Here is a 57671-nt window from a genome sequence, read left to right as displayed (position 1 = left end):
CGGCGTACGCAGTTCGTGGCTCATGGTCGCCAGGAACCGCGACTTGGCGAGGTTGGCCGCCTCGGCTTCATCCTTGGCGCGCATCAGGCTGGCGGTACGGCGCTCGACCATTCTCAGCAGTTCATCCCGGTTATCTTGCAACGCCAGACGATCAGTTTCGCGCCGATCAATGTCACTGAGGATCGCCCGGCGCATATCGTCCAGGGCGTGAGCCACCGTATCGATTTCGTCTTCGTGGGCGCCGCGGCTCTTGTCCAGGTGCAAGGGCTCATGCCAGTCGCCGGCAGCGATGCGCCGGGCAAACCCGGCCATGACTTGCAGATGGCGCGTGACCAGCCGGTAAAACAGTCCCGACAGCGCCACCGCCAACCCGCAGAGAAATACGCTCATCCACAACAGACTGGTCAAACCGGTGGCGAACAGCCGCTGATGCACCGCGCCCAAATCGGTGCTGACTTCCAATTGCCCCAGATGCCGCACGGGACCTGCCGGCGGTTGATAGTCCAGTTCAAATCGCTCGACGCGCAACGGCCCGATCGGGTCCGGGCTGCCTTGCAGCAGATCGAAGTCCGGACCGGTCAGATGAACCCGGGCCACGTCGGAGAAATCCACCAGACCGCGCAGTTGCACATTCAACTGTTCCTGGTTCAGGTCCCAGAGGCTACGTTCCAGACTGGCCAGGTATCCGGCGCGAATCAGCTCCATGCGTGAGTCGATGTCGCGCATCTCGCGGCGGTACTCGAAATACAGTTGCACGGTACTCGCCAGCACGGTGAAGCACAGGCTGAACGACAGAATGAACAGCAACAGACGCCGCAACAGTCCGCCGGGCCGTGCGCGGATCATTGTGCATTCGCCGGCAGGTTGATCATGTCGCGGTAAGTGACTTCACTTTCGTTCAGCCAACGCTCGATCTCCCCGGCATCGACCATGCGTTTGAGCTGCGCATCGATGTCCGGCATGCGGCTGGCCAGCGGTGAACGGCGCGATACCGCGATCCGCAGGTAATCCACGCTCAAGGCATTGGGCAAGGCAACGATGTCTTGCGCCCCCGGCAGGTTTTCGACGTAAAGCTGCCCGGTGCGCCGTTCCGAGGTGATGAAATCGATGCGCCCGCGAATCAGTTTGCCGAAGTTCTGGCTACTGTCGGAAACCCATTCGATGTTCTGGTGTTGGGCGACAAAGCGGTCGAAATCCACGCCGTAACTTTCACCGAACAACAGCCCGCCACGGTAATTCGCCAGGTCCTCCAGACGTTCGAACTTCACCGGATGCTGACGGTTGATGAACAGCGCGACTTCTTCGCGCAACACCGGCACCGTCGAGAACCGCATGCTTTGTTCGCGTTGCGCAGTGCTGTAGGCCAGTACCACGTCGACCCGGCCTTCGGCGGCGTCCAGCAGGCAACGTTTCCAGTTGCCCAGCACGACCATCTCGACCTCGTAGCCGAGTTGCCCAAACAGGTTTTTCACCACGCTGGGGGCCAGGCCGCGCACCTGTTTGCCGTCGCTCCAGGAAATCGGCGGGTACACCGGATAGTCGCAATAGCGAATTTTCTCCGCCGCCATCGCGCTGTTGGCGGTCAGTGCCAACACCAGCGCCATCATCAGACAAAATAGCCGCAGCATGCGGCTCAGGCCGCCACGCTGGCGGTGAACAGATAACCGGCGCCGTGGATGGTGATGATCAATTGCGGCTCGGCCGGATCGTCATGCAACTTGCGCCGCAAGCGCCCGACCAGCACGTCGATGGAGCGATCGTTCGGCACCCACTCGCGGTTACGGATCTGGTCCATCAACTGGTCGCGACTCAAGGTGTGGCCACTGTTGCGCAGAAACACACTGAGCAACTGGTACTCGCCGTGGGTCAGCAGGGTTTCGCTGCCGGCGTGGTCGATCAGCCGACGACGGTCGGTATCCAGCGCCCACGCGGCGAACTGTTTGACCGGCCGGGAGATAGCCGCCACCGGTTGCGGCGTCTGCGCATGACGAACCCGGCGCACCAGGTTTTTTGCCCGGGACACCAGTTCTCGTGGATTCAGGGGTTTGATCACGTAGTCATCGGCGCCGCACTCAAGGCCGACGATGCGGTCGATTTCATCATTGCGGCCGGTGATCAGAATGATCCCGACTTCCGAACGGACCCGCAGCTCCCGGGTCAGGGTCAGGCCGTCCTTGCCCGGCAGACGAATATCGAGCATCACCAGATCGACCGTCTGGCTCGCCAGAAAGGTTTCGGCCAGTTCCGCCGTGGCAGCGCAATGTACGTCGTAGCCTTCCTGGGACAGGTAGGCGTGCAGCAGTTCGCGAATCAGCGGATCGTCATCGACGATCAGTACCCGAGGAGTCATCGCTTGGTGTCCTGCGTATGCCCGAAGGCGTGTTTCTTATTAGAGTTTTTTCCTGCACCGGCGCCAGAGAGTATCCATTGCTGAACGGGCGATCAACAGCCCGTCGTCTGCAAACAAAAACGCTGGCGTCCACCGGCCTGCAAACCGTCGACCCAGGCTTCGCAAATCTGTATGCCCTGGTCCGGGGTAAAGGTGCCGGGGTTGAGTCCCGACTCCAGCCACAAGCCGTCGAGCAAGGCGCTAAGGCTGATGGCCGCCAGATCGGCGTCGAACGGTTCCCAGCCCTCCTCCTGCGCCAACTCGGTCAGGACCTTGCGCAATATATCGCGGTACTCGCCATAGGAATGTTCGTGCGCCAGATTGATCGCTTCCGCGGTTTTGACCGCGCCCCAGAACGCCAGCCAGGCATCCAGCAGTTGTGGGTCCAATAGCTCCGCGGAAAACGAACCCCGGAAGAACGCCGACAAGCGCTCACGCGCAGTGGGTGCGGCCTGTTCCATGGCCTCGCGCAACAGGCTCATGACCCGCCCGGTGACTGCCATGTAGGCCTCGGCCACCAGTTCGTCCTTGCCGGAATAGTGATGACTGATCAGCCCGACCGAGACCCCGGCCTCGGCGGAAATCTTGCGGATCGACGCGCCCTGAAAGCCGTGGCGCTTGAGGCACACCAGCGTCGCCTCGATCAGGTTGGCCTTGCGCAACTCCGGCTCCATGCGGGAAAAACGGGCTTCCTGACTCATGCGCGACACTCTCCTGGATCAATCGTTAGGGGTCGCGGCCGGGAAGACCGCGAGCTAAACGACTGTACAGCAAGAGCATGGCAAGTCTCCAGTCAGTCGCACGCCTGAGTGACCGTGTTGCCCCCATCGCGAGCAAGCTCGCTCCCACACTTGATCCGGGCGGCCACAATCACTTGTGCTCGACACAAACCCTGTGGGAGCGAGCTTGCTCGCGATGGGGGCAGCCCATTCAACACAGGGCACTCAGATCAATCGCGATAACCCGGCGCTACCCGTTCAAGCAATCGAAGCAGCGCGGGCCACACCAGTTGCATGCCATCCGGATCGCTCAACTCGCCCTCGTCCAGCGGTCGACCGTGGTCGTTGAACTGGCGCTCGGTGTATTCGCAAACGTCGGCCGGCGGAAGTACCAGCTCACCGCAGGCTTGCGCGGCCAGTTGGATTTCGCAGGCCTTTTCCAGGTAATACATGCGCAAGAAGGCCTGACTCACGGTTTCACCGACGGTCAGCAAACCATGATTGCGCAACATCAACACCGGCTTGTCGCCAAGGTCGTGCACCAGTCGCTGCTGCTCACTCAGGTCCAGCGCCACGCCTTCATAGTCGTGGTAAGCAACCCGACCATAAAACTCCATGGAAATCTGGTTCACCGGCAACAACCCACACTTCAACGCCGCCACCGCACAGCCGGATCTGGTGTGAGTGTGCAGCACGCAGTGCGCGTCTTCCCGGGCACCGTGAATCGCGCTGTGAATCACGAAACCCGCCGGATTGACCGGATACGGCGACGGCTCCACGGCCCGGCCATCCAGGCCGATCTTCACTAGATTGGAGGCCGTGATCTCATCGAACATCAGCCCGTAAGGGTTGATCAGGAAGTGATGTTCAGGCCCCGGCAGGCGCACTGAAATGTGGGTAAAGATCAGATCGGTCATGCGAAAGTGCGCGATCAATCGATAACACGCCGCCAGTTCCTCACGCAGGCGCTGCTCGGTGGCGTTGCGTTGAGGCGTGGCGCCAAGGTGGGTTGCGATCTCATTCATTGTTCTGGTTCTCCAGGCTGATCGGCTGCGCAGACAGTAAAGCTGGACGCTGCTAAACGTCCAGCCGCTTACGGTTACTTGCTGGCCCAGGCGTTGAAACGCTCTTCAAGTTCCTCGCCGTGATCGACCCAAAACGCCACGTTCATCGACAATGCACCCTTGAGGTTTTGCGGCGCAGTCGGCACCCATTGCGCCAGTTTGCTGTCCAGCCGGGCGGCGGCCTGGGTGTTGGTCGGGCCATAAGGGATCTGCTCGACATACTTGACCTGCGCATCCGGCTGGTTGGCAAAAGCGATAAAACGCTTGGCCTGATCGACGTGTTTGGAACCCTTGATGATTGCCCAGTAGTCCATGCCGTACAGGCTGCCCGGCCAGACCAGCCCGAAATGACTGCCGCTCTGCGCAGCGGCGGCCACACGCCCGCTGTAGGTCGACGTCATCACCACATCGCCGGCGGTCAGCCATTGCGCCGGTTGCGCGCCGGCTTCCCACCACTGGATATGCGGTTTGAGTTCGGTGAGTTTGGCAAAAGCCCGGTCCACGCCCTGCGGGGTGCTCAGCACCGAATACACATCCTCGACCTTCACCCCATCCGCCAGCAAGGCGAACTCCAGGTTGTACACCGCACGTTTGCGCAGCCCGCGCTTGCCGGGGAATTTCTGCACATCCCAGAAGTCGGCCCATGAGGTCGGGGCCTGCGCAAGCTTCTGGGTGTCGTAGGCAATCGCCACGCTCCACACCAGCGCCGCCGAGCCGCACTCCTGCGCGGCATCCGGGATCAACTGCTCGGCGCGTCCCAGAATCTTCCAGTCCAGTCGTTCGTACATGCCTTCGTCGCAGCCGCGCATCAGGTCCGGGCCTTCGATCTGCACCACGTCCCAATCGACGTTGCCGGTGTCGACCATCACTTTGATCCGGGCCATCTCGCCGTTGTATTCACTCTGGATCAGCTTGCTCCGATCCGCGGTGCTGAAGGGTTGGAAGAACGCCACATCCTGGGCTTTTTGTCCGGCTCCGCCGTAACCTACCACCACCATCTCCGGTGCTGCCTGAGCGCTGCCAAGGCCGATGGCCAGGGTCAACAACAAGGGATAAAAACCGTGCTTGAACGTATTCGATTTCATCAGTGGTTCCTCGTGCAGGTGTCACGTGAGCAAACGCCGGTGTGACCCTTTTTTATTGTGGTGAGGTTCGCCCCAGGAGTGCATCAGTCTCTACACATCGTTCTACTCCAACTCCCGTAGCAGCTGCCGAGCCTGCGAGGCTGCGTTCGAGGACGAAGTCCTCGCAAATCCGGCATACGCGGTTTACCTGGAAGAACGCGCTGCCTGATTTCACGACTGCTTCGCAGCCGAACGCAGCCTCGCAAGCTCGGCAGCTGCTACGGGAGCTGTCCTGCATCGCATTTCAATGTTGTGTAGATACCTATGCCCAGGAGTGGGCGCCAAAATAAGCTACTGCATGCGCCAGTAAAAAAACAAGTTGATTTTTTACTAGCGGTAAATTTCTATAGGGCAATAACAACAACGCCGAAACCCCGGCCTTTCGGCTTCAGCCCGCCTGGAGTACCCGCACCATGCCGACCTCGACCCCAGCTTTTGCCCATCTGTTCGAACCCTTGCAGATTCGTGGCAAACGCCTGAAAAACCGCATCATGTCCAGCGGTCATGACACCTCGATGCCCACCGATAACCTGGTCAACGAGCAACTGATCGCCTACCACAAGGCGCGCGCCGAAGGCGGCGTCGGACTGATCGTGTTGCAAGTGGCCGGCGTGCATGACAGCGCGCGCTACACCTCGCATGTGCTGATGGCCACCGACGACGCTTGCATCGAGGGCTACCGAAAACTCGCACAAAGTTGCCACGCCCACGGCACCGTGGTGCTCTCGCAGATCTTCCATCCGGGACGCGAGATCATGGAGTCCAGCGATGGTCTGCTGGCGGTCGCCTACTCGCCTTCGGCAGTGCCCAACGAGCGTTTCCGGGTGATGCCGCGTGCCCTCGATCAGGCGATGATCGACGAAATCGTCGGCGGTTATGGCGCCGCCGCAAGGCGCCTGTATCAGGCTGGGCTGGACGGTGTCGAAGTGGTCGCCAGCCATGGTTACCTGCCGGCGCAATTCATCAATCCACGGGTTAATCGCCGCACCGACGAGTACAACGGTGACCTGGAACAGCGCTTGCGTTTCTTGCGCGAAGTGATCGCCGCCGTGCGCGCCAACACCGATGAACACTTCATCATCGGTTTGCGCATTTCCGCCGATGAGCGCGACCCCGAAGGGCTCACCGAAGACGAGTCGCTGGAAGCGGTCAAGTCACTGCAAGCGCAGCTGGATTACGTGCACATCGTCGCCGGCACCTCGGCGTCGTTGGGCGGCGCGGTGCATATCGTGCCGCCGATGGCGATCGAAGCGGCTTACCTGGCCAAGGAAGCCGGGACGTTCAAGGCCAGCCTGAGCATTCCGCTGTTCGTCACCGGCCGGATCAACCAGCCGCAGGAAGCCGAACTGATTCTGGCGCGTGGTCAGGCCGATGTCTGCGGCATGACCCGCGCGCTGATTTGCGACCCGCAAATGCCCAACAAGACCGACGCCGGCCGCGCCGAAGACGTGCGGGCCTGCATCGCCTGCAATCAGGCGTGCATCGGGCACTTCCACAAGGGTTTGCCGATCTCCTGCATCCAGCACCCGGAAACCGGTCGCGAACTGCTGTTCGGCCAGCGGCAACCGACCACCCAGCGCAAACGCATCATGATTGCCGGCGGTGGCCCTGCCGGGATGAAAGCCGCTGCGGTGGCCGCGCAACGCGGACATGAGGTGACCCTTTACGAGGCCAGCGCGCAACTCGGTGGCCAAGTGCTGCTGGCGCAACTGCTGCCGCGACGCAGCGAGTTCGGCGGTGCCAGCACCAACCTCCAGCGCGAGATGGAACTGGCCGGGGTGCGCGTGGTGCGCAATACCCGTGTCGACCGGGCGTTGGTGGAGCGCGAGCGGCCGGACATGGTGATCGTCGCCACGGGAGCCGAGCCCTACTGGCCAGCGTTCGAACGCGGTGGTGAGTTGCAGGTGGTGGACGCCTGGCAGGTACTGCGTGATGAAGTGCAGATCGGTCGTTCGGTGGTGGTGGTCGACTGGCGCTGTGACTGGATCGGCCCCGGTATCGCCGAGCGTCTGGTGCGCGCCGGTCATCAAGTGCAACTGGCGGTCAATGGCACCCATTGCGGGGAAAACCTGCCGCTGTACGTGCGCGATCAACTGGCCGGAGAACTGCATAAGCTGGGCATTCCGATCACGCCTTATGCCCGGCTTTACGGCTCCGATGACAACACCGTTTACCTGCAACACACCGCCAGTGGCGAACCGATGCTGTTCGAAAACATCGACACGCTGGTGCTCTGCCAAGGCCATCAACCGGTGGACACCCTGGGTTTCGAGCTGCAAGGCCTGGTGGAGTTTCGGCGTATCGGCGACTGCCTGGCACCGCGTACCGCCGAAGAAGCGATTTACGAAGGCTTGAAAGTCGCCTGGGAGCTGTGAGGCTGTTTATACTCCGGGTCCGTATAACCTGTGGGAGCGAGCTTGCTCGCGATAGAGGCGGGTCAGCCAACATTGATGTTGAATGTGCTGCCGCTATCGCGAGCAAGCTCGCTCCCACAGGGATTTCGCTCATCAGCCCGGTTCGGAACTCACCATGAGCAACAGCACGACACAGCCCGCAACCGGCACCGCCGAACCGCATTTTCTCGGCACACGAATTCGCGGCCTGCGCAAACGTCGGGGCATGACCCTGGCTGAACTGGCGCAATTGAGTGAGCTGACAGCAGGCTACATCAGCCAGCTCGAACGCAACCTCGCCTACCCGTCGATCCCCGCGCTGTTCAACATCGCCCGCAGCCTGGGCGTGACGATTCAGTGGTTCTTCGCCAGTGAAGCCAACACCGCGCCCGAAGACCACGGTTACGTGGTGCGCAAAAACAGCCGCATGAGCGTGCATTACGAAGACGGTATCGTCGACCAGCTACTGACGCCACAACCCAACCGTCAGCTGGAAATGCTCCATTCACGCTTCCCGCCCGGCACCTACAGCCAGCACAGCTACAGCCACGAAGGCGAAGAAGCCGGTTATCTGCTGTCGGGGAGTTTCGAGTTGTGGGTCGCAGAGCGTTATTTCCAGCTCAACGAAGGCGACAGCTTCAGCTTTTCCAGCCAGGAACCCCACCGTTATGGCAACCCCGGCGACGTCGACGCGATAGTGGTCTGGGTGATTACCCCGCCAACATTCTAACGAGGCACGCGCCCATTCGGCTGACTGGCGCAAGCGCGCTTGAGCGTGTCACTCGGTAATTCCTTGAACAGCGCCCGGTAGTTGCTGGAAAACCGGCCGAGGTGCCAGAACGACCAGTTCATCGCCACTTCGGCCACCGTGGTGTCGGTGACCGTTCGGCTGAGCAATTCGCGGCGGGCGCTGTTGAGCCTGCGCAAGCGCAGCCATTGCGTCGGCGCCATGCCGGTGTAGGTTTTGAACGCGTGTTGCAGCTGACGCAGCGAGACTTCGGCGACCTGGGAAAGCTCCAGCAAATTGAGGTTCTCTTCCGGCGTGTCGGCAGCCCATTCACCCACCCGCTTCATGATCGCCCGCTCCCCCGTCCGCCGCAGCAACGCGCCTCGGTCCAGGCAGACGCAGGCGTTGTCGAGAATGAACAGGCAGTCGTCCAGAAGCTGCTGGGTCAGCGCTTCCTTGCTCGGTGGATCGAAGGTCTGTGACAGCCGCGTCAGGGTGCCGCTCAGCCAGCGGCTGAACAACGCGTTCTGCTGCGAATTGAGCGGCGCCATGAACAAGCCTTCCAGCCGTTCGATGCTCAGGCCGTGGCGCTGAACGAACTCCGGGCCGAACACCACGGCCACTTCCTGGTAGTTCTCCGGGGTGATCCAGATGTTGCGGCTTTCGCCGTTCAACACATAAAGCGCGTTGTCGCTGCGATCGAAACAGAACGCCAGTGAACCCGGTGGAGCGCTGAAATTCTGCTCGACACGGGTGTTCATGCATTCCTCGTAAATCTCCACGCCTTGCAGGTCCAGATAACGCACTTGCCCTGCGAAATGCCCGGGCGACATCTGCTGATAGTGCTGCACCCACCCAGGGGTCGCGCGGATCTGTTCGGCGACATCAGCGGTGTTGAAAGCCTGCACGTGCAAGGGGTTTGACTCTGTCATGGAATGACCTGTGCGCACTTTTTTGGTGCGTTCTGGTTCTGCTTAAAGTGGATAGATGGATCGAAACGCCTCGCCCAAGATAGTCGTCAACGCGCTACAGGGGAAGTCTCTTGCCGCTTGTACGGAATGCAGAGATCAACTCTGGCGCTGATAAAACCAACAACGAGGTCTTTATGAATGCCCCTTTCGATCAGCTGTCCACATGGCTGAAAGATCACAAGATTACCGAAGTCGAGTGTGTTGTCAGCGATCTGACCGGCATCGCCCGCGGCAAAATTGCGCCCACCAACAAGTTCCTGCATGAGCGAGGCATGCGCCTGCCGGAAAGTGTGCTGTTGCAAACGGTAACCGGGGACTTTGTCGACGACGACATTTACTACGACCTGCTCGACCCTGCCGACATCGACATGGTTTGCCGACCGGACTCTTCGGCGATTTACGTGGTGCCTTGGGCCATCGAGCCGACCGCCATCGTGATTCACGACACCTTCGACAAGCTCGGCAATCCGATCGAACTGTCGCCGCGCAACGTCTTGAAGAAAGTCCTCAAGCTCTATGCCGACAAGGGCTGGCAGCCGATCGTGGCGCCGGAAATGGAGTTCTACCTGACCCAGCGCTGCGAAGATCCGGACTTGCCGCTCAAGGCACCGCTGGGCCGTTCGGGCCGCGCCGAAAGCGGTCGCCAGTCGTTTTCCATCGATGCAGCCAACGAATTTGATCCGCTGTTCGAAGACGTCTACGACTGGTGCGAACTGCAAGGTCTGGACCTCGACACGCTGATCCACGAAGACGGCCCGGCACAGATGGAAATCAACTTCCGTCACGGCGATGCGCTGGATCTGGCCGACCAGATCACCGTGTTCAAGCGCACCCTGCGCGAAGCGGCGCTCAAGCACAACGTCACCGCGACCTTCATGGCCAAGCCGATCGGCGACGAACCCGGCAGCGCCATGCACCTGCACCAGAGCGTGGTCGACATCGCCACCGGCAAACCGATCTTCGCCACAGACGACGGCCAGATGAGCGAGCTGTTCCTGCACCACATCGGCGGTCTGCAAAAGTACATTCCAAAACTGCTGCCGATGTTCGCGCCCAACGTCAACTCGTTCCGCCGCTTCCTGCCGGACACCTCGGCACCGGTCAACGTCGAATGGGGCGAAGAAAACCGCACCGTCGGCCTGCGCGTACCGACCTCCAGTCCCGAGGCCATGCGCGTGGAAAACCGCCTGCCGGGCGCCGATGCCAACCCGTACCTGGCCATCGCCGCCAGCCTGTTGTGCGGATACCTGGGCATGATCGAGCGCATCGAGCCGAGCGCACCAGTGCAAGGCCGCGCCTATGAGCGACGCAACCTGCGTCTGCCGATCACCATCGAGGATGCGTTGGCGCACATGGAAAACTGCCCGACCATCGAGCGTTATCTGGGGACCAAGTTCGTCCGCGGCTACGTCGCGGTCAAACGTGCCGAACACGAAAACTTCAAGCGGGTGATCAGTTCCTGGGAACGCGAGTTCCTGTTGCTGAGCGTTTGACTCCAGTCAATTGAAACACTACCCCTGTGGGAGCGAGCTTGCTCGCGATAGCGGCATTACATTCAACATCAATGCTGACTGAACTACCGCTATCGCGAGCAAGCTCGCTCCCACATGTATTGCGCTTGACTGAAAAGCTCCGACCAAACACACATCGAAAACAATCATTCAAAGGGGTGTCGAAATGCGTCTATTGAAATCAGTCGTTCCCGCAGCGCTCGCGCTGTTTTGCAGCCTCGGCGCACAAGCGCAGCCGAGCGTCAGTGTGTACAACTGGACCGACTATATCGGTACGACCACCCTCGCCGACTTCCAGGCGAAAACCGGTATCAAGGTCATCTACGACGTATTCGACTCCAACGAAACCCTGGAAGGCAAACTGCTCGCCGGGCGTACCGGGTATGACGTGGTGGTACCTTCCAACCATTTCCTGGCCCGTCAGGTCAAAGCCGGAGCGTTCCTCAAACTGGACCGCTCGCAGCTACCGAACTGGAAAAACCTCGACCCGAAATTGCTGGCACTGCTGGAGAAAAATGACTCGGGTAACGAGCATTCGGTGCCGTACCTGTGGGGCACCAACGGCATCGGTTACAACGTCGACAAGATCAAACAAGTGCTGGGCATCGATCACATCGACTCCTGGGCCGTGCTATTCGAACCGGAAAACCTGAAAAAGCTCACCCAGTGCGGTGTATCAATGATGGACTCGCCCGACGAAGTATTCCCGGCGGTGCTCAATTACATGGGCATGGACCCACTTAGCTCCAATGTCGAAGACTACAAAAAAGCCGAAGCCAAGCTGCTGACGCTGCGCCCTTATATCACCTACTTCCACTCTTCCAAGTACGTGTCGGATCTGGCCAACGGCGACATCTGCATCGCCTTCGGTTACTCGGGGGACGTATTCCAGGCGGCGAATCGTGCCAAGGAAGCGAAGAACGGCGTGAACATCGCCTATGCGATTCCCAAGGAAGGCAGCAACCTGTGGTTCGACTTGCTGGCCGTGCCCGCAGACGCCGGCAACGCCAGGCAAGCCCACGAATTCATCAACTACCTGCTGGAGCCGGAGGTGATCGCCAAAGTCAGCGCCACCGTCGGTTACGCCAACCCCAACCCTGCGGCCAAGCAGTTCATGGACGCGGAGCTGGTGAACAATCCAGAGGTTTATCCCTCCCAGGCGGTGCTGGACAAGCTGTATATCTCGACCACACCGACAGCGGAAATCATGCGTGTGATGACCCGCTCCTGGAGCAAAGTGAAGTCCAACAAATGAATCAGATTGCAATAAACCTGTCGGCGGAACACGCCCGTTCCTATTACAACGCCTCCGCCAACGCGATGGTGCAACACCCGACGCTGACGTCGGATCTTGAGGCCGACGTCTGCGTGATTGGCGGCGGTTTTACCGGCGTCAACACCGCCATTGAACTGGCCCAGCGCGGGCTCTCGGTGATCCTGCTGGAAGGCCGGAGGATCGGCTGGGGCGCCAGTGGCCGTAACGGCGGGCAGTTGATCCGCGGCATTGGCCATGACATTTCGGGCTTTGCCCGTTACGTCGGTCAGGAAGGTGTGCGCTATCTGGAGCGCGCGGGCATCGAATCGGTCGAGGTGGTGGGCAATCGCATCCGCGAGCACGGCATCGACTGCGACCTGCGTTGGGGCTTTTGCGAACTGGCCAACACACCCGCGCAATTCGCCGCGTTTCAGCTGGAGCAGCAAACCCTGAACGCCCAGGGTTATGCCCACGAAACCCGCCTCGTCAGCCCCGAGGACATGCGGCAAGTGGTGAACTCCGGTGTTTACGCGGGCGGACTGGTGGACATGGGCTCCGGCCATCTGCACCCGCTCAATCTGGTACTCGGCGAGGCACGAGTGGCCGAGTCACTGGGGGTACGGATCTTCGAGCAAAGCCCGGTGCTGGAGATCATCCATGGCAGCACCGTGCAGGTTCGTTGCGCGAGCGGATCGGTGCGCGCCGGGAGTCTGGTGCTGGCCTGCAACGCACATCTGGAGGAGCTTGAGCCAAAGCTCAGCGGCAAGGTGCTGCCGGCGGGCAGCTACATCATCGCCACCGAGCCGTTATCGGCGCAGGCTGCCGCCGAGTTGATCCCGAAGAATCTGGCGCTGTGCGACCAGAAAGTCGGCCTCGACTACTACCGGCTTTCGGCTGATCGGCGCCTGCTGTTCGGTGGCGCCTGCCACTATTCCGGGCGTGATCCAGCAGATATCACTGCCTACATGCGCCCGCACATGCTCAAGGTGTTCCCGCAACTGGCCAACGTGCGCATCGACTATCAATGGGGCGGCCGGATTGGCATTTCTGCCAACCGCTTCCCTCAGGTCGGGCGTTTGCCAGAGCATCCGAATGTGTTTTACGCCCAGGGTTATTCGGGGCATGGCCTTAACGTCACGCACTGGACTGCACGCTTGCTGGGCGAGGCGATTCACGCCGGGCACAGTCAAGGCATGGACGTTTTCAGCGCGGTGCCGCACATGACCTTTCCTGGTGGGCGTGCATTGCGTACACCGCTCCTGGCACTGGGTATGTTGTGGCATCGTTTGCGTGAGGTGCTAGGTTAATGGCCATAGCCATCGAATCGACTGGAGCTTCGGACAATGGCCACGATCGAACTGCACTGCGCACAACGGGACGAACTGGACTGCATCGAAAACCTGATGCAGTTCTACATGTACGATTTCAGCGAGTGGCTGCCGCTGAAGTTTGGCGCGCATGGCTTTTTCAATATTCAGCCAAAACTCGACTACTGGAGAAAGCCTGCGACGCAGCCGTTTCTGATCAAGGTTGACGGCGACATCGCCGGGTTTGTGACGGTCGACGATGCGGTTCGTTTTGACGACGTGCAGTACAACATCGGTTACTTTTTCGTCAGTCGCCGCTATCGAGGTCGCGGTGTCGGGAAATGTGCAGTGTCTGCCCTGCTCAAGCAGCTTCCCGGTCAGTGGCAGATTTTTCATATCGACGCCAATCATCCGGCCCAGGCATTCTGGGCCACAGTCATCTCGCAACTGACCCAGGGTGAGTTCACTTGCCATAAGCTGTCCGTCGACGGCTACCCGTGCACGCTGTTCAAGTTTCAGTTCATGCCGGCTTAAGCCCCCTTCATGCATCGAATGATGCTGGCAATGGCTGGCGTACTCCTGACACTGCGTCCAGACTCTGGTCAATAGCCGATCCCCCGCGCTGACGTCTCGAGGCCCTGTGCATGCTGCTTTTCCTGTTACCTCAGGCTGACTACGACCCCACTGAAAGCAGCGTGCCCTGGCAGGCGTTACACGACGCCGGGATCGAGGTGCGCTTTGCCACGCCGCAAGGCTTGCCGGCCTATGCCGACGCGCGACTGGTGGACATCGGTTTCGGTCCGCTGAATTCGCTGCTGATGACCCGCAAAGAAGATCTTCAGCATTACGTGACCATGACCATCGACGAAAATTTCAGGTCGCCCATGGCCTATGCTGACGTGGATCCCGAGCAGTTCGAGGGGCTGGTAATCCCCGGTGGCCATGCCAAGGGCATGCGCAGTTTGCTGGAGTCCGAAGACGCGCGGCGGATTGTCCGGCACTTCTTTGAGGCACAGAAACCGGTCGCGGCAGTCTGCCATGGCGTATTGCTGCTGGCCCGCACGCTGGATGCCGACAACGTGTTTTCGGTGCTGCACGGTCGCAAGGTGACCGCGTTGCTGGCCAACACCATGGAGTTGCCGGCCTGGTGGGTCACCGCGCCCTGGCTCGGCCGTTACTACCGCACGTATCCGCAAACAGTACAGGCCGAAGTCACCGCGGCATTGGCCAGCCCCCATGATTTCTTGCCGGGGCCGCTGTTCCCGCAACGCGATTCGACAGATAAACCGCAACACGGGTTTATCGTGCGCGACGGCAACCTGCTGACCGCACGCTGGCCGGGCGACTGCCATCGATTTGCGGCAGAACTGGTCAGCATGCTGCGCCAGGTACGCGGGGTTCAGACTCAGCGCCGGGCCGACTGGACAGTCGGCATGCATTGATGGCTGCGGGACGCCTCACACGCGCCCGCTGACCGACCACCAACGCGGCAGCAGCTGTTGAACCTTGCTTTCGCCAAAGCGGTCATCGATCAGCATTACTACACCTTGATCCTGTTGGGTACGGATCACCCGTCCAGCGGCTTGCACCACCTTCTGCACACCGGGAAACAGGTAGGTGTAGTCGTAACCGGCGCCGAAAATTGCGGCCATGCGCTGTTTCAGCTGCTCGTTGACCGGGTTCAGTTGCGCCAATCCCAATGTTGCGATGAAGGCGCCGATCAGCCGTGAACCCGGCAAGTCGATGCCTTCACCAAACGCCCCGCCCAACACCGCAAAGCCGATGCCCTGGCTAGCTGGCGTGAACTGTTCAAGAAACTCCTGACGCCGGGCTTCGTCCATGCCACGTGACTGCGACCACTGGTTGATCTGCGGCCAGGTCTCGGCAAACAACTGCGCCACCTGTTGCAGATAATCAAAGCTGCTGAAAAACGCCAGGTAGTTGCCGGGGCGTTCTGTGAACTGTCGGGCCATCAGCTCGACAATCGGTGCGAGCGAAGCCTGCCGGTGCACGAACCGGGTGGAGATCCGGCTGACGATGTGCACCTTGAGCTGCTCGGCACTGAACGGCGACTCAACGTCGATCCACACCGTGGTCGCCGGCAACCCGAGCAGGTCGGCGTAATAGCGCTGCGGGCTCAAGGTCGCGGAAAACATCACGGTGCTGCGCGCCGCCGTCAGACGCGGGCGGATAAAACCGGCCGGTACAACGTTGCGCAAACACAATTGCGAAAGGCTGCGCGTGTTGTTGAGGTCACGCTTGCTGATGTCGAACAGGAAATGCTCATCAAACAGCTCGGCGACCCGGCTGAATTGCAGCGCATCGAAATAGAAGCTTTGCAACGCAGCGTCCAGCCCTTGCGGGTGATCGTTGAGGTAGTCGCCGATAGTCGCCGTGCAGAGCGACAGCGCCTGCAACAATTTGTCCGGCGCCTTGGCGTAGGCCTGATAAGGGCTGAGCTGTGCTTTGTGCAGCGAGTTCCATTCACGGTTGACCCGCTGCAAACCCTTCTTCAGAACTTCGGGAGCGCTTTTGCGCAACGCAGTCAGCGTGAATTGATCGAGGCTGGCGCTGTACATCTGCCGGCCGCGCTCCACCAGGTTGTGGGCCTCATCCACCAGCACCGCAACCTTCCACTGGTTGGCCTGGGCCAAACCGAACAACAACGCACTGAAGTCGAAATAGTAGTTGTAGTCGGCAACCACCACGTCAGCCCAGCGGGCCATTTCCTGGCTCAGGTAATACGGACAGACCTGATGTTCAAGGGCGATCTCGCGCAGGGCCGCCTGATTAAGCAGTGTCACCCGGCTCGCGGCCTCGCGTGCCGCCGGCAAGCGATCGTAAAAGCCTTTTGCCAACGGACAGGATTCGCCGTGGCAGGCTTTATCCAGGTGCTCGCAGGCTTTGTCGCGAGCAATCATCTCAAGCACTCGCAACGGCAAGCCAGCGGCGCTGTCGACGATGACCTGGGTCGCATCCAGCGCCAATTTGCGCCCGGGAGTCTTGGCCGTGAGGAAGAACACTTTGTCCAGTTGCTGCGGCGCCAACGCCTTGAACATCGGAAACAGCGTGCCCACCGTCTTGCCAATGCCGGTCGGTGCCTGAGCCATCAGACAGCGACCGGTGCTGACCGCTTTGAACACCGATTCGGCGAGGTTGCGTTGCCCCGGCCGAAAGTCCGGGTACGGGAAGCGCAACACCTGCGCGGCCTGATTGCGCGCTTCACGATGAGCCATTTCCAGTTCGGCCCACTGCAGAAACAGCTCGCACTGCAGTGTAAAAAAGCGCTCCAGCTCAACCGCGCTCCAGGTTTCGAGCAGACTGGTTTCCTTTTCGCTGACGATATCGAAATACACCAGCGCCAGATTGATCTCGGCCAATTGCAGCTTCTGGCACATCAACCAGCCGTAGATTTTCGCTTGAGCCCAATGCAACTGGCGGTGATTGGCCGGCATCCGCTCCAGCTCGCCACGGTAGGTTTTGATTTCCTCCAGACGGTTCTGGCCAGGGTCGTAACCATCCGCCCTGCCCCTGACCTTCAACTGCCGATATTCACCGTCGAGGACGACTTCGTTTTGATAGGTCTCGCTACGCCGCGAGGCTACAGTGCGGTGGCCAACGATACCTTCCAGGGCTGTCGGCGACGGTGTGAAGCGCAGGTCGAGATCACCGGCCTTGGCGGTGAACTCGCACAACGCACGCACCGCAACGCTGTAACTCACGCCTCGATCTCCGCCCATTGCACATAACAGACGGCGACAGGCATCTGATGCTCGTGGCAGAACTCCAGCCAGCGCAGTTGGTTGTCTTGCAGGCGATCACCCGGGCCTTTGACTTCGATCATCCGGTAGGTCTTGTGTTGCGGCCAGAACTGGATCAGGTCCGGCATTCCGGCGCGATTGGCCTTGATGTCCAGCAACAGGCGGTTGAACCAGTGCTTGAGGTGTTCGGCCGGCAGACAGTCCAGCGCCTGCTCAAGCAGCTCCTCGGTCAGCACGCCCCAAAACACAAAGGGCGACTGCACACCTGATTTGGCGCGAAAACGCTGGCGGATGGTCTCGGCATAACGCCCATCGTCCAGCTCTGCCAGGCACGCCTGGAACAGCTCGGCACGCCGGGAATGAAAGTCCTCGTTGAGCAGGTCCACCGGCCCGCGCTGGAACGGGTGAAAAAACGCCCCCGGCAACGGTGCGAAAATCGCCGGCCAGCAGAGTAATCCGAACAACGAGTTGATCAGGCTGTTCTCGACGTAATGCACCGGTGCCGTGGGTTCATCGAGATGAGCCTGAACGTGGAACTCGACCGACAGCGCCGGGTCGACTCGCGACAGGCTCAGGTCCAGACGTTCAACTTCGCGCGGCTTGATCCGTGGCGCCGGCGGCCCGCCGAGTTTGCGCCGCAACCTGGGCAGCACCCGCAACAGTTGTTGTTGCTCGGCGGCGCTCTCCGGTGCTTGTTCAGCGTCGTTCGCCAACTCCAGGGCCAATTGAAACTCAGCGCAACGCTCCAGCACCCGGATCAAGCGCAACCTGGCGCCGGGATACGCACATTCGCGGTAGATCGCCAGTGCTGCCGAGAAATCGGTGATGCGCTCGCAGTGTTGCCCGATCTGAAACAGCAGCTTGGCGCGCCGCCGCTCAAGCCAGGGGTTCACGGTTTGCAGTGCCTGGATCTGTTCGACGACCTGTGCCAGCGCCTCCCCGGCTTCAAAACGCAGCTGGCAATCGTGCAGATAGAGAAATGCGCTCACGTCGTCACGACTGCGCAAGCCTCGGGACTCGGCGCAAAACTCGACTTTCTCGTAGGTATAGATGCCAAGATCCGCCAGTACGAACTCCGACCAGTCCTGATACAGGTTGCCGAAGAACATCAGCCGCAGGCGATCGCACAGGTCCATGATGGTCAGGCTCAACAGCCGGTCATCCAGCGTTGGGCACCACTTCTTGAAAGTCTGCGGCTGGGTGAATTGCTTGCTCAATGCGGCCAGCCAGTCAGACTTTTTCGCTTTCGGTTGTTCGATGGCCGTGCTGAAACACTGAAGGATTTCCGGTTTGAGCAGCACCTCGAACAGTTGCTCAATCGACAGTGGCACCTGTTCGTCGACCCAGCCAAGGTTCAACAAAGGTTCTGCCGCACAGACGATTTCGCCAATTTCGGCGTAGTGCAACTTGTCGAGGCGAAAATGCAGGCCCTTGCGCATGACCATTCTGACCAGCAGTGCCTGGGAGGCGCGCGGTAACCGACCAAAGTCGACGATAAATTGCTGCTCCTCCACGCTGAGCACATCGACATAGCGTTGCTCAAGCCAGGCGAGCACTTGCTGGAAGTTGTTCAGGTAATAGAAGGGATCATCGAGCGGATTGACTGTCACAGATTGAAAGCGCCATGGCGAGCAGGTACTGGTTATGCGTACAGATATCAGCTGTGCCCCAGTGTTGGCAAACGGAAAAAGATGAGTGGCCATCACGCCCCCCCCGTAGCAGCTGGCGGAGCCTGCGTTCGGCTGCGCAGTAGTCGTAAAATCAGACCATGCGGTCTTCCAGATCGACCGTGGAGGCAGGATTTACGAGCGCTGCGCAGCCGAACGCAGCCTTCGGCAGCTGCTACGGATCGCGTTACGGCTTAACTGATCGTCATCAGCCGGTTTGGTGGCTTTTTCCGCCATAAACCGAACTTTACCGAAATGAGTGACACCAAGGACGGTCAGTATCGAAATGACGCACCCGTGCGCCAAAACGATCTAGAGAATTCTGAAAGAGAGGTTTGTCTATGAATATCCGCATTCTGAGCTTGCCCCTGGCCATCGTGGGCTTGCTGGCATTAGGCGGTTGCGCGTCACCAACAGTCGTGACGTTGCAAAACGGCACCCAGTATTTGACCACGGACATGCCTAAAACCAAGGGCACGGGCGGTTTCGTTGAGTTCGAGGACATTTCCGGCGCCAAAATCAAGGTCAAGGCGGACGACGTCGCCACCATCCGCAAAGGAAAATGATCGAAAGCTTTAAGGCGTTAGCAGTGTAGGGTCTTGCCCCGGAATACTGTTATCGCAGGAAATAACCTGCCCACCGCGCCGCAGCAATTGCCCTCTGATCGTTTGGCAGCGCTCGTACTCCCGAGCATTCGCGTTATCGATGCTGATGTTGCCGGTCACTGGCGGCTGTTTGCCGTCACCCAGGCTGAGTTTCACCCAGGGTTGTTCCGGCTGAATCTGAAAACGGCTTTTCTCGGGGTCAGGCTCAGTCTGTTCGGCCTGTGTGGGCATTGGCAGTTGATCGGCGGTCACACCGTATCGGTTCAAAATCGAGCCATGAGGCAACTCCTCAGCCATCGCGCTCGCCGATAAAATCATCAGCGCTGCTGCGACTGCCTGCCTCTTGCTGTTACTCACTGTGTTCAATCTCCTGTTTTGAGTTGATCGCGCCTGGCGTCTGTGCTGCGCGAACGTGGTGCAACCTGTAAACGCATGGCCTGGCCAATAATTTAGGCTCTGCACGAACCCCCTTGAAATGCCCTGACGTTCAGAACTACTGCCATCAAGCATCTGCGGACCGTTGTCATGCTTGAATACGAACTTTGCGTATATTCCGGACTTAAACGAAGCCCGCTCATTCAAAAATAATATAAACGACTAGTATTTCTAACAGTTTCGATTCTGAAGCACTTGGGCCAACGTAAAGCTACCCGCTTGATTGCGCGTGACGCAGATATCTTGTTCTCCCTAAATTAGTTCATGGGTGGCGGTGGCGTTAGCTACGTGAGACCTACCTATAAATCAAAGAGGCTCTCTATAATGGATACTGCTGTCAGCTTGTTCAATAAGATACTAATTACTCACCCTGAAAAATTGGCGATCATTGGCCATGGAGAAGGTCTCACTTACTCATCTTTAGATCATAAGAGCTCTACGGTAGCAGCATACTTGCAGTCGCGCGATATAGGACGAGGCGACCTCGTATTGGTGCAGGCAGAGCGCTCGATCGAGCTAATCATTGCATTGCTGGCAGTTATAAAAGTAGGTGCTGCATTTGTACCGATGGATCGACGAATCCCACAGAGGCGCAAAGAGTACATTGCTGATCAATGCGCTGCATCAATCATGCTTTCCACCAACAGCAGCGATACCTCATCGCTATCATCCTGCGAAGTTAAAACGATCCAGGAATTATTAGAACCCCCTGAAAACATACCTTTTCAACCAGTTGATATTTATCCTGACGACGCGATGTACGTTATCTTCACATCGGGAACTACCGGAAACCCAAAAGGAGTTATCATTGAACATCACTCGATTGTCGAGTTAATGTTGCAACATAATCTCAATTTAGAGGTTAACCCATCCAGTCGGGCTACGTTGATGGCTTCCGTAGGATTCGACCTTTGCCAGTCGGAGATCTGGTCGACGCTGATTGCGGGTGCCTGTCTTTATTTATTGGATGAAGACTCGTTACTGAACAGTGATGACTTTTTGGCATTCTGTGTAACCAACAGCATCACTCATGCGTTTGTGCCAACAATGAAAATCTACGATGTGTTGAACGCCGCTCAACCTGAAGGTTTGAATTTAAAATATCTCTATACCTGTGGTGAAAAACTCCATCCCGTTGAGGTTGCTCACTTACCATACTGCTTAGTGGACTATTACGGGCCTACCGAAGCCACTATTTTCGTGACGTCAAAAATAGTAGAGAGCAAACATCTTAATAAACCAGCGTCCATCGGATTTCCAATTGGGAACTGCGAGGTTCATATCCTGGATGAGCAGTTGGCTGCCCTTCCGGCGGGTGCGATTGGAGAGCTTTGTATCGCGGGTAACTGCTTGGCCCGTGGTTACTTGGGGGACCCTAAACTGACAGGCGAACGTTTTATCTATTCGGAAAGGCTTGGACGTCGAATTTATCGTAGTGGTGATCAAGCACGTCTGCTGGAGGATGGCAGTGTCCAGTTTTTGGGCCGAATTGATGGTCAGGTCAAAATACGCGGTTATCGAGTGGAAGTGGGAGAGATTGAGTCTCGCCTACTTAAAGAGCAAGATGTCAACTCGGTTGCGGTGGTTGTTGAAGACGAGGGAGTACAGGCTGACAAGCGTTTAATTGCTTTCGTCGTGCCGCGCAATAAGCAAATACACTCAGAGCGTCTGATTGCTAACCTCCACCGTAGCCTTGAGGCGGATCTGCCTGATTATATGTTGCCGGAAAAATATATTTGCCTTGGGGCTCTCCCCAGCAACGCCAATGGCAAAACAGATAAACCTGCTTTGCTTGAGTTCTTGAAAAATGTAAAGCCAACGACACTGAACCTTGAGCATTTTGCTGATGAGAGACAGCGAGAGTTGGCAGGCATCTGGTTTAAGCTACTGGGTCATGGAGACTTCCAACAGAACGATAGTTTTTTTGATGTCGGAGGTCATTCACTGCGAACTGCGGAACTGGCAAAGATGCTTACAGATCACTTTATGATAAAAGTGACCGTTCGCGATATTTATGAACACATCGTTTTCAAGAACCTGGCGGCCGAGTTGTGCCACCGGATGCACACCAAAGAGAAGGAGGTCAAGGTCAGGCACGTCGGAGCATTCGAAGGTGATGTGACACTGGCATCTAACATTGAGTGTTCTGGAGATTTTGATCCCGCTCAATTAACTGATCCACAACACATCTTGCTCACCGGAGCAACAGGATTTGTCGGTATACATTTACTCTGGCAGTTGCTGGCTACAAGTGCAGCCGACATCCATTGTCCGGTACGCTGTGAAACCCCCAGTGCCGGCATGGCTCGCATACAACAAATAAGTGAACGTTATCAGGTTGCCATTGGGGATCGCGATTGGGCGCGCATTCACGTCTATGTCAGTGATCTTTCGGAGGTGAACCTGGGCCTGAACAATGAGAGTTACTTCTTGCTCGCCGAGGTGATTGACCTGGTCTATCATTCTGCGAGCGCCGTCAACTTCATCATGCCTTACTCCTATATGAAGAAAGACAACGTGGAAGGGCTTAAGCAAGTCATAGCTTTTTCTGCTGCAAAAAAAATCAAACCACTGATATTGATGTCTACTATTTCAATCTATAGCTGGGGGCATCGATACACTAAGAAGAAACGTGTTTATGAGACTGATGACATTGATGAGAACCTTCCTGCAATACGTAAAGATCTAGGTTATGTGCAAAGTAAATGGGTCATGGAAAAAATAGCTGACCTTGCAGCTTCCAGAGGCCTCCCCGTAATGATCTTTCGCCTGGGATATGCCACTTGCCATAGTCTTACTGGAGTCTCCGCTCACTACCAGTGGTGGGGGAAGTTCATTCAGACTTGCCTGACATACAATGCAGTTCCAGAACTGTGCTGTATGCGTGAGGGGTTGACGACAGTTGACTATATGGCAAGGGCGGTTGCTTTTATTTCGCGCAACCCAAAAGCATTAGGTAAGAAATTCAATCTCTGCCAGACGGATCGCGCAAATCTTGATCTCAAAGAGTTCTGCGAACGTGTAGGACATCACTATGGCCGAACACTTCCAACAATACCTTTTCAAGACTGGGTTGCACTTTGGGAGAAAAATTCCGAGAGTTATCTTTATCCTTTGCTGGGGCTTTTCAAGGACGATATGCATGAAGGAGAATCAATTCTAGAACTGTATCAGAACAACTATTCCTGGGATTGCAGTAATGTGAAACATTTTTTGATGGGAAGTGATATTCGCGAATCAACATTTGATGATGAAATACTGGCTCGCTATCTTGAGCGTTTGAAAATTGCAGTCGCTTGATTTTTTGCCCAAGTGGCGTCGGCTCCGACTCCTAATGCCATGGCAGAAAAAAAACACCAAAGCAAACGCAGAAAACTTTGTTTACGCCTGGCTCACCGGAACATTGTGGCTATGCTTTTCAGAATTGACAGGCGTATCCCTGAGCTTGGGAAACCGTTTTTGTCAGGTATTGGAGCCTTCCGTGTAGCGACAGGCCACCTTTTTCGATCACAAGGAATTATCAGTGTGCAGACCCTACAACGCCCTTTGAGCGATAAGGACTTCGCGCTTGCCCTGCCTGGCTTCAAAGTACTGGCGCTGGCCCTTGCGGTATTCGGGCTCAGTGCGTGCAGTAGTATCCATTCGCACACCACCGAATACGCCGGTGTCCAGCACACAGCCGCCACGTCCCCGAACTCGGTGCAGATATTGCGTAGCGCGCCCACACGACCGTACACACGGTTGGGTGAAGTGATTCTGCACTCAAGCGAGCAGCCGGCTCCGCCCGTCAACGAGTTCGAGCAGAAACTGCGTGAAGAAGCGGCAAAAATCGGCGGCGATGCGGTGGTGGTGATCTACGACATGGTCCTGCCAATATCGGCTTACGTCAGCGCTCCGCTTCCGCTGAATCGGGATGTCCACACCGAGCAGAGACGCAAGCTCAAAGGCATCGTGATTCACTATGAATAAACACTGAAAAGCCCGGCACGAACCGACGTTCGCGCCGGGCTTTTTAACGTCAGGCGATAATCACGGCTGAACTGGCCAGGTGATCGAGCCCAACCCCGACCAGTGTCACCGAGTCGTTGCCGAAGCTCAGCACGGTATCGGCGCCAACCGCTTTGGCATGGTCGCGTACGTCGTAGTTTTGCCCGACACCTTCGACGCCGAGGAAGACCAGCTTGTCGCTGCTCTGGTAGCCCACAATCCGATCGTTGCCGAAGTCGCCGCTGAACAGGAAGGTGTTTTTTCCCCCTCCCGACTCCATCAGGTCATTACCGGCACCGCCGACAAACACGTCATTGCCCTTGCCGCCGATCAGATGATCATTGCCATCCAGGCCAAACAACCAATCGCCAGCCGCATGCGCCGTGAGGACATTGTCTCCCGCGTTGCCCTTCACCGATGACGCGTACTGGGTCAGGTTATTGCCGACCTGCAAGCCTTTGTCGGTGACGCTATGAGTCACGTCATCCTTGAGCAAACCCCAGAGGAACCCCGGCTCTTTGCTGATGATGCTGCCGATATCGCGGGTGATGCTGATCCCGCCGTTGGCATCGCGCACGTACAAAGTACCGGCGCCATCGTTGGCAAAGTCGAAGTTTTTTACCGACTGTTGCAGGTCCAGTGTGTTGCTGCCCTTACCGCCCAGCAGGATGTTGTAACCACCGGAATCCCTGAACGTGTCGTTGCCGTCGCCGCCCTCCAGGTAGTCATTGCCTTTGCCCCCCTGGATCAGGTCGTCACCGTTACTGCCGATGATAAAGGTGCTGCCCTTGTGGGGCTCGGCGTTGCGGTTGAGGTCCTGAACCCAGGTGTTAGCGCGCGCCGGATCCGACAGGTTGGCGACGATGATGGTCGAGTCCTTGCTGGTCAGGTCGTAGAACTTCGACTCCAGTACCCGGGTCATGCCATCGCCGTACCCGGTGGGCAGATGGGAAATCCAGGTCGGGACGTTGAGGATCGAAAACGGCAGCATGTTCCAGGCCGCCGAGGCGTAATGGTCGTTGAAGCTGACGATGTTGTTGGTTGCCGAGTCCTGATGGGCATCGTGTACGCCCACCGATGCCAGGTTGAACGTTGAACCGTCCAGCGCACGGAATACCGGATCGTTTTCGTAGCCGATGTTGAGCACTTTGTCGGTGCTGCTCTGGGTCGGTGACGCGTAGGCGACGTAGTTGGAATCCTTGTAGAAACCGTTCCAGTGATCGCCGCTCAGGTCCGCCAGGCTATTGACCGCCAGCCCACCGAGGCTGTGGCCGCTGACCAGTACGTCCTTGCCGCTCAGGCCATTGGCCGCAGCAAACTCAGCAACATTCTTGAGCAGTGAACCAAAGGCTTCACCGACGTAGTTCTTGGCGTAATCCTTGGGACCCAACGCCGCCATCAGGTCGTTGATTACATCACCGATGGAGTCCGAAATCTGTATTTCACGGGGACCACTGGTGCCACGAAAGGCGATGCCGATTTCCGTGAGATGCCCTTGAGCGTCGTACTTGCCGAGGATCTCGACTTGAGCCGTGGTGTAACCGGCTTTCACGCCAAAGAAGGTTCCCCGTACATCGACCTTGCCGTCATAGCCTAACTGGCTGGCGGTGATCGGTGTCCAGCCAGCTTTCTGCACTGCATCCAGCGCGGTTTTTTCCGAATCGGGGTTCCAGGGAACGCCGGGAATCACCCCTTGCGAGTCTGTGCCGCCGATCAGCGCGGTGACCAGCGTCGCCGGTAACCCGAGGCCGAAACCATTGTGCTGATAGCCCGTGGCAAAGCCATTGTCGAGGTTGTGATAGGAATACAGCGTGATCGCCAGCGCATCGGAAAACAGCGCTTTTGATTCGACCGAGTTGTGGTTTTTGTAGTCATAAACACCCATGGTATTGCCTCTCTTTTGTTGAAGTTGTTAGAGATAGCTCACGCAGCTGGAACGCCCCGCAGCGCAGGGCGTTCTATTTAGTGCAATGCCTTGTGCTGCGGTTTAAACAAATACGATCTCCGCACCAGACAGGTTGTTCAGGCCAACACCGACCAGCGTCACCGCGTAGTCGCCGACCTTGAGCAGCGTGTCGTTACCCGATTGCGAAACGTGCTGGCTGTAGTCATAGCCCTGCCCCGCGCCTTGAACGCCCATGAACACCAGTTTGTCGCTGCCCTGATAGCCATTGATGGCGTCGAAACCAAACGCGCCGCTGAACAGGAAAGTGTTGTGGCCACCGGCGGCATACATAACGTCATTGCCCTCGCCGCCCACGAACGTCACCTGGCTTTTGTCGCTGCGCAGCACGTCGTTGCCGGACAATCCGAACAGCCAGTCACCGTCGGCGGTCGCCACCAGCGAATTGCCGTAGGCATCGCCGTTGAGCGAGTGGTTGTAGTGAGTCAGCTCGGTGCCGGCCAGCAGGCCTTTGGCGGTGACGTTGTAGGTAACGTCTTTATTCAGCAGGCCCCACATGGCCCCTGACTCTTTGCTGACCAGCGCGCCGATGTCGCGGGTCATGCTGATGCCGCCGTAGCTGTCGCGCACATACAGCGTGCCGTCACCGTCGTTGGCAAAGGTGAGGTTCTTCAGCGGCTGTTGCAGTTCGAAGACGTTCTGCCCTTTGCCGCCGAGCAGGATGTTGTAGCCACCTGCGTCCCTGAAGGTGTCATTGCCGTCGCGGCCTTCGAGGAAGTCATTGCCCGTGCCACCACGCAGCAGATCGTTGCTGTCGGTGCCGATGATGAAGGTACTGCCGGTGTGCGTTTCGCCGCTGCGGCCCAGGTCTTCGATCCAGGTGCTGGCCCGCAACGACTCCGACAAGGTCGAGACGAGGATCGTCGAGTCCTTGCTGGTGAGGTCGTAGAAGCTCGAGCCAATGACCCGGTTCAGGCCGTCGGCATAACCGAGGGAGCTGTGCGCCGCCCAGTGCTGCGGGTTGGCAATGCTGAACGGGGTCATCTGAGTGGAGACGTAGTGGTCGTTGACGTTGACGATGTTATTGGTCGCCGACTCCTGGGGCTTGTCGTGCTTGTACAGCGATGAACTGGTGAAGGTGGTGCCATCGAGCACACGAAACACCGGGTCGTTTTCGTAACCGATGTTCAAGACATGGGTGCCTGCCGAGCTTTGGGTTGGCGAAGCGAAGGTCACGTAGTTGGCCTCCTTGAAGTAACCGCCCCAATGGTCGGCACTCAAATCGGCCACGCTGTTGGCGCCCAGACCGCCCAGACTGTGGCCAGTGATCAGCACGTCCTTGGCGCTCAGCCCCTTGGCGCTGGCGAACGCCGCGACATCCTTGAGCAAGGTGTCGAAGGCGCTTTTGGCATAGTTCTTCGCATAATCCGTCGGGCCGACAGCGGCCAGCAGATTGTTCTTCATGTCGCCGTAGGTGTCGCTGTAACCGAGGCCTCCAGTGCCACGAAAGGAAATGCCGAGGGAGATCAGCTTGCCCGCCGCGTCGTACTTGGCCAGCACTTCGGCTTCGGCACTGGTAAAGCCGCCCTGCTCGCCAAAGAACGTGCCCTGGGCACCGACCTTGCCCTTATAGCCCAATTGTCCGGCGGTGACCGGCGTCCAGCCGGAAGCCAATGGCTTGCCGGTCGGCGTGTAGGCGTACAGCGTCAATGCAATCGCATCGCTGTACAACGCCTTGCTGGCCTCGCTGCCGAACTTCCTGTAATCAAAAACACCCATTTTCTTGCCTCTTCATTGCTGGTACGTGTTGCGGTTTTTCAAATCAGAACTGCCAGTCGAGGGTCAGCCCGACGCCATGGGTCTTGTCCCGCGAGCCCAGCAGTCCGTTGTAATCCAGGTTCAGGGTGATATCGCGCGCCAGCGCCAGGCCTGCGCGAACGCCGACCACGGCCGCGTTGCGGTCCATGGAAACGCTTTGCACGGCGAACGGCGTAGCGCCGGATGCAAACGCGAGGTTTTCCTCGGAGTGGGTATTGCTCAGGTTGTGCTGCCAGCCCAGGGTCCCGGACAGGTCGAGTTGCTGATGCTCGGTGAGCGCCAGGCGTTTGCTCGCTCGCAGGCCCAGCGTGGAAAGCACTGCATCACGGTTGTCGTCGCCGCCCTTGAGTGCCGCCGCGCCACCCTTCTCGGTAAAGCTGTCGCTGCCCAGGTGCACGTAGGCCAGGTTGGCGAATGGCTCCAGCGCCAACGGTTGCAGGTCCAGGCGATAGGCTGCCTCAGTGAACACTTGTGTAGTGTGCGCATCGCGCTTGGATTTCTGCTTGGTGCTGATGTCGCCGAACTGCACATCGCGTTGAGTGTCGATGCGGTGCCAGCTGTACGCACCGCCGACGCTCAGACGCAGCGCATCCATTTCATGCCCGGCGTACAGCCCCAGGTGGTAGCTGTCGACCGAGGCAGAAGAATGGGTGCCATTGCCCATGTTCAACGAGCTGTTGCTGTAGCCGGTGACGAAACCTAGTCGAGTGTGGTCGGCAATCAAACCGTCGCCCCCAGCCAGCAGACCGCTGATGGAACTGGTGTAGTTGGCGTTGTCGTGGCCGCTGTCGGTCTTGCCCCAGGCGCCCAGCACTTTGACCCAGGCGTTGTTCTCGTTGCTGTTGGGTGTTGCGGCGTCATAGAGGCCGCCATCGCGCAGACGCTCACCAACGGCATCACGCAGATAGCGCGAATCGTTGACCAGCAAGGTGCCAACCGCCGGATGAATTTCCCCGGACAGTTGCTGGAAAGCTTGCTGCGCGGCCGCCGCGCTCGGTGACAGCAGCAGGCTTTCATACACGGGATCGCCCGCGCCCAACTGCTCGGCAGCCGCTGCCACGGAACGCTGATTCGGGGTTTGCCCGACGCTGGCAAAGGAGTTGCCATTACGCTCGATCGCCAATTGCACGCCGGTCGCCGAGTAATCGAGACTGCCACCGATAAACGCGTAGTTTGGCAACACCGCGGCAAACTGGCCCTGAATACCGCCGGCCGCTTGCAGGATGTTGTACTGATGACCGATCAGGCTTTTCACGTCGCTGGGGCTCAACAGCGTCGGACTGTTTTCCCGCGAAAGGCTAACGGTCGCGCCCTGGATCGTGGCTGTGCCGCCGGCAACGATGCTGTCGCTGCTGGTGGGAGACAGCTCGACGGCATAGGTCGAACCGGGCTCGAAGGTCACATCGCCGGCGACGTGCAAGGTGCCGATCGAGTTGCCCGGTGCGACGGTGCCACCGCTTTTCGCGGTCAATGCGCCGACCTGCCCGGAACCACCGAGGATGCCGCTGTCATTGACCGTGACCGCTGACTGCAACGAACCGTTAACCGCCAACCGCCCCTGGTTCACCAGGGTTGGCCCGGCATATGTGTTGCTGCCGGTCATCACCAGCGTACCGATACCCTGCTTGGTCAAACCACCGTGGCCGGAAATATCGTTGCGCCAGACATCGAGCCCGCACCTGATGTCATTACAGATTCGCTGCGTTGGCTTGCCAGCATCGATGACCGCGCCAACGCCTGGCAGGTCGGCGACAAACTGGCCTGAGCCATAGGCCCCGGCCACGCGGAATTCCTGCGGAATATCGGCATCGGCGACGAACATGCCCGGACCATCGATACCCTTGCGCAGGTTGATCATGCCCCAGCCGTACAACGAGTCGATGCCCGGTGCGCCCAGGTCGGTGGCGGTGGTTTTCAGTACTGTGGCGACCTGCGCGCCGGTCATGTACGGGAAGCGTTCCATCAACACTGCCGTGGCGCCGGCCGCGTGTGGCGCGGCCATCGAGGTGCCGTTCTTGTTGGCATAGCCCATGGTCAGGTTGTCGACGCTGGTGCCGCCGATCACTGCGCTGTAGATCTTGGTACCCGGTGCCGACACGCAAAAGCCTGCGGTATAACCACAGCGCGACGAGAAGGTGCTGATGATGTAGGGATTGGGGCTATTGGTGTCCGGGTTCATCTGCAGAGCCGCGACGGTGACCCAGTTCGCAGCAATGTCCGGCACGAAGTAACCCAGGCCGGCAATCGCGTCCGGGTTGTTGAGATTGTAGTCGTTACCAGCAGCGAAGATCGTCACGATGCCGCTACGGGCCGCGTCGATGGCGCCTCGGTAAGCACCGCCCTGTTTGGTGTTGAGCAACGGCTGGATCTGATCGAACTGAGCCTGGCCGTCCTGCACGGTGAAATGCGCGAACGCCGGGTCCTTGCCACCCTTTTTGAAGCGGTCGGTGATGCCGATGCCCCAGCTGTTGTTGATGATCCGTGCACCACTTTCTCGCAGAGCGTCCCAGCCGGCTTTGTAGACCGCGCCGTCGTTGCCGAGAATGATCCCGTCTTCAGGTCCCGGGTCGCCGTTGTCGGCGCTGATGATTTGCGCATTGAAGGCCACGCCGTGCATCGGGCTGCCATCGCGGCTGCCGGCGGCAATCCCGCCGACGTGGGTGCCGTGAGAGCCCAGCTTGCCGTCGGAACCCACCGACGGTGTGCCGTCATACCGAAAGGCATCTCCGGCTTTGACCGGAATGTAGGGGTCGGTGTATTCGCGGATACCGCTGGTGACCAGGGTCAGCACTTTATTTGCCCCGGAGAACTCCGGGTGTTGGGCGTAGACCGGTTGATCGAAGATCCCCAGTTTGACGCCTTTGCCGGTGTAGCCGGCCGCGTAGGCATCCTGAGCGTTGATCGCGCCCAGGCCCCATTCGGCGTTGAACTCGCTGCTGCGCCAGCTGTTCGGATCGCCGGGCACGCCGTTTTCCACATAGGGTGCGGCCTGAGCGACACCGGTCGCTGCCAGATACGCGATAAAGGCCCCATTGAGGGCTTTTGCCTTGCGGCTGATGCCGATTTGCACAGGCGTGTTGTTGCGAGACTTGCCTTCCATGCAGCTACCTTCCTTAGTTGTCGTGCTTGAATCCCGGCGTGCTTACCTGCACGCGTCTTGTTTTGTTCCGAGTTCCCCCGTAGCAGTTGCCGAAGGCGACGTTCGGCTGCGAAGCAGTCGTAAATCCATGCCCTGCGGTACGTCAGGCTCACCGAGTCGTCCGCATTGGCGAGCGCTGCGCACTCGAACGCAGGCTGCGCCAGCTGCTACAAAAGCTGTGGCGAGCACAAATCCGTAGCAGTTGCCGAAGGCGACGTTCGGCTGCGAAGCAGTCGTAAAACCATCCCCCTCGGTTTTCCTGACCAAACACGGTTGCCCTGATTGCGAGCGCTGCGCACTCGAACGCAGGCTGCGCCAGCTGCTACAAAAGCTGTGGTGTTCTTTAGAACTGCCAATTAAGGCTCAGCCCTACGCCGTGGCTGTTTTCGCCGCTGGCCAGACGGCCGTTGTAATCAAGGTTCAAACGAACGTCCTTGGCCAACGCCAGCCCTGCCTGGACCCCGATCAGCGCCGCGTTGCGTGCCAGTGGTGCGCTTTCCACCGCGAACCCAGGCCCGCCGCTGGCAAACGCCAAATGGTCTTCCGATTGAGTAGCGCTCAGGTTGTGCTGCCAGCCGAGGGTGCCGGCCAGGTCGAGCTGTTGCTGACTGGAAAGGTTGATGGTTTTCAGCATTCGCACGCCCAACGTGCCGAGCACCGCATCACGTTTGTCGCCGTCACTTTTAAGCGCTACGGCATCGCCTTTTTCGGTGAAACCTTCGGTGTCCAGGTGCACATAGGCGAGGTTGGCGAACGGCTCCAGTGCCACGGGCTGTCGGTCCATTCGGTAGGCAGCTTCGGTGAATAATTGCGTGGTGTTGGCGTCGACCCTGGTTTTCTGCTTGGCGCTGACATCGCCGTATTGCAGGTCTCGCTTGATATCCGCCCGGTGCCAGCTGTAAGAACCGCCGAGACTCAGACTCAGTGCTCCCAGTTCGCGTCCGGCGTAAGCGCCCAGGTGGTAGCTGTCGACCTGCGCCCGGGAATGGGTGCCACTGCCCAAGTTCAGCGAACTGTCGCTGTAACCAGTGACAAACCCGAGTCGGGTGTCTTCGTCGAGCAAACCGTCGACCCCGGCCAGCAAGCCGCCAATCGAAGTGGTCGAGCCTGCTGTGTCGTTGCGCGCATCGGTCTTGCCCCAGGCGCCCAGCGCCTTGACCCAAGCATTACTGCCGGTCGCCGGATCCGCCTGCAAACGCTCCGTCACCGCATCACGCAGGTAACGGCTGTCGTTGATCAGCAAGGTGTCGAGCGCCGGATAAATCTCCCCGGACAACTGCTGGAACGCCTGTTGGGCAGAGGCTGGTGATGGCGACAGCAAAAGGCTTTCGTACACCGGATTGCCCGTGCCCAATTGCTCGACGACAGCCGCCACGGAACGTTGATTCGGGGTTTGCCCGACGCTGGCAAAGGAGTTGCCGTTACGCACGACCGCCAATTGCACGCCGGTCGCCGAGTAATCGAGACTGCCACCGATAAACGCGTAGTTCGGCAATACAGCGCCAAACTGGCCCTGAATACCGCCGGCTGCTTGCAGGATGTTGTACTGATGACCGATCAGGCTTTTCACGTCGCTGGGGCTCAACAGCGTCGGACTGTTTTCCCGCGAAAGGCTCACGGTCGCGCCCTGGATCGTGGCTTTACCGCCGGCCACGATGCTGTCGCTGCTGGTGGGAGACAGCTCGACGGCATAGGTCGAACCGGGCTCGAAGGTCACATCGCCGGCCACGTGCAAGGTGCCGATCGAGTTGCCCGGCGCGACGCTGCCGCCGCTTTTCGCGGTCAATGCGCCGACCCGCCCGGAACCGCCAAGGGTGCCGCTGTCGTTGACCGTCACCGCCGAGCTCAGCGAACCATTGACCGTCAGCAAGCCGCCATTGACCGTAGTCGCACCGCGATAGCTGTTGTTCCCGGCCAGAATCAACTGACCCGCGCCGGATTTGATCAGGCTGCCTTCATAGAGTCGTGTGGCGGCTGCCGCATCGCGCGCCGTGCCCACTGCGTAATCGGTCTTGTCCTGCTGACTGGCGTTGGCCGCAATGCCGTTTTCCCAGCCTTTGTCTTTCAAGGTCTGTTGCCAGGCACCGTGCTCGGCGGCATCTTCGCTCTGACGCTGTATCAGCGCCTTGTCCGAGATGTCGTTGCTCCATACATCACGCTGGCCGGCGCCAAGGTTGGCGTCGAATGAACCGAGCAACTGCCCCGGCCCGCGCATTGCCCGCGCAAGGTCGGGCACGCCCCAACCGACCCGAGTGCTCGGCGCATCGGTGATCGAGCCGTCGAGCTGGGTCGCGGTGGTCAGCAGCACCTGCAAGGCTTGCTGGTTGTTCATGTACGGGTAGCGTTCCATCACCAGTGCCAAGGCGCCGGTGGCATGCGGCGCCGCCATCGACGTGCCGTTGTAGCTGGCATAACCGCCACCGACGATGGTGCTGTAGATCTGCGCGCCCGGCGTGCTGATGCACCAGTACTTGGCGATCCCGCACTGGTTGTATTTCTGCTGATTGTTTTTATCGAGCCCCGACACCGCCAACCAGTGGCCTTCCAGGTCCGGCTCGAAATACGGCAGGGCCGCGCGCACGCTGGCGTTGGCGTAACCACTGTTGCCGGCGCTGAACACGTTGATCACGCCACGACGCGAGACATCGGCCGCCGCATCGATCCAGGTGTTCTGGTTCCAGTGCTGGGCATAGGCGGCGTGCAGGCTCTCGATCGTCTTGTAGTCGACATCCTTGGGCTGGCTGCCCCAGCTGTTGTTAATCACCCGTACGCCGGCATCGGCCAAGGCGTCATAGGCCGCTTTGAAATAACGCGGATCGGGGCCCGGGCCAAAGAGGAAGCTGTCGTTCTGATTGGTGTTGGCGACATACACATCCGCGTTGAACGCCACGCCATGCATACCGACGCCGTCACGCGCGGCGCCCATGGTGCCGGTGACGTGGGTGCCGTGGGAGTCGTTGTTGGCGTTGTGATTGCCGCTGACACTGAACGGCGTGCCGTTGAGGTAATTACCGGTGGCCGTGACTGCATGAAAGCGTGCGGCTTCGGGATGGTTCGGATCAAAACCTGAGTCCAGCGCGCCGATCTTCACCCCTTTGCCGGTGATACCGTCGGCATAGGCCTGATTCGCCTGCATGCGGTCCAGGCCCCAATCCCGTTGGTATTCCGCTGTGCGCCAACTGGCGGGATCTCCTACTTGCCCCGGATCAAGGTAGGCCGCGTGAACTGCGGCGGGCAACGCCGCGACGAGCAACAATAATGAGCCGCTGGTGATCGGCTGGGAGCTATAACGACGTACATCCGTGTTCATGACATCTCGCCTTATTAGACTTGTAGTCCCCCATCCGGGGGGAGTGCAGCAGTGAGGTGCTTATCGGGTGGTCTTGCGCGGGCCGAAGGCTTCATCGACCTTGGCCAGGTCCTCTTCACGCAGGTTGCCGGCGTAGTAATGCAACTTGGTCCACGCCATCAAATAGTCATAACGGGCCTGGGCCAGGTCACGGCGCGTGGTGTAGAGCTGCTGTTCGGCATTCAGTGCATCGAGGTTGACCCGCTCGCCGCCGAGGATGCTTTGCTTGGTCGAGACCACCAGCGCTTCGGCCGACGTCAGGGCCTTTTGATAGGCGCGCAGCTTGCTGACACCCGACAGGCAGGCACTGAACTGGCGACGCAGTTCGATCAGGGTTTCGCGGGTTTTCGAGTCCAGATCGTATTCGGCCTGCTCCATCGAACGACTGGCCTGACGAGTCGATGCCGACACCCCGCCACCGGCATACAGCGGTATGGTGACCTCGATACCGATGGTGTTGGTGTCGTAACGCTGGTTGTAGGTGTTGCCGCTTTCCGACTCGTTCTTGCGCGCTGTCGCGTAGGCGTTGACCCTGGGCAAGTGCCCGGCGCGATTGCGCTCCACTTCGAACCGCGCCACTTCAACCGCCTGACGCTGGGAAGCCAGGTTCGGGTTGTTGCTCAGTGCGAGCTCATGCCAGGTGTCGAAATTGGCCGGTTGCAGGGTGAACGACTCAAAGGACTCGCCCAAAGGCTCGAGGTCTTTGATATCAATATCCCGCGTGCCGATCAGCGCCCCCAGCTCACGCAAGGAAGCGTCTTGCTCATCACGAGCCTCAATCTCTTCGGCAGTGGCCAGTTCGTAACGCGATTCCGCTTCGAGAATATCGGTGCGGGTGCCCTCGCCCTGGCGGAACATCTGCTCGTTCTGCCGGAACTGTTCTTCGAAGGCTTTTTTCTTCGCTTGCGCGATGTCGATCTGATCCTGGGCAAACAGCGCCTGGGTGTAATAGGTCAGCACCCGCACCAGCAGTTCCTGGCTCTTGCCGCGAAAGTTTTCATCGGCGAACAGCGATTGCGCCACGCCCTTGCGATACGCCGCGTAGGCCTCGTAGTCGAACAACGGTTGTTGCAGGGTGAAGGTCGAGCCGTAGCTGTCGTAGTTACGGTTTTCGGTCTGGTTGCGGCGGCGCTCGTCCAGGGATGTGGCCTTGGAGTTGTTGCGGCCCTTGTTGTAGTTGTACGACAGTTTTGGCAGCAGGCCGGCGCGACCGATCGTGCGGTTTTCAAGGCCGGCATCACGTTCCTTGATGGCGCCGAGAAATATCGGATCGTTGCGCAGCGCCTGTTCGTAAACCTCGAATGGCCCCATGGCGTGAACGTGGGTACAGACCAGCAATGCTATAGCGGTCCCGAGAATGAAAAGCTTGCTCATACGACGGAACATCCTTATTCCTCGGTCAATGCGGAGCCTGCCCGGTCGAGCAGAGGTTTGAACAGATAGTTGAGGAGTGAGCGTTCACCGGTGCGTACGAACATTTCCGCCGGCATGCCCGGCTTGATCACCAGCCCGTTGAGTTTCTCCATGGCCACATCGCTGACGCTGCTGCGCAGCACGTAGTACGGCACGCCGGTTTTCTCGTCGACCATCTGGTCGGCTGAAATCAGGCTGACTTCGCCTGGTACCCGAGGGGTTTTGCTCTGGTTGAACGCAGTGAACAGGATGTCCACCGGCAAGTGGCTGCCGACCTTGTCGATCAGGTTCACCGGCAGGTGACCTTCAACCTCAAGGTGCGTGCCTTGGGGCACGATCTCCAGCAAGGTTTCACCCGGGCGAATCACTGCGCCTTCGGTGTGCACGCCGAGGCTGACTGCAATGCCGTCGGCCGGCGCGACGATTTCACTTTGTTGCAGATTAAAACCGGCCGAGGTCAGTTGCTGCTCGAGGGTCAGGCTCTTGAGCTGTGCGTCCGCCAACTGGCTGCGTACCTCTTTCTGGTACTCCTCGCTGTGCTGTTGCAACTTCAAGCGCGTTTCAACAATGCCCTGCTCCACTCGCCCGCTTTCGCCGGTGTTCTGCGCCAACTGCTGTTGTACCTGCGAGAGCTGACGCTGGTAATCCATCAACCGGTTGCGCGGGATGTAACCGTTGTCGGCCAAGGGTTGCAGGTTGGTCAGTTGCTGACGCAAGGACTCAGCCTGCGCGGTCAGGTCGGTACGTGCCCGACGCATCCCGGCCAATTGCGCGGTGGCGCCTTCGATGTTGGCGCGCAGCCCGGCCTGTTCGCGATCAAACGCTTCACGGCGGCTGCTGAACAGTTGCCGCTGGCCTTCGAGGACCAACGCCAGACGCGGGTCGGGGTCGTTGCTCAGTTCGGTCGGAAAATTCACCTGTTTGAGGTTGTCACGCTCGCTCTGCCAACGCGCCAGACTGGCCCAGGCCATGCGGTACTGGGCTTGCAAGGATTGCACGTCGGCTTCGACCTGAGTCTGGTCGAGGCGAAACAGCGGCTGGCCTTGCTTCACTGCCTCACCTTCACGTACCAGAATCCGGCTGACCACCCCGCCACTCATCGATTGCACAGCCTTGCGCTTGCCGGACACCACCACCGTGCCCTGCACCGGAATCCCCTGATCGAGAGGCGCCAGGCTGGCCCAGAGAAAAAAACTGCCGGCGCCGACCACGGCGAGAGTCCAGCCCATGCGGGCAAAAAAACCGGCGTCGCGCTCAGGACGCTCCGGTGCGTAACCTTGTTCGATTGTCATGCCGCTGTCCTTGCTCATACACCGCTGCTCTTGGTCGGGGCCTGATACTGGCGGCTCATGCTGAGCCCGGCCGGTGACGCGGGTTTCTCCCGTGGTTGTTCCTGCTGTGCGCCAGACTGCTGTGAGCTAGAGAGTGCCTTGAGCACTTCCTGACTCGGCCCGAAGGCTTGCAGGCGGCCTTCGTTGAGCACCAGCAACTTGTCGGCCTGGGCCAGTGCCGAAGAGCGGTGGGTCACCAGAATCACGCTGGTGCCCTGGGCTTTCATCTGCGCGATCGCACTGGCCAATGCAGCCTCGCCAATGGTGTCGAGGTTCGAATTCGGTTCATCGAGCACCACCAGGCTTGGCCCGCCATACAGTGCTCGGGCCAGGGCCACGCGCTGTTTCTGGCCGCCGGACAAACCGCTGCCATCCTCGCCCAGCAGGGTGTCGTAGCCTTGCGGCAAGCGCAGAATCATCTCGTGCACGCCAGCTTGTTGAGCCGCCTCGACAACCTTCTGCGGGTCGGCTTCGCGAAAGCGCGCGATGTTTTCGGCGACACTGCCACTGAACAGTTCGATGTCCTGTGGCAGATAGCCGATGTAGGGGCCAAGGTCGTCGCGGTTCCAGCGATGGATGTCCGCACCGTCCAGCCGCACAGTGCCGGCCAGGGTCGGCCAGACACCTACCAGCACTCGCGCCAGAGTCGATTTACCGGAGCCGGACGCACCGAGCACGCCCAGCACTTCGCCGGCCCCGAGGTTGAAGTTGACCATGTGCAAGGTCGCCGTGCGTTGCCCCGGCGGGCCGGCGCTGACCTGCTCGAAGGTTACCTGGCCCTTGGGCGCGGGCAACTCCATGGCGCCGTCGCTCGGCGGGAATTCCTGCAGCAAGGCATCCAGGCGCCGATACGCCAGCTTCGCCCCGCTCCATTGCTTCCAGACGGCAATCAACTGATCGATCGGGCTCAGCACCCGTCCCATCAGGATCGAGCCGGCGATCATCATCCCGGCGGTCATCTCGCCCTTGATCACCAACAGTGCACCGAGCCCCAGCACCAACGATTGCAGGCATAGACGCAGGGTTTTACTCAGGGAACTGATGACCGCGCCGGTATCGCTGGCCTGATTCTGCAAGCCCAGAAAGCGCGAATGCACCTGAAACCAGCGCTTGCGCAGCGCCCCGAGCATGCCCATCGCCTGGATGGTCTCGGCATTGTGCAGGTGACTGGTGGCCAGTTGCGTGGACCGTTGCGAGTAACCGCCAGCTTCACCCAAAGGCTTTTTGGTCATCGCCTCATTGAGAAACGCCAAACCGATCAACAACATTGCGCCGACGGTAGCGAACACCCCAAGCCAGACGTTGAACAGATAGATCACGAACAGGTAGACCGGAAACCACGGTGCATCGAAGAACGCGAACAACGCAGGTCCCGTGACGAATTGGCGAATGTGGGTCAGGTCGCCCAACGACTGGCCGGCGTTGCCCTCGCCCTTGAACAGGTTGCGCTCGAACGCGGCCTGATAGACCCGCAGATTGAAACGTCGCTCCAGTTGGCTGCCGATACGAATCACGATGAAGCTGCGCACGGTTTCCAGCAAACCGATAAACACAAAAAAGCCCACCACCATCAACGACAGCATGGCCAGAGTGGTTTCATTCTGCGACGACAGTACCCGGTCATAGACCTGGAGCATGTAAATCGACGGCACTAACATCAGTACGTTAATCAGTGCGGTGAAACAACCAACGCTGATCAGAATACTTTTATAGTCGCCCAGCGCCTTCAATAGCGGTGCAGTGGGAGTGGTCTTCGCCATTCTCATTGATCTTCCCTGAGCTGATAGCCCGCGCGGTAGTTCGACACGGTTCCAATAAACTGCCCCCACGCTGGCGGGGGTTACTTTTAATAATGCAACTGGCAGGCGAACGAACCCTATGTCATGACGATATAGAGTTCAGGTTATTTAGCTGCCAGCGGAAAACTGTGGGTGAATCCTTATTTCCGTGACGGGAAAAGATTCGGCTTACCGCCCTGCCCTTTAGTGTGGCGCGCGTTGCAAAACAATCTGTGGATCAGAGTGTTTGGTACTTTGGTAGCGTCCTTCCTGCTGTCGGCCAAGATGAATAACTCTTGAACCTTCTTTACCGGTCAGTGATATACCGTCAGGTTCCGGAAACCAACCGATGGGTGTTTCACTCAGCCAACCGGCGAGGCATTCAATATCGCCAGCCAATGTTTGATTCTGCTCAAGTTTCAGTGCACAGATGTTCTGTGGGGCAGACTTCAGGTAAACCTGCCACTCCCCGGCCAGTTCTGACGGGTCCGCTAATCTCAGGCTGCTTGCCATGGCTATATCTCCAGAAAACATCATCAGCGTGGCGATCAGCCAAGCCATTGCCCTGTAGGTAAAGGCGTTATGGGTCATAAGGTGTTTCGTCCCAGGTTGTAGCCTGTACAGCCTCGCCTACCGCAGCGGTGCTGGCAAGGACAAAGGGCAGCGCATCGGCGCTGCCCCCATGGTCATCGACTCAGGCCACGATGTCCGTGGTAGCTGCCTGGCCAACGGTGGTGACCAGGAAGTCAGCCACGCCGTGCCCGGAGAAGTCGATGGCAAGGCTGCTGCCACCGGAGATCGAGCTCAATACCGCGTCGCCCGCTGCACCGGTGAACGAGTTCACGAAGTGCAGGCCTGCGCCATTGGTAATGGCACTCAGGTCGATTTTGTCCAGACCGCTGGTGAAATCCATGATCTGATCGACCGCCCCCGGCTTGGAGTCGGAGCTTGCTGCAAACACGAAGGTGTCGGAACCGCTGCCACCCCAGAGTTTGTCCGCGCCACCCGCACCGTAGAGGATGTCGTTGCCGGCACCGCCCTTGAGCTCGTTGGCCACGCTGTTACCGATCAGCAAGTCGTTGCCCGAACCGCCGATGGCGTTCTCGATGGTCACACCCTTGGCAATGGAAACGTTGCCTACCATGCCACCAACATCGGAGAACGAGGCCTCATTGAGGTTGATCTTCTGGTTTTGGGTGAAACCGGAGAAGTCCAGGGTGTCCTTGCCGCCCGCGTCCCACACCGAGAACACGACTTTGTCCGACGACGAGGTCGCGCTGTAGAAATCGCGACCGGCGTTGGAGTTGAAGCCGTACGTGGTGTCACCGGTACGGGTGCTCATGTTGGCGCCATAGAGCTTTTGCACCGCAGCAATATCGTCCATCAACGGACCGGACGAATAAGCCTCCACACCGCCCTTGCTGAAGTTCTGGTTGGTGTTGCTTTCACTCCAGTAACTCATGAGGCTGTAGCCACGAGTGTCCTGGCCATAGGACGCGTCGTTGTAGGTCGGGTTGCCTTCGCCGGCGTTGTAGTCGCCAGGGTGAGACAGACCTAGGGTGTGCCCGATTTCGTGAGTCAGGGTCTGACGACCGTAGTTGTTCACGCCCGGGGTCTTGTTGACGTTGTAGCCACTGCCGGTCAGGTACCACGATTGGCCGTCATAGCCGGGTTCGGTACCCGGCAGGAAGGCGAATGCTGCTGCACCTTCCTGGCCGCCACTGTAGTTGCCAAAGGTCATGTGACCGTCACCGCCCTTGGCTGCTTCAGTGAAGGTGACATTGGCCACGTCCGCCCAGGATTGCATGGCGAGCCCGGCCTGAGCCTTCTGCAAGGAGCTGAACTGGCTAAAGCCGGTGACACCCAGGCCGCTGAAGTTCGACGTCGGGGCGGTCAGAAACGTGTAGGTGAGTTCGATCTTGCCGCTGCCGTTGAGATCATGCCAGGAGGCACCATCACGCAGCAGTTGAGTCGCGGCTTGATCTACCGAGTAGGAGGGTTTGCCATTGACCGTAAGATTGCCGCCACGGTCATACTGATGGCTGAAACTATCGATTTGTGACCACGCAGAACTTGGTGCTGCGTCGGCCGTTTCAATAGCTTTCACTTTTACTTTCGACATAAACACACTTCCTTGTTTAGCAATGGAACAGTTTTTTTGTCAGACAGCGACAATCTCTGGCGAGATCGTCCTATCACTCGCCCAATGAAGGCGAAAGAAAACTGACACAATTTGAAATCAAACGTCCACTACTTTTTTGACGTCAAATTGAACTATTCCACAAAACTCCCGAAAACAATGACCGGCGAGTCGAAATAATCTTTGTAGTTCAATCTCCAGACAGGATTGTCGGACAATGCTCTATTTAAATATTAAATAACAGTACAGTTGTATTTGATTACTACGTCGCAGTATTACTGGCTTTGCGCCATCCAGTTGTAGTCCCCAAAGCGCGCAATAAATATTCGGGGTCAAGTGCACTAATCTGACGACCGTCGTCGCTTCGCATATTCTCACCCGCCAACAACGCCAGCTGCTACAAAACCCACGGCGCACACAACTCCCGTAGCAGTTGCCGAAGGCGACGTCCGGCTGCGCAGCAGTCGTAAAACCAGACCCTGCGGTGTGTCAGATTCACCAAGCCATCAGCATTTACGAGCGCTCCGCACTCGAACGCAGGCTGCGCCAGCTGCTACAAAAGCCACGGCGCAACAAAAACCACGGCGCACACAACCCCCGTAGCAGTTGTCGAAGGCGACGTCCGGCTGCACAGCAGTCGTAAAACCGGGCGCCTCGGTATCAGAACCAGCACGCGTCCCATAACGGATAATCATGAACCCGTTCAACCAACCCGGCACGAATCGGGTTTTGAATAACGTATCGCGCAAGGGTTTGCACGTCCTCGTCCTTACGAACAGCTCGATCGTGATACCCCTTCTGCCACAAACGTCCTTTACGCCCTAACGCCTGATTCACCGCCAGGCTACTGCGTGACTTGATACGACACATCACTCGCGCCAACGTCTTTTCTCGCAGTTCAAGCAAGCAATGAAAATGATCTGGCATCACGACCCAGGTCAAGAAGTCTGCCCAGTCATCCTCCTGAACGAGCCTAAGCTGCTCCACTACCAACCGCCCCAGACGCCAATTCGCAAAAACCGGCTGGCGCTGATGGACGACCGCAGTCAGCAAGTAAATCCGCCCAGCCTCCGACACCCGTCCCTTACGCAATCGTCCAGCATTCGTTGAAACAGGCATTCCTTGCCCCTCATCCATTCAAAGGAGGCGCAGAACTTACAACGTTAACGACATTCAGGCTGGCGCAATGCTCAACCAGATGTAACCCCTCAACGCCCCCGTCCGAATCTTGTTCCACAACCGTGTGCGGACCCGGTCGATGTTCGGTGCCCTGTCTTCAAGGGTGAACAGCCGCCCCGCCCCGATGAGCCAGACGGGACGGTCGGGTTTAGAGGTCTTGAATGACAGGTATAGCCAGGTTGTTTCTTATTTCGAAATAGACCTTCAGGAATATCCTGACCATCAAAGTCCACTGGCCGACCGGTCACCAAGCCCGGCGTCTTTGGGCGAGCAAAAAGCCCAACGCCTCCACACAGGGAGGCGTTGCGGTTTTTTCAGAAACACCGAATGGAATATGACGCCTCTACTCTTGGCAACCTCCCTGGAGCCCCCGAACCTGAGCGATCAGGTCGAGGTGGCCCACTTCAAGACCCGGGGTCCAACGCTCGCGTCACCTGAGGTCGAAGCGGTCAAGGTTCATCACCTTGGTCCAAGCTGCCACGAAGTCCTTCACGAACTTCTCCTGCGCGTCGCTGCTTGCATAGACTTCGGCCAAGGCCCGCAGCTGCGCGTTTGAGCCGAAGACGAGATCGACACGAGTGCCTGTCCATTTGAGGTCGCCGGTTTTGCGATCGCGTCCTTCAAACTCTTCATTGGCGTCCGAGACCGGCTTCCATTCCACGCCCATGTCGAGCAGGTTGATGAAGAAGTCATTGGTCAACGCTTCAGATCGCTTGCTGAAGACCCCGTGCGGGGTTTGTCCGACGTTGGTGTTCAACACGCGCATGCCGCCAATGAGCACCGTCATTTCTGGTGCGGTGAGTGTCAGTAGTTGCGCCTTGTCGATCAGTAACGCCTCGGCCGGTACGCGGTATTTGCTCTTGAGGTAATTGCGGAAGCCATCGGCGATGGGTTCCAGAAATCCGAAGGATTCCACATCCGTCTGCTCTTGGCTCGCGTCCATCCGCCCCGGAGTGAAAGGCACCGTTATGGTGTGACCGGCATTTTTCGCCGCCTGTTCGACACCAGCGCTACCGGCCAGCACGATCAGGTCCGCCAGCGAGATCTTCTTGCCGCCAGTCTGCGCGCTGTTGAACTCGCTCTGGATTTTCTCGAGGGTCGCCAGCACGTTCGTCAGTTTCTCGGGTTGGTTGGCCGGCCAGTCCTTCTGCGGGGCCAGGCGCAGGCGCCCACCGTTGGCGCCACCACGCTTGTCGGAGCCACGGAAGGTGGAAGCCGCCGCCCAGGCAGTTGATACAAGTTGCGAGATTGTCAGGCCACAGGACTGGAGCTTGCTCTTGAGTGAGGCGATGTCGCTGTCGTTGACCAGTGCGTGGTCGACCGCCGGGATAGGGTCTTGCCACAGGAGTTTTTCGTTGGGCATTTCCGGGCCCAGGTAGCGCGAGAGCGGTCCCATGTCGCGGTGGATCAGCTTGAACCAGGCACGGGCGAACGCGTCGGCCAACTGATCCGGATTTGCCAGGAAGCGCCGTGAAATGGGTTCATAGATCGGATCGAATCGCAGTGACAGGTCCGTGGTCAACATGGTCGGATTACGCCGCTTGGACGGGTCGTGAGCATCTGGAATGATGCCCGCGCCAGCGCCGTTTTTCGCCGTCCACTGGTTCGCACCTGCCGGGCTCTTGGTCAGTTCCCACTCGAAACCGAACAGGTTCTCCAGGTAGTTGTTGCTCCACTTCGTGGGCGTGGTGGTCCAGGTCACCTCCAGGCCACTGGCGATGGTGTCGCCACCTTTTCCGCTGCCGAAGCTGCTCTTCCAGCCCAGGCCCTGCTGTTCGAGGCCAGCGGCTTCGGGGTCGGCGCCCACATTGGTTACAGGCCCGGCGCCGTGGGTTTTGCCGAAGGCGTGGCCGCCGGCGATCAGTGCCACGGTTTCTTCGTCATTCATCGCCATGCGAGCGAAGGTTTCGCGGATATCCACCGCAGCAGCGACCGGGTCCGGGTTGCCCTCCGGGCCTTCCGGGTTGACGTAGATCAGGCCCATTTGCACCGCAGCGAGCGGTTTCTCCAGGTTGCGCTCCTGGACAGTAGGGCTCTCATCTTTGCCATAGCGCACGTCGCCCCCCAGCCAGGTTTTTTCGGAGCCCCAGTAGACGTCCTCATCCGGTCCCCAGACGTCCGGACGACCTCCGGAAAAACCAAAGGTCTTGAAGCCCATGGACTCCAGCGCGACGTTGCCGGTGAGGACGATCAGATCGGCCCAGGAGATGTTACGACCATACTTTTGCTTGATCGGCCAGAGCAGTCGGCGCGCCTTGTCGAGGCTGACGTTATCCGGCCAACTGTTGAGCGGCGCGAAGCGTTGCTGACCGGAGCCGGCACCACCACGCCCGTCACCGGTACGGTACGTGCCTGCGGCGTGCCAGGCCATGCGAATAAAGAACGGCCCATAGTGACCGAAGTCCGCAGGCCACCAGTCTTGCGAATCGGTCATCAGCGCATGCAGGTCTTTCTTGAGCGCCGCAAAGTCCAGCTTTTTGAACGCTTCGGCGTAGTTGAAGCCCTCGTCCATGGGATCGGACAGGGACGAGTGCTGGTGCAGGATCTTCAGATTCAGTTGGTTTGGCCACCAGTCGCGGTTCGACGGGCCACCACCCGCGGCGGCGTGATTGAACGGGCATTTCGATTCAGTTGCCATGTGTGAGCTACCTTTGGTCGTGTTCATCCGGCTATCCGGCCCGGGATGGGCGTTAGATAGCAACGAGCGAGATCAATGACATAGGCTGCAGGGCCAACCGTTCGATCAATTGATCGTCATGGTCACACGGGCAATCCGGATAGCGGCAATCGAGTTGCCAGCACGGTGGCCCACGGCAAGCCTAGTACGCTTCTGACTTATTCGTATCTCTTATCAGGTCTCAACCGGCCAGTTTTCACCAGCGCAGCGTTAAGGTTAGCCCCCTATAAAGCAGTCAGCTAATAGGTGGCGTATCAGGTCCTGATAGGCCTAGTCTTTTACCTGACACCGAGGGATGGAATAGACCTGATACGTGACATACGAGGACCAGACCATGAATAAGCGCCAGCGCCGCACGGCCGTCCACGAAGCTGGCCACGCCCTGGCCTTTTGGTGGAATGGTCAGCACATAGAGCGCGTCACTGTGCGCACCAGGACAGAAGCCTGCACCGGCCCAATGATTGATCTGCGCGGCAACCCGCAAAACGTAGAGGGGTTGGTTGAGGCTGATTACCTGGTTCCGCACCCATCCTTCGACGCCCCCGGGATTGCTGAATACCTGCCCTCTATGGTCGATTCTATTGAGCGCGACCTTCTCGATTGCTTCGCCGGCCCCGTGGCCGAAGCAGTCTACGGGCACACCAGATCGGACAAATTCATTTGGGGCAGCGGCAGTGGGGACCGGTGCCGGGGTTACGAATTGATAAGTTTGCTGCCTGCACGAAAGCTGCTCGACGCCGAATCCCAGGCAATCGCCCGCTCCAGCTGTCTGGTGCGTCGTTACTGGCGCGCTGTCACCGCTGTGGCGGACCTTTTACAAGAGCACGGCACGGTTAACGGGGAAGCTATAACAGCGCTGCTGTGCGAAGTCACCGGGGAGTCACCTACGCGGCTCACTAATGACCTGGCAACCCTCGACACGCGACGCAAAGCGCATCGCCGGCTTCTATGTGCAGGGTTTACTGCATGAAGCCTTCCATGAAACCCGCCAGCTGACGGGCCAGTTTGCGGCGCCATGGCGCGCTGGTCGGGTCGGCCAGGGTTTGGTCCTCATGGATGAAACTACGAATGATTGCGTTGTAGCCCAACCAGCGCAGCGGCTCTGGCTCCCAGGCTTTGAGCGCATCGAGACTGCCCTGCGCGGTAACCCACGGCTGACGGACCAACTCGGTGTCGCGCCCGAGAATCAGATCCGCCAGGGTTCTGCCACCGAGATTGCTCGCGCCGACACCCTCGCCGCCGTAACCACCAGACAAGGCGATACCGCTGCGCTGATCGCAGAGCATGTGCGGCTTGAAGCGTCGGGACATGCCCAGGTTGCCGCCCCAGGAGTGGGTGATGTTGACGTTTTTCAGCTGCGGAAAAAGCTCGCCAAACAGATAGCGGCGCAACTCGACTTCACTCTGGGTCAGGTCAAAGTCGTGGCGCAGCTTGCCGGCAAACTGATAGCCGCCACGGGCACCGAACACCAGCCGATTGTCAGCCGTGCGTTGACCGTAAGTGACCTGACGACTGCTTTCGCTGAACGCCTGGCCACGGCTGAGGCCAATCTCGTCCCAGGTCGCGGCAGACAAGGGTTCGGTCGCCACCAGCAAGCTCTGCACTGGCAACTGATAACGCCCCAACGGCGCCAACGTCACGGCGTAGCCTTCCACGGCCGGCACGATCCAACGACTGCGCACTGACGCTTTGGCGGTGCACAAACTGCCGGACTGCCACTGAGTGACCGGGCTGTTTTCGTAGATGTTGACGCCCATGTGCTCCACCGTCCGCGCCAGGCCACGCACCAGCTTTGCCGGCTGGATAGTCGCGCAGTGCGGCGCAAAGATTGCGCCATAGGGTTTGGCGACACGGATCTGTTGAGCGAGTTGCTCGGGGTTGAGCCAGCGATAATCGGCTTCGTTCAGGCCCTGACGGTAGAGTGAGTCCAGATAACGACGCAGGCTGCTTTCCTGCTCGGGATAACGCGCCGCGCAGTAAAGCACCCCGCCCATGCGAAAATCGCAGTCGATGCCTTCGCGTTCGAGGACGACTTCCACTTCATCAGGAATGCGGTGCAGCAAATCAAAGGAAGCGCGGCGCCGTTCGGCCGGCAAATCTGCGAGTAAACGGTCTTCGCCCAGCAGATTGCCCATCAACCAACCGCCATTGCGGCCCGATGCACCGAAGCCGGCGGTCTGGGCTTCAATGATGACAATCTTCAGGTCTGGCGCCTGGCGCTTGAGGTAGTAAGCGGTCCAGAGGCCGGTGTAGCCGGCGCCGATGATTGCGACGTCGACGTCCAGGTCCTGCTCAAGGGACGGCCGCGCCAGCAACGGCTCCTCAAGCTGGTCCATCCACAAACTGATAGTGCGCCACGCCGACATGCAAGACTCCGCCACTCAAACTTCGATGGCGTCGATCCTAGTGCGTCGGTTCAGTGGTTGTCTTGCGCGCGTGCACGCAAAGAAATTTGCTTGGCATAGGCCTTGGGTGACAGGCCGGTGTGCCGGCGAAAGCAGCTATAGAACGCTGAGAGCGAGTTGAAACCGGCGGCGAACGCCAACTCGTCGATGCGCAGCGGCGGCGTTGCTGTGTCCAGCGCCGCCAGCAAGTGCCGCAGGCGTGCCTGATTCACGTAACGGTAAAAGCTTTGGCCGAGTACCTGGTTCAGCAGATAGGAAATCTGATTGCGGCTGTAACCACACTCCTTCGCCACCCGTTGCAGATCAAGCTCTGGGTCGAGATAAGGTTGCTGGCGTTCGAAGTACTGCTGCAAGTCCTCGGCCATGAAACTCAGCTGACGCGGCGAAAGCCCCAGCCGACTGACTGCCGGGCGCAAACTGACCGCCGATTTACCGGGCGCCGGTTCGTGCACCAGGGATGCGTATTCATTGACCCGCCAGATCAACCCGTCGCGCACGGTAATCGCCTCACTGGAGCGAAACGACACCAGCCCTTCGCCTCCGCGCAAGGTCACACGGTACTGAATGAACGCGGTGTTGCCGTCCAGGCGAATCCGGTCCGAATGCTCCAGCGCCTCATCCGGGTCACGCGGCATGCTGCTGCGCACATACTCACGCAGTTCGCTCAAGCCGAGGACGCGGTTCTGGAAAAAATCGTTGTACTGGATGTCCGGGTGATACAGCGCCATGACGCCGTCCAGGTCCCGGTGCTTCCAGCACAAGTGATAACGCAGCACGGTCTCGCCGGTGGCCTGGGTTTGCAGCGGGCCATCATCATGGGCAGACATAGGGCACTCGACGACAGAAAAACCGAGCTTGCCGAACTTCGGCCAAGGCTTCAATGCTCAATTCAACCGCCAGTGGTGCCTTGCCTAATGCCAATCAGTTAAACGAACACAAGGTTCGAAACAACAAAGATCGAATAATGTGGGAGCGAGCTTGCTCGCGATGGCGGCTTTACATTCGACATCAATGTTGACTGTCACACCGCTATCGCGAGCAAGCTCGCTCCCACACTAGACTTGCTTCGTTTTACGGAAGGTACTTCCTTAACAGACTGGCATTAAGCGCTCTGCCCGGTGATAAACAGAACATGATCCAGCTCAAGGAAAGCGCTTCAATCGCCGAACGGTCTGAAAGATTTCACGGACTTTTCACGGGTGAGTGCTATTTTTAAACACTCAAACGGTTGGGCCAGTGAAGGCTCTTCCCTCCTAACACGGGCTAACGGACGCGCTCGATGAAGAAGGTGGGCAACGCATGAATAGAGTGTCGTTGAGCAAGGTTACGTTTCCGAACGCCTGCCAGCTGATGCGCTGGCATTTTCATCCCATGGGATTCGAGGCGAGCATGGATGCACCGGGCAGCATGATTGCCCGACTGTTTGATCGTGCCAGTGGCGAGACCATGATCGCCATTGCCGGAATTCCCTGCGCCACCGTGATGAACGCCACCGATGTCGAGCGGATAATCGAAGCGGTGGAAGATGAACTTGAAACCTTCGTTCCTCCTCTTGCCTTCAGAAGGCTTGCCTGAACCGCCACCGTTGACATCAAAGCCCACATTCAGTGGGCTTTTTCATGTTCGAAAGTACTCCTGATTCCTGCGCCATCCTGTTCAGACTGAAAGCTTTCCGGCGCGCTGATCGGCGAAGAACGGTTTGCCCTGCGCGATCCTGTCGGACGCCTTGGGCATATTGACCGATTGATTGTCCTGACCATCGACATACCAATAGCAATGCTTCACTGCTCGGGTGATGCCGACATAGGCCAACCGCAAAATCTCGTCTTTCTGTGCACTGTCATAAGGTTCCGCATCACCATCCTTACCCAATCCGGCCATGCGATAGACCTGATTCTTGTACGGTGAACTGGTCAGATGCTGGCAATCACCGAGCAGGAATACTGCGTCAGCCTGCAGCCCCTTGGCACTGTGATAGGTCAACTGTTTGAGCCGTCTAGCCTCGAATGGCAAGCTAGAATCCGCATTAACTACAGGTGAAATATGCTCTTCAATCAACGACTTATCGATACTTTTTCGATACAACATCAAGATTGAATCGCCGTTTCGATAATGCTCCGTCAGACGCCTGGCCATCGCCGCATCATCCCGATCATGGATGTTGACTGGCAACAGTTCCCCTGGCTCGCCACTGGCCTTGGCTTTTTTGCCCGGGATTGCCGGCGCCGCGCGCACGATATGCTCGGCAGCGTCGATAATGTGCTGATGGCTGCGGTAGTTTTCGCTGAGCATTACCCGTGTGGTGCTGGGCGACGGGAATTCCTTGTTGAACTCCATGAAGTACTTCGGCGAACTGCCACGCCAGCCATAGATCGATTGCCAGTCATCACCGACGCACAGCAGCGAAGAGCGCTGAGCCCCACGCCCTACATGCATGGCCGGACCACGGCTACGGATCTCCCCCAGCGTCGCCCGAATCCAGGAGACGATTTGCGGGGAAACGTCCTGAAATTCGTCGATCATCAGATGCGACATCGGGCGCAGCAACTCATCGCTCAGCAGCTTGAGGTTTTCCGGCGAATGTTCGCTGAACAAGGCAAACATGCGGTTGTAAGTCATCACCGGCGGCGACTGATCCAGCAGGTGATCCTCCAGGGCTCGCCAGTACAGGCTGAGGGCCTCAAAGAACAAGCGATCCGGATCGTCCTTGGCGAAACTCATCTGGCCCACGGCAGCCGGAACATCCAGCCCAAGGTTTTCGATAAAGCTGGCCGCCGCGACAAAACAATCCAGAAGTGGCGCAGAACCCAGTTCGCCCTTGACCTTGTAATCGAACCCCGGCCCAGCGCTGGCATCCCCCGCCAGTGTGGCCAAAACGCGCTTTGAAGACTCATAGCTATCTAGCCAAATCAAAGGCTTACGACAGAAAGCTTGAAACAGGGTGCGCTTGACTGCCCATTCGGCGCGAACCGTCAGTTTGGCGTTGGGGCGGCTGACCTGTGGGTTTTCACGGGGATCGAAGCCTAGTACCACCCAGGCGTCGAGCGTCGGGATGTAACCGTGACAGTGGAAGGTCGAACCGTTGATCTCGAATGTCTGGCGGCTGGGCTCAATGCCCTTGATCGGCCAGGCGCCCGCGCGAAACCACAGATCTTCGATGGCATCGCAGAGTTCTTCATCACGCTTGGCCGCCAGCTCGGTCACCGCCATACGCTTTTGCACGTCCGGGTGATCGCGCTCCAGCTCCTTGAGCTGCAAGGCATGGCGCGACAGCGGCTTGATCAGTTCGCGAAAGCGCTCGTCTTGAGTAAACAACCGGTGAAAACAGGCATTGAGCTGCTGGCGCTGGGTGTCGTTGATCCGCAGATCGAACGGGTTGCTGTCGACCTCGGCGTCATCGAGCAGCGAGCGGGCATTGAGGTTCTCGAAGGCTTGCAACCGTTCGAACCCCGGCAGGCTGCGGACCATCGGCAGAATGCGCGAATGGAAGGTTCGCACCAGATCGCGGGCGTCTTTCTGAGGGAGTGTGCGCCCCCACACCGCAAACAGCCCAATCAGCTTGTTGATAAAGTCCTTGCGGGATTCGCGGGTGAACGTCACCACGGTCAACGAGTCGAGTTCAAACCCCAGGTAATGCACCAGCAACAGAATGCGCAGCGCCAGGGTCGTCGACTTCCCGGCACCCGCCCCGGCAATCACCGAGGTCGAGGGCGTGTCGCTGAAGATCATCTTCCACTGTGCGACGCTGGGCTGCGCCGACTCTGGCAACAAACGGGCGACATCGGCCTTCACGCGTTTCTTGATGTCAGCACTGAGCGGCAGCCGCCAGTCGTCGAACAGGTTTTCATCGATACGCGGCGCCGGATGCTCGGTGGATCGGCTGTCGCGAATCAGCAGCACCTGGCGGCCTTCTTCTATCCCTTCCAGCTTGCCTTCCTTATAGCCGTAATCCACGCCCGCGCTATGACCGCTACGAAAGCCGTCGGCCTGGCCGTGCAGCCAGGACGCCCGGTGTTGAGCGCGCAGACGAGTGAGGCCGTGGCCAAAAAAACGCGCGGCCAGGCGTTTGAGCAACGGCATCTCGGCCAGGGGCAAAAGCTCGGAAGGAAGATCGGGATTGTGTCGCGGCACGCTGACTCCAGGGTGTGAGGCTGTTGCAGGCTATGGTGTCTGCATTTGCCGGCGAGTTCTAGTCAAATGCTTATCCATCATTGGTTTAAGCGATGAAGTGAATGCTGAAACGCAGAATCCAGCCTTCAATTAATATCTACTAAACTGATTGAATTGAGGCAGTTTTTACGCTTTTTATCGATTGTTAACTGATAGATGATGCTCCCCAACAACCACCGGTTCTCGTTTTGCGGCTCAAGCGTTCTGCCCCATGACGAACCTTTTCAGGAGACGATCATGCTTGAACTCAGACCCTTCAATTCCCTGGGCGGCGCCCATCATGGCTGGTTGGATGCCCATCACCACTTTTCGTTCGCCGAGTACCATGACCCAAAACGCATGAACTGGGGCAACCTGCGGGTGTGGAACGACGATGTGATTGCGCCGGGTACCGGTTTCCCGAAACACCCGCATCGGGACATGGAAATCATCACCTACGTTCGCGAAGGTGCGATCAGCCATGAAGACAACCTGGGTAACAAGGGCCGCACCGAAGCCGGTGATGTACAGGTCATGAGCGCCGGCACCGGGATTGCTCACAGCGAGTACAACCTGGAATCGACGGCGACGAAGATTTTCCAGATCTGGATCATCCCGAATGAAACCGGGTTGGCACCGTCCTGGGGCGCCAAACCGTTTCCTGAAGGTCAGCGCGAAGGTTTCGTGACCCTGGCCAGCGGCAAGGCCGGCGACGACCAAAGCCTGCGGATCCGTGCCGATGCGCGGTTGGTAGCGGCAAATCTGAAGGCCGGCGAAACCGCCGAGTATCGACTGGATAACGGTCGTCGGGCGTACCTGGTGCCTGCCACCGGAGTCATTGAAGTCAATGGCTTACGTGCACAAGCTCGAGACGGTGTAGCGGTTGCGCAGGAGCAGCTTCTGCGAGTCACAGCGATAGAAGACAGTGAAATCGTGTTGGTGGACCTGGCTTGATGCGCTAAAAGCCGGATGCAAAAAGGGGTGACCATTTTGGTCACCCCTTTTTTTGTTTGCCACCGCCCCCTGGCGCACACCACACCTCGTAGGAGCCGCCGCAGACTGCGATCTGTTGATCTTGATCGCCACAATCAAAAGATCGCAGCCTGCGGCAGCTCCTACGAGGATTCAAGATCCAAGGTTCAAGATCCAAGGTCCAGGCAGGTTGGCGTTACGCCCTTATTTCGCGCTGATTGCGCTATCCACCAGTGTCTGAGCTTCGCTGACCAATTGCTTGAGGTGATCGTCGCCAATGAAACTTTCGGCGTAAATCTTGTAGATGTCCTCAGTGCCCGAAGGACGGGCCGCGAACCAGCCGTTTTCGGTCATGACTTTCAAGCCGCCGATCGCCTGATCATTACCCGGCGCCTTGCTGAGAATGCTCTGGATCGCTTCGCCAGCCAATTGCGTCGACTTGACCTGATCCGGCGACAGCTTGCCAAGCAAGGCTTTCTGCTCAGGGTTGGCCTTGGCGTCGACACGTACCGAGAACGGTTCACCCAGCTCATCGGTCAATGCGCGATAAGCCTGGCTTGGGTCACGACCGGTGCGAGCGGTCATTTCAGCCGCCAGCAAGGCTGGAATCAAGCCGTCCTTGTCAGTGCACCAGACGCCGCCATCCTTACGCAGGAACGAAGCACCGGCACTTTCTTCGCCACCAAAACCCAGCGAGCCGTCGAACAAGCCGTCGGCGAACCATTTGAAACCGACCGGCACTTCGTACAGACGACGATTCAGGCGCTTGGCAACGCGATCGATCAAGCCACTGCTGACCACGGTTTTACCCACGGCCGCATCGGCGCGCCATTGCGGGCGGTTCTGGAACAGATAGTCGATGGACACAGCCAGGTAATTATTCGGCGCCAGCAAGCCACCGGACGGGGTAACAATACCGTGACGATCGTGGTCCGGGTCGCAGGCAAACGCCACGTCGAAACGCTCTTTCAGGCCGATCAGGCCCTGCATGGCATAGCTGGACGATGGGTCCATGCGAATCTGCCCGTCCCAGTCGACGGACATGAAACGGAACGTTGGATCGACCTGGGTGTTCACCACATCAAGGTTCAGACGGTAATGCTCGGCAATCGCCGACCAGTAGCGCACCCCTGCTCCGCCCAACGGATCTACGCCCAGACGCAGGTTGGCGCCACGAATGGCATCGAAGTCGATCACGTTGACCAGATCGGCGACGTAAGTATTGAGATAGTCGTGGCGATGGGTGGTGCTGGCCTTGAGGGCCTGCTCGTAGCTGATGCGTTTGACACCGGCGAGCTTGTTGGCCAGCAACTCGTTGGCCTTGGCCTCGATCCACTTGGTGATGTGGGTATCGGCCGGGCCACCGTTGGTAGGGTTGTACTTGTAACCGCCGCTTTGCGGCGGGTTGTGGGACGGCGTGATGACGATGCCGTCCGCCAGCCCCGAGGTGCGGCCGCGGTTGTAGCAAAGAATGGCGTGGGAGATGGCCGGAGTCGGCGTGTACTCATCGCCTTCAGCAATCATCACCGTTACGCCATTGGCGGCCAGGACTTCCAGTGCACTGGCGCCGGCCGGCGTCGATAGCGCGTGAGTATCAATGCCGACAAACAACGGACCGTCAATGCCCTGGGCTTCGCGATACAGGCAGATAGCCTGGCTGATGGCCAGAACGTGCCATTCGTTGAAACTCAGCTCGAAGGAGCTGCCACGGTGACCTGAAGTACCGAACGCAACGCGTTGGGTAGCGATCGAGGCATCGGGCTGACCGGTGTAATAGGCCGTTACCAGTCGCGGGATGTCGACCAACAATTCTGCTGGTGCCGGTTTGCCCGCAAAAGGACTGAGTGTCATGCAAAACCTCTGAAGAAAGAGTGGTTCAGGAATTGGGAGGCAGTTTACTGACAGTTTGACCGGAGAGCGACGATATCTATCCAGACGAAATCTATCCAGTCGTCAGCTGGCTCTTTTGTCCGCCCGGTCAATCGGTAAGTTCAAGCCTCAACGCATCCGCCAGCATCGTCAATGCAACCTCCAGATCATGCTGCCCGCTGAATGTGTGACTGAGCCTGAGGTTCTGCGAATGCAACCCATGCAGGCTGAACAGCTCGCCAGGCGCAATCACCACGCGTTGCTTGAGCATGCGCTGGAAGACCCGGCGCACATCGACCGGTCGCAACGAGCGTGCCCAGATGGTTGCCCCGCCCAACGGCTCGACAAACTCCAGCGAGTCGCTCAGGCGTTCCTGTAGCAGTTGGGTCATCCGGGTTTTACGCTCTTTCAACAGTCGACGCAGCACCAGCAAGTGCTGATCGATACGACCGCTGCTGTACAAGCGTGCGATGGCTTTCTGACGAATCGGCGACAAACGAAATGAGCGCAGCAGAAAGTGTCGTTGCAACTCGACGCTCAATTGCCGTGACAGCAAATACCCGTAAGGCGCCTCGGGCCCCATGAGTTTCTCGAAAGTGGAACAGACGATCAGGCGATCAGGATCGAGCAGATCGCGAAAGCGACTTTCATTCGGCTCATGACCGAGTTCACCGTACACATCGTTCTCCAGCACCCAACTGCCGTGTTGTTCCAACAGCTTGGCGGTGGACTGCCTGTTGTCGGACGGCATCAGGCTGCCGCGCGGCATGCTGACACCCGATGACAGCACCACCAGACGAACCGCCTCGGTCTTGAGCAAATGCCCAAGCGACTCAAGGTCAAGGCAGCCGTTGCCGTCTATCGGCAGTTCGATCACCTGTACGCCAGCGGTCTGGAACAAACGCAGAATGGTCCAGTCACAGGGCGATTCGACCAACACTGTCGCGTCTTTGAGTTCGAGCACCGCGATCAGTATTTCCAGCACGCCACGCAAGTCGGCACCGATGTAAACGTCATCGGCATGCCAGCAACGTGCCGGTGAAGTGGTGTAGCGCGCCGCCAGCGCGGTGCGCAGCTCCAGCTCGCCACACGGTTGCGAGTGAAGCTGCGGTTGGCGCGGATATTGGCGCACCAATTCCCGCTCCAGCAGTAACAACGGACTGTCCAGGGACTGCAACAGCGCAGGCTCGTCGGTGCTCAAGATCAGCATCCCCGGGCGCCTTGCGCTGACATAGACCGATTCAAGCAGGTCGTTGCCGCTGCTGAACGAAGTGTTCAAGGAAACCGGCAGCGCGTAGTAGCCGGATTTTGCCACCGAATACACTCGCCCTTCTTTCTCCAGCAGTGAATAGGCGTACTGGATGGTCGAAATCGACACGCTCAACCGGTCGGCAAGCTGCCTCAACGAAGGCAGCTTGATCGGTGTTTCAGCCCCCATTTCATTGATCAGGCTGGTCAAGTATCGGTACACGGCCTGGTAGGCAAAATCGGTTTCTCTTGGGCCTTTCATGGGCGGTGGCCGATTGCGGTACGCGTGTTTTTTGGATCGGTCAAACCAGGCTCCTTCAACGTCTCGCCGACAGTTCACTCAGCGCATCGGCATCCTCGAACTCTCCCTGTTCTTCAGTGTTCACGCCCGGATCACCCGTCTCAAGTTCGATTCCGGCAACCGAACGCATGCCGTATAGCTTGCAGATCAAGCTGACGGACAAACCACTCACGTCGATCATCCATTGCATGACTTGCTCGGGGGCGGCATTGCCCTGCATCGCCTTGTGTAGCTCGGGCATCGCTACCAACATGCCGGGATGACAGCGGCGTAAAAAGTTTTCCAGCCCGGCACCGGCATCGGCAAAGGGTGCAAAGAGCAGGCACAGCTGCTGTGTTTCATTGAGTCCCAGTGCTTGCTGAGCCTCCATGGCCGCCTGGGCCCGCAGTTCAGTCATCACCTGCCGATTGCCGTAAACCTCCAGCACCTGATCGCAAAGGCGCTCGGGCAGGTGTCGTCTGCGCATCATCAACAACGCCCGCTGAATGTACTCTCTGAATCCGCTTTCGTAGGTCAGGCCTTTGACGAAACTGGCCTGCAACCCCCGTAAGTGGGCCGAGAGCAAAGGACTGGCGTATTCGTTTTCGCGCAGGTGGGCGTCAACTTCATCAGGTTGCAGCCCGAGAAAGTCGGTGAGCAATGGCCAGCGCTCCTCCATGTTGCCGGTCACCAGGTCCTGGATATCGATGTAGTCCGCACCGCGTCGCGTTTCAAAACTCTCGCGTGGCCGCCACTCGACGGTTTCATGGCCCGCATAAAGCACGCGATAACAATCGCCACCCAACTGATCGAGCGTTGACAGCAACCCATCGAAACTACAGGCGGGACGCGTGATCGCCGGCAAGCCGGCCTTCTGCGCGCCTCGCGTCAGCCCCGCCAGAAACTGCTTCTGCTGACGCGCTGTTTCACCGCTGATCAACGCATCGACACCGCCCTCCCATCGGGTCATCTGCGTGTAGAACTCGCCTGTCGCCAGATAACAGTCGTCACACGCTTCGAACACCCCGTCAGTTCCTCGCAGGTGACCGAGCATCAGCATGTTTGTGCGATTCAAATCGCGGCCAGCATCAGACATCGGTGCCAAATGATTGAATGGCAGCACCTCGCGGTTATCGACCATCAGCACCTCGATCCGAGGATCGTCGTAGACAAACAGGGCACCGTAACTGCGGTGAATATTCTCCATGATCGTCGGCGTCGTCCCGCCCAGACGTAGCGTGCTGACACGAAGCTGGAAGGTCGCTGGTGCTCTGCCCGCGATACTCAACTGCGCGGCACGCAGGAACGCTAATGTGTAGCAACTGTCCCGTGTTCCCGAGTGCGTCATCAGCACCTTGTAAGTGCCGATTCTCTCCATGCCCCCGGCAGCCACCACCAGACGCTGGATCAAAAGCTGCAATGCAGTACGCTCCGCGCGGGAAAAGAAACTCAGCAACCGCTGCAAAACTTGCTGGTAGACATAGTTCATTGCTTGATCATGAATAGAGCTCATCGTCATTTACCTGATATTCAAAAAGTCGACATCGAACAAATAATCGTTTGTTTGTTCGATTTGCGATCGGTGATGGCTGATTACGGCGCGTCGTGAGTATCTGCTGTCAAATGCTAACACTTTGATTGTGGTAACCATTTGAAACGATTGTTTAGGAATAACTTTCACGAACGGACAAGTCGCCCACAAAGCCCGAGGCAGAGCGCTCCAACAGGACGAAACGACGGCCTAGGACTATTCCGACAGCGTCCCACAGACAATGAGCACGAAAAATAAAGAAACCAGAGCAGCGCAATAGTTCGGCAACTAATAAGCGAACCGACTACTTCCCATATTTGAACGCAAGGCGCAGATGAGCAATGGTCCGCATACGTAGTACCAGAACCCGTACCGATTAAAAGAAGATGCCCAGCCATGACTCATTCCTTGAGATGAAAGTAATCATTCAATTATCAGGGCTTACATGATGATTAGAAGATACAGATCAGGAGCAAAAACCAGTTCAGTTGCTGAACCAATAGATCACGAAGGGGGAAATCAGAGGTTTGCAAGTCCAACAAAAACGCAAGAGTCCGTAAACACGGACTCTTGCG

General features: G+C 58.6%; 40 protein-coding genes (1 of these 40 running past the window's edge). 13 read left to right on the top strand and 27 right to left on the bottom strand.

Going from position 1 to position 57671, the window contains the following annotated elements; genetic code table 11:
* From BK659_RS08305 to BK659_RS08280, 6 genes are all read right to left on the bottom strand, one after another.
* Nucleotides 1-846, bottom strand: partial view of an ATP-binding protein gene (locus tag BK659_RS08305; RefSeq protein ID WP_123424596.1) — the 5' end (the start) only. It extends 1416 nt beyond the left edge of the window; only the first 846 of its 2262 coding nucleotides appear in the window; its start codon is at nucleotides 844-846; its stop codon lies off the left edge, out of view.
* On the bottom strand, nucleotides 843-1628 hold the full coding sequence (locus tag BK659_RS08300; protein ID WP_123424595.1) for a substrate-binding periplasmic protein: 786 nt from the start codon (nucleotides 1626-1628) through the stop codon (nucleotides 843-845). The genes BK659_RS08305 and BK659_RS08300 overlap by 4 nt, the downstream gene beginning before the upstream one ends.
* Before the next feature lie 5 nt (nucleotides 1629-1633).
* Nucleotides 1634-2350: a response regulator gene (locus tag BK659_RS08295; RefSeq protein ID WP_123424594.1), complete on the bottom strand. Its 717-nt coding sequence runs from the start codon at nucleotides 2348-2350 to the stop codon at nucleotides 1634-1636.
* 92 nt (nucleotides 2351-2442) lie between these two features.
* Entirely contained in the window at nucleotides 2443-3090 is a 648-nt protein-coding gene (locus BK659_RS08290) for a TetR family transcriptional regulator C-terminal domain-containing protein (RefSeq protein ID WP_123424593.1), read from the bottom strand.
* Nucleotides 3091-3338: 248 nt separating this feature from the next.
* The gene (locus BK659_RS08285) at nucleotides 3339-4133 is read right to left on the bottom strand and encodes a class II aldolase/adducin family protein (protein WP_123424592.1); all 795 of its coding nucleotides are present in this window, start codon (nucleotides 4131-4133) and stop codon (nucleotides 3339-3341) included.
* Between the two features lie 74 nt (nucleotides 4134-4207).
* On the bottom strand, nucleotides 4208-5257 hold the full coding sequence (locus tag BK659_RS08280) for an ABC transporter substrate-binding protein (protein ID WP_123424591.1): 1050 nt from the start codon (nucleotides 5255-5257) through the stop codon (nucleotides 4208-4210).
* A gap of 452 nt (nucleotides 5258-5709) precedes the next feature.
* Here BK659_RS08280 and BK659_RS08275 point away from each other — a divergent pair, with 452 nt between their 5' ends.
* Together BK659_RS08275 and BK659_RS08265 are read left to right on the top strand one after the other, a co-directional pair.
* The gene (locus tag BK659_RS08275) at nucleotides 5710-7671 is read left to right on the top strand and encodes an oxidoreductase (RefSeq protein WP_123424590.1); all 1962 of its coding nucleotides are present in this window, start codon (nucleotides 5710-5712) and stop codon (nucleotides 7669-7671) included.
* Nucleotides 7672-7825: 154 nt separating this feature from the next.
* Nucleotides 7826-8419, top strand: coding sequence for a cupin domain-containing protein (locus tag BK659_RS08265; protein WP_123424588.1), 594 nt, complete (start codon nucleotides 7826-7828; stop codon nucleotides 8417-8419).
* On the opposite strand, the gene BK659_RS08260 is transcribed toward BK659_RS08265, so the two are convergent.
* The gene (locus BK659_RS08260; RefSeq protein ID WP_123424587.1) at nucleotides 8416-9348 is read right to left on the bottom strand and encodes a helix-turn-helix domain-containing protein; all 933 of its coding nucleotides are present in this window, start codon (nucleotides 9346-9348) and stop codon (nucleotides 8416-8418) included. The two genes, BK659_RS08265 and BK659_RS08260, sit on opposite strands and share 4 nt — an antisense overlap.
* Before the next feature lie 173 nt (nucleotides 9349-9521).
* On the opposite strand from BK659_RS08260, the gene BK659_RS08255 reads away from it, so the two are divergent.
* The 5 genes from BK659_RS08255 (at nucleotide 9522) to BK659_RS08235 (ending at nucleotide 14902) form a co-directional block, all read left to right on the top strand.
* Complete coding sequence (locus BK659_RS08255) at nucleotides 9522-10880, top strand: glutamine synthetase family protein (protein ID WP_123424586.1); 1359 nt, start codon at nucleotides 9522-9524, stop codon at nucleotides 10878-10880.
* Between the two features lie 184 nt (nucleotides 10881-11064).
* Nucleotides 11065-12153, top strand: a complete 1089-nt coding sequence (locus BK659_RS08250) for a polyamine ABC transporter substrate-binding protein (RefSeq protein WP_123424585.1) — start codon at nucleotides 11065-11067, stop codon at nucleotides 12151-12153.
* Entirely contained in the window at nucleotides 12150-13460 is a 1311-nt protein-coding gene (locus BK659_RS08245; protein ID WP_123424584.1) for an NAD(P)/FAD-dependent oxidoreductase, read from the top strand. Before BK659_RS08250 ends, BK659_RS08245 begins: the two co-directional genes overlap by 4 nt.
* A 36-nt stretch (nucleotides 13461-13496) precedes the next feature.
* Entirely contained in the window at nucleotides 13497-13994 is a 498-nt protein-coding gene (locus BK659_RS08240) for a GNAT family N-acetyltransferase (protein ID WP_123424583.1), read from the top strand.
* 110 nt (nucleotides 13995-14104) lie between these two features.
* The gene (locus BK659_RS08235; protein WP_123424582.1) at nucleotides 14105-14902 is read left to right on the top strand and encodes a DJ-1/PfpI family protein; all 798 of its coding nucleotides are present in this window, start codon (nucleotides 14105-14107) and stop codon (nucleotides 14900-14902) included.
* A gap of 15 nt (nucleotides 14903-14917) precedes the next feature.
* Here the strand turns inward: BK659_RS08235 and BK659_RS08230 are convergent, their stop codons facing one another.
* Nucleotides 14918-17182, bottom strand: coding sequence for an ATP-dependent DNA helicase (locus tag BK659_RS08230; RefSeq protein ID WP_123424581.1), 2265 nt, complete (start codon nucleotides 17180-17182; stop codon nucleotides 14918-14920).
* Nucleotides 17179-18831 (bottom strand): VRR-NUC domain-containing protein, encoded by a 1653-nt coding sequence (locus BK659_RS08225; RefSeq protein ID WP_123424580.1) that lies wholly within the window; start codon nucleotides 18829-18831, stop codon nucleotides 17179-17181. The genes BK659_RS08230 and BK659_RS08225 overlap by 4 nt, the downstream gene beginning before the upstream one ends.
* Before the next feature lie 398 nt (nucleotides 18832-19229).
* On the opposite strand from BK659_RS08225, the gene BK659_RS08220 reads away from it, so the two are divergent.
* On the top strand, nucleotides 19230-19454 hold the full coding sequence (locus tag BK659_RS08220; protein ID WP_123424579.1) for a YgdI/YgdR family lipoprotein: 225 nt from the start codon (nucleotides 19230-19232) through the stop codon (nucleotides 19452-19454).
* Between the two features lie 9 nt (nucleotides 19455-19463).
* Here BK659_RS08220 and BK659_RS08215 read toward each other — a convergent pair whose 3' ends face one another.
* Nucleotides 19464-19850 carry a hypothetical protein gene (locus BK659_RS08215; protein ID WP_123424578.1) on the bottom strand — a complete coding sequence of 129 codons (387 nt, stop codon included), beginning with the start codon at nucleotides 19848-19850 and terminating at the stop codon, nucleotides 19464-19466.
* 402 nt (nucleotides 19851-20252) lie between these two features.
* Between BK659_RS08215 and BK659_RS08210 the strand changes: the two genes are divergently transcribed.
* Together BK659_RS08210 and BK659_RS08205 are read left to right on the top strand one after the other, a co-directional pair.
* Nucleotides 20253-23228, top strand: a complete 2976-nt coding sequence (locus BK659_RS08210) for an amino acid adenylation domain-containing protein (protein WP_185015294.1) — start codon at nucleotides 20253-20255, stop codon at nucleotides 23226-23228.
* A 246-nt stretch (nucleotides 23229-23474) separates the two neighbouring features.
* Nucleotides 23475-23897, top strand: a complete 423-nt coding sequence (locus BK659_RS08205; protein WP_123424894.1) for a hypothetical protein — start codon at nucleotides 23475-23477, stop codon at nucleotides 23895-23897.
* A 49-nt stretch (nucleotides 23898-23946) separates the two neighbouring features.
* On the opposite strand, the gene BK659_RS08200 is transcribed toward BK659_RS08205, so the two are convergent.
* The 11 genes from BK659_RS08200 to katG all read right to left on the bottom strand — a co-directional run bounded on the left by BK659_RS08200 (nucleotide 23947) and on the right by katG (nucleotide 44630).
* The gene (locus BK659_RS08200; RefSeq protein WP_123424576.1) at nucleotides 23947-25800 is read right to left on the bottom strand and encodes a polyurethane esterase; all 1854 of its coding nucleotides are present in this window, start codon (nucleotides 25798-25800) and stop codon (nucleotides 23947-23949) included.
* A gap of 102 nt (nucleotides 25801-25902) precedes the next feature.
* Nucleotides 25903-27597, bottom strand: a complete 1695-nt coding sequence (locus tag BK659_RS08195; RefSeq protein WP_123424575.1) for a polyurethane esterase — start codon at nucleotides 27595-27597, stop codon at nucleotides 25903-25905.
* Between the two features lie 43 nt (nucleotides 27598-27640).
* Nucleotides 27641-30736 carry an autotransporter serine protease gene (locus tag BK659_RS08190; RefSeq protein ID WP_123424574.1) on the bottom strand — a complete coding sequence of 1032 codons (3096 nt, stop codon included), beginning with the start codon at nucleotides 30734-30736 and terminating at the stop codon, nucleotides 27641-27643.
* Between the two features lie 382 nt (nucleotides 30737-31118).
* Nucleotides 31119-34085 carry an autotransporter serine peptidase EprS gene (eprS, locus tag BK659_RS08185; protein WP_123424573.1) on the bottom strand — a complete coding sequence of 989 codons (2967 nt, stop codon included), beginning with the start codon at nucleotides 34083-34085 and terminating at the stop codon, nucleotides 31119-31121.
* 60 nt (nucleotides 34086-34145) lie between these two features.
* A complete protein-coding gene (locus BK659_RS08180) occupies nucleotides 34146-35510 on the bottom strand; it encodes a TolC family outer membrane protein (RefSeq protein ID WP_123424572.1) in 1365 nt (454 codons plus the stop codon).
* Nucleotides 35511-35512: 2 nt separating this feature from the next.
* Entirely contained in the window at nucleotides 35513-36829 is a 1317-nt protein-coding gene (locus tag BK659_RS08175) for an HlyD family type I secretion periplasmic adaptor subunit (RefSeq protein ID WP_123424893.1), read from the bottom strand.
* A 14-nt stretch (nucleotides 36830-36843) separates the two neighbouring features.
* Nucleotides 36844-38634 carry a type I secretion system permease/ATPase gene (locus BK659_RS08170; RefSeq protein ID WP_123424571.1) on the bottom strand — a complete coding sequence of 597 codons (1791 nt, stop codon included), beginning with the start codon at nucleotides 38632-38634 and terminating at the stop codon, nucleotides 36844-36846.
* A gap of 216 nt (nucleotides 38635-38850) precedes the next feature.
* Entirely contained in the window at nucleotides 38851-39237 is a 387-nt protein-coding gene (locus BK659_RS08165; RefSeq protein WP_123424570.1) for an AprI/Inh family metalloprotease inhibitor, read from the bottom strand.
* Between the two features lie 103 nt (nucleotides 39238-39340).
* Nucleotides 39341-40768: a serralysin family metalloprotease gene (locus tag BK659_RS08160; protein ID WP_123424569.1), complete on the bottom strand. Its 1428-nt coding sequence runs from the start codon at nucleotides 40766-40768 to the stop codon at nucleotides 39341-39343.
* A gap of 678 nt (nucleotides 40769-41446) precedes the next feature.
* Nucleotides 41447-41905 carry an REP-associated tyrosine transposase gene (locus BK659_RS08155; protein ID WP_123424568.1) on the bottom strand — a complete coding sequence of 153 codons (459 nt, stop codon included), beginning with the start codon at nucleotides 41903-41905 and terminating at the stop codon, nucleotides 41447-41449.
* Between the two features lie 490 nt (nucleotides 41906-42395).
* Nucleotides 42396-44630: a catalase/peroxidase HPI gene (gene katG / locus BK659_RS08150; protein WP_185015293.1), complete on the bottom strand. Its 2235-nt coding sequence runs from the start codon at nucleotides 44628-44630 to the stop codon at nucleotides 42396-42398.
* A 346-nt stretch (nucleotides 44631-44976) separates the two neighbouring features.
* Here katG and BK659_RS08145 point away from each other — a divergent pair, with 346 nt between their 5' ends.
* The gene (locus tag BK659_RS08145) at nucleotides 44977-45612 is read left to right on the top strand and encodes a hypothetical protein (protein ID WP_123424891.1); all 636 of its coding nucleotides are present in this window, start codon (nucleotides 44977-44979) and stop codon (nucleotides 45610-45612) included.
* On the opposite strand, the gene BK659_RS08140 is transcribed toward BK659_RS08145, so the two are convergent.
* Together BK659_RS08140 and BK659_RS08135 are read right to left on the bottom strand one after the other, a co-directional pair.
* Nucleotides 45602-47008: an NAD(P)/FAD-dependent oxidoreductase gene (locus BK659_RS08140; protein WP_123424567.1), complete on the bottom strand. Its 1407-nt coding sequence runs from the start codon at nucleotides 47006-47008 to the stop codon at nucleotides 45602-45604. The genes BK659_RS08145 and BK659_RS08140 overlap by 11 nt on opposite strands.
* Before the next feature lie 50 nt (nucleotides 47009-47058).
* The gene (locus tag BK659_RS08135) at nucleotides 47059-47874 is read right to left on the bottom strand and encodes an AraC family transcriptional regulator (protein ID WP_123424566.1); all 816 of its coding nucleotides are present in this window, start codon (nucleotides 47872-47874) and stop codon (nucleotides 47059-47061) included.
* Between the two features lie 472 nt (nucleotides 47875-48346).
* Here BK659_RS08135 and BK659_RS08130 point away from each other — a divergent pair, with 472 nt between their 5' ends.
* On the top strand, nucleotides 48347-48622 hold the full coding sequence (locus tag BK659_RS08130) for a DUF1652 domain-containing protein (protein ID WP_123424565.1): 276 nt from the start codon (nucleotides 48347-48349) through the stop codon (nucleotides 48620-48622).
* Nucleotides 48623-48703: 81 nt separating this feature from the next.
* Here the strand turns inward: BK659_RS08130 and BK659_RS08125 are convergent, their stop codons facing one another.
* Nucleotides 48704-51178 carry a UvrD-helicase domain-containing protein gene (locus BK659_RS08125; RefSeq protein ID WP_123424564.1) on the bottom strand — a complete coding sequence of 825 codons (2475 nt, stop codon included), beginning with the start codon at nucleotides 51176-51178 and terminating at the stop codon, nucleotides 48704-48706.
* A 276-nt stretch (nucleotides 51179-51454) separates the two neighbouring features.
* On the opposite strand from BK659_RS08125, the gene BK659_RS08120 reads away from it, so the two are divergent.
* A complete protein-coding gene (locus tag BK659_RS08120) occupies nucleotides 51455-52150 on the top strand; it encodes a pirin family protein (RefSeq protein ID WP_123424563.1) in 696 nt (231 codons plus the stop codon).
* 222 nt (nucleotides 52151-52372) lie between these two features.
* On the opposite strand, the gene pgm is transcribed toward BK659_RS08120, so the two are convergent.
* From pgm to BK659_RS08105, 3 genes are all read right to left on the bottom strand, one after another.
* Nucleotides 52373-54019, bottom strand: a complete 1647-nt coding sequence (gene pgm, locus BK659_RS08115; protein WP_123424562.1) for a phosphoglucomutase (alpha-D-glucose-1,6-bisphosphate-dependent) — start codon at nucleotides 54017-54019, stop codon at nucleotides 52373-52375.
* 127 nt (nucleotides 54020-54146) lie between these two features.
* Nucleotides 54147-55547: an aminotransferase-like domain-containing protein gene (locus tag BK659_RS08110; protein WP_123424561.1), complete on the bottom strand. Its 1401-nt coding sequence runs from the start codon at nucleotides 55545-55547 to the stop codon at nucleotides 54147-54149.
* 55 nt (nucleotides 55548-55602) lie between these two features.
* Complete coding sequence (locus BK659_RS08105) at nucleotides 55603-57078, bottom strand: hypothetical protein (protein ID WP_123424560.1); 1476 nt, start codon at nucleotides 57076-57078, stop codon at nucleotides 55603-55605.
* Nucleotides 57079-57671: the final 593 nt, after the last annotated feature.

Source organism: Pseudomonas brassicacearum (genome assembly GCF_003732225.1).
Classification (GTDB): domain Bacteria; phylum Pseudomonadota; class Gammaproteobacteria; order Pseudomonadales; family Pseudomonadaceae; genus Aquipseudomonas; species Aquipseudomonas brassicacearum_E.
This window is presented reverse-complemented; position numbering and strand designations above follow the sequence as displayed.

Bases quoted from the DNA above. Each gene is read 5' to 3' on its own strand.
- BK659_RS08300 (WP_123424595.1), bottom strand. From the start codon at position 1,628: ATGCTGCGGCTATTTTGTCTGATGATGGCGCTGGTGTTGGCACTGACC.
- BK659_RS08295 (WP_123424594.1), bottom strand. From the start codon at position 2,350: ATGACTCCTCGGGTACTGATCGTCGATGACGATCCGCTGATTCGCGAA.
- BK659_RS08290 (WP_123424593.1), bottom strand. From the start codon at position 3,090: ATGAGTCAGGAAGCCCGTTTTTCCCGCATGGAGCCGGAGTTGCGCAAG.
- BK659_RS08285 (WP_123424592.1), bottom strand. From the start codon at position 4,133: ATGAATGAGATCGCAACCCACCTTGGCGCCACGCCTCAACGCAACGCC.
- BK659_RS08280 (WP_123424591.1), bottom strand. From the start codon at position 5,257: ATGAAATCGAATACGTTCAAGCACGGTTTTTATCCCTTGTTGTTGACC.
- BK659_RS08275 (WP_123424590.1), top strand. From the start codon at position 5,710: ATGCCGACCTCGACCCCAGCTTTTGCCCATCTGTTCGAACCCTTGCAG.
- BK659_RS08265 (WP_123424588.1), top strand. From the start codon at position 7,826: ATGAGCAACAGCACGACACAGCCCGCAACCGGCACCGCCGAACCGCAT.
- BK659_RS08260 (WP_123424587.1), bottom strand. From the start codon at position 9,348: ATGACAGAGTCAAACCCCTTGCACGTGCAGGCTTTCAACACCGCTGAT.
- BK659_RS08255 (WP_123424586.1), top strand. From the start codon at position 9,522: ATGAATGCCCCTTTCGATCAGCTGTCCACATGGCTGAAAGATCACAAG.
- BK659_RS08250 (WP_123424585.1), top strand. From the start codon at position 11,065: ATGCGTCTATTGAAATCAGTCGTTCCCGCAGCGCTCGCGCTGTTTTGC.
- BK659_RS08245 (WP_123424584.1), top strand. From the start codon at position 12,150: ATGAATCAGATTGCAATAAACCTGTCGGCGGAACACGCCCGTTCCTAT.
- BK659_RS08240 (WP_123424583.1), top strand. From the start codon at position 13,497: ATGGCCACGATCGAACTGCACTGCGCACAACGGGACGAACTGGACTGC.
- BK659_RS08235 (WP_123424582.1), top strand. From the start codon at position 14,105: ATGCTGCTTTTCCTGTTACCTCAGGCTGACTACGACCCCACTGAAAGC.
- BK659_RS08220 (WP_123424579.1), top strand. From the start codon at position 19,230: ATGAATATCCGCATTCTGAGCTTGCCCCTGGCCATCGTGGGCTTGCTG.
- BK659_RS08210 (WP_185015294.1), top strand. From the start codon at position 20,253: ATGGATACTGCTGTCAGCTTGTTCAATAAGATACTAATTACTCACCCT.
- BK659_RS08200 (WP_123424576.1), bottom strand. From the start codon at position 25,800: ATGGGTGTTTATGACTACAAAAACCACAACTCGGTCGAATCAAAAGCG.
- BK659_RS08195 (WP_123424575.1), bottom strand. From the start codon at position 27,597: ATGGGTGTTTTTGATTACAGGAAGTTCGGCAGCGAGGCCAGCAAGGCG.
- BK659_RS08190 (WP_123424574.1), bottom strand. From the start codon at position 30,736: ATGGAAGGCAAGTCTCGCAACAACACGCCTGTGCAAATCGGCATCAGC.
- eprS (WP_123424573.1), bottom strand. From the start codon at position 34,085: ATGAACACGGATGTACGTCGTTATAGCTCCCAGCCGATCACCAGCGGC.
- BK659_RS08180 (WP_123424572.1), bottom strand. From the start codon at position 35,510: ATGTTCCGTCGTATGAGCAAGCTTTTCATTCTCGGGACCGCTATAGCA.
- BK659_RS08175 (WP_123424893.1), bottom strand. From the start codon at position 36,829: ATGACAATCGAACAAGGTTACGCACCGGAGCGTCCTGAGCGCGACGCC.
- BK659_RS08170 (WP_123424571.1), bottom strand. From the start codon at position 38,634: ATGAGAATGGCGAAGACCACTCCCACTGCACCGCTATTGAAGGCGCTG.
- BK659_RS08165 (WP_123424570.1), bottom strand. From the start codon at position 39,237: ATGACCCATAACGCCTTTACCTACAGGGCAATGGCTTGGCTGATCGCC.
- BK659_RS08160 (WP_123424569.1), bottom strand. From the start codon at position 40,768: ATGTCGAAAGTAAAAGTGAAAGCTATTGAAACGGCCGACGCAGCACCA.
- BK659_RS08155 (WP_123424568.1), bottom strand. From the start codon at position 41,905: ATGCCTGTTTCAACGAATGCTGGACGATTGCGTAAGGGACGGGTGTCG.
- katG (WP_185015293.1), bottom strand. From the start codon at position 44,630: ATGAACACGACCAAAGGTAGCTCACACATGGCAACTGAATCGAAATGC.
- BK659_RS08145 (WP_123424891.1), top strand. From the start codon at position 44,977: ATGAATAAGCGCCAGCGCCGCACGGCCGTCCACGAAGCTGGCCACGCC.
- BK659_RS08140 (WP_123424567.1), bottom strand. From the start codon at position 47,008: ATGTCGGCGTGGCGCACTATCAGTTTGTGGATGGACCAGCTTGAGGAG.
- BK659_RS08135 (WP_123424566.1), bottom strand. From the start codon at position 47,874: ATGTCTGCCCATGATGATGGCCCGCTGCAAACCCAGGCCACCGGCGAG.
- BK659_RS08130 (WP_123424565.1), top strand. From the start codon at position 48,347: ATGAATAGAGTGTCGTTGAGCAAGGTTACGTTTCCGAACGCCTGCCAG.
- BK659_RS08120 (WP_123424563.1), top strand. From the start codon at position 51,455: ATGCTTGAACTCAGACCCTTCAATTCCCTGGGCGGCGCCCATCATGGC.
- pgm (WP_123424562.1), bottom strand. From the start codon at position 54,019: ATGACACTCAGTCCTTTTGCGGGCAAACCGGCACCAGCAGAATTGTTG.
- BK659_RS08110 (WP_123424561.1), bottom strand. From the start codon at position 55,547: ATGAAAGGCCCAAGAGAAACCGATTTTGCCTACCAGGCCGTGTACCGA.
- BK659_RS08105 (WP_123424560.1), bottom strand. From the start codon at position 57,078: ATGAGCTCTATTCATGATCAAGCAATGAACTATGTCTACCAGCAAGTT.